This window comes from Streptomyces sp. NPDC044064 (genome assembly GCF_056434245.1).
Genome location: NZ_JBWKFN010000043.1, coordinates 1 through 57,296 on the forward strand (window position 1 = coordinate 1; position 57,296 = coordinate 57,296).

Sequence of the window (57,296 nt, forward strand, 5' to 3'; positions counted from 1 at the left end):
CCCCCCCCCCCCCCCCCCCCCCCCCCCCCCCCCCCCCCCCCCCCCTCCCCCCCCCTCCCCCCCCCCCCCCCCCCCCCCCCCCCCCCCCCTCCCCCCCCCCGCCCCCCCCCCCCCCCCCCGCCCCAGGCCCGCCGAGACCACCACCTCGAGGCCCGCCTCGTACGCGGCCTCCTCCACTCCGTGCAGTACGGCACCCGACCAGGAGCTGTCGAGCGAATGGACCACCAGGTCCACCAGGGCAGGCGTCCTCGTCGCGTCGAAACGGGGTCGGCGCACGTACCCGAGCCGGTCGAGCGCCTCGGTGACCCGCCTCCGGGTCTCGGGAGCGACGTCGTCGCGTCCGTTGACGACCTTCGAGGCCGTCGGCACCGACACCCCGGCCTCACGGGCGACCACCGCCAGCGTCGGCCCGGCCGCCACGCTCGCACTCCCCGCACGGACCATGAGGAACCCGCCTCTCCGGCCCGCCCCGGGCCACCGAAAGTTGCGACCAACGCTGCTTCCGCGGCCTGCCCGTCGAGCACGCAGAAAGCGCTTCCTACGATAGGTGCGCGTCAACTCGGCGTGAAGACATGGGAATTCGCGGGACGGTGGGTGAGGGGACTTTCGAAACTTCGAACGGGGTGGGGTGGTTGTGGCGCGGTGGACACGACCGGCCCGGCGTCGGCATCCTCATGCACGCCACACGCGCCGACATAGCCCGAACGGCCCAGTGCGGGGCCTGTGCACCGGAATACATCCCGGTGATGTGGTGCTCTGAAGTGAACGGTGCAGGAGCACGGCGAAGGGCTGGTGGGCGATGGCGGCAGACCCGACGGGCCCGGTGGTCGCCACACCCCACGGGGCCGTACGCGGCCGGTACGAGCATGGTGTCGCGGTGTTCCGGGGGATCCCGTACGCCGCCCCGCCCTTCGGCCCCCGGCGGTTCCGGCCGCCCGGGCCGCCCGAGCCCTGGGACGGGACACGCGACGCCGGAGCCTTCGGGCCGACGGCGCCGAAACCCCCGTACTCGGAGGCCTTCGCCCAATACCTGTCGGACCCCGTCATCCCCGGCGACGACTGCCTCAACCTCAACGTGTGGACCCCCGAGCCGGGCCCCGGCGCCCGGCTCCCGGTCCTGGTCTGGCTGCACGGCGGCGCCCTGACCAGGGGGTCCTCGGCCGTCCCCGTCTACGACGGCCGCACCTTCGCCCGCGACGGAGTCGTCTGTGTCTCGGTCAACTACCGGCTGGGAGTCGAGGGATACGGGCTGTTCCCGGACGCGCCGCCCAACCCCGGCCTGCGCGACCAGCTGGCTGCCCTGCGCTGGGTGCACGAGAGCATCGCGGCATTCGGTGGCGACCCCGGCAACGTGACCCTCTGCGGGCAGTCGGCCGGCGCCATCAGCGCCGGAGCCCTGATCGCCGCACCCCAGGCCCAGGGCCTGATACGCCGGGCGGTCCTGCAGAGCGGGTCGCCGGAGGCCTCCGAGCGCGACAAGGTGCGGCGAATGGTGCGCCGCATGGCCGCCCGGCTGAAGATCCCCGCGACCGCCGAGGCCTTCGCCACCGTCGACCGTGACCTGCTGCTGCGTACCCAGGCCGAGGTGGGGCGGCTGAGCAGCCCTGTCCTGGGCGGCCCCGCCTTCGGCGTCGTCGTCGACGGCGACCTCGTGCCCGGCGATCCGCTCCAGGCCCTCATCGACGGCGAGGCCGCCCGGGGCGTCGACCTCCTCATGGGCTGGACCCGGGACGAGTACCGGCTGTGGCTGGTGCCCGGTGGACTCCTGGAGCGCGTCGACCGGCTCGGCCCGGTCGCCCTGGCCGGTGCCATGGCCCGCTGCCACGTCGGCCACGAGGTCCCGCGCGGCTACCGCGCCCTGCACCCCGACGCCGGCACCTCCGAGATCGTCGGCCAGATGGTCACCGACCACCTGCTGCGCGCCCCGCTGCACCGGCTGGCCGACGCCCGTCCCGGCACCTCGTACCTCTACGAGTTCGCCTGGCCGTCCCGCCTCCCCGGACTCGCCGCCTGCCACGCCCTGGAACTCGGGTTCGTCTTCGACACCGGCGACGTTCCGGAGTCCGCCAAGCTGGCCGGCGAGGGAGCCCCGCCGGAGCTGAGCACCGCGATGCACGCGGCCTGGGTGCGGTTCGCAGCGACCGGTGATCCGGGCTGGCAGCCCTGGGACGCCTCCCATCCGGTACGGATCTTCGACGAAGGTGTCCCGCGCACCGCGTACGGCCCCCGGGATCCCGAACTCGCCCTCTGGGCGGCCGCCCCCACGGTCCCGGAACCGGCCTCCGCCTCCGACGCCCGGGTCACCGGAGCCGAACTCGCCTCAGCCGTACGCCGGTTGCGCCGCTCGGTGGGGGCGCGGCGCCGCTGAGCGGTAAGCGGTCGTCCTCGCCTACCGGGTCGGACCGATGTCCGGGGCTGCCCGGAGCAGGGTCCCGTCCACGGCCGACTCGCGTTCGGCCACCGCCCGGAAGCTGTGCGGCGGGCGGCCGGTGAGGCGCTGGACGGTGTCGGTGGTGCGGTCCTCGGCCCCCTGAGCGATGGCGCGGTCCAGGCCGGCGAGCATGGCGGCGAACTCCAGCGGCATGGTCGCGGCCAGGCGGTCACGCATCTGTTCGTACGTCAGGTGCCGGTGGGTGACCGGCGTGCCGGTCACCTCTGTGAGGATGCGGGCGACGTCGTCGTGGCTGAGCGCCTCCGGGCCGGTCAGGATCAGGTCGGCATCGGGTGCACGATCGCCGGTCAGGGCGCGGACCGCGACGGCGGCGATGTCGTCGGCGTCGACGAAGCCGACACGGCCGGTGCCGGCCGCGGTCAGGACGACCCCCTCCGCACGGATGCTGTGGGCGTGTGTGTGCGTGCCGGTGAAGTTCTGCATGAACCAGGAGGGCCGCAGCACCGCCCACTGGTCGAACAGACCGGGCAGCGCCCCGTGCACCGCGCCCACTCCCGGGCCGCCCTCGGGGACGGCCGACGAGCTGAGGAGTACGGCGCGGTGGACGCCCGCGGCGCGCGCCCGGCGGAGGAAGGGCAGCATGACCGCGGCCGGGTCCGGGTCACCCACCGGCGGGACGAGGTAGACGCGTTCGGCTCCGGTGAGGGCGTCGTCGTGGGTCGAGGGGTCGTACCAGTCGAAGCGGACCGGTTCCGCGCCCGGTGTCCGGCCGGCCCGACGGCTCGCGGCCCTGACGCGGTGGCCTGCGGCGATCAGCGCGGCGGCGGTCCGGCCGCCGGTGGTGCCGGTCGCTCCGACGACCAGGGTGGTGGTGCCGGTGAGGGTCATCGGACACCGCCGCCCGCGAAGTCCAGGCCGGGCTGCTGGACGGCGAGGGGGTTCCAGTAGTCCCGGTAGGAGGTGAAACGCCCCTCGTGGGCGGACACGACGGCGATGTAGGTCATGTCGAAGGGGCCGCCCGTCTTGACCAGACGGCCCACGCCGCGCATCTCGGCCACGATCGTCTCCGGCCTGGTGGTCCGGTGGATCCGCAGGTCGGGGAAGCCGTGCAGGTCGATGTGGTCGGGGTAGTCGCGCATGTAGGCGGCGACGGCCTCCCGGCCCTCCAGCCGTGCCGGCCGGCCCGGGGGCGCGAAGGGGAACTCCATGACGCCGTCCTCGGCCCACAGGCCGACCCAGGCGGGAATGTCCTTGGCGAGGAGCAGGCGCAGGCTGTGGCGGTAGAGCACGTCCGGTGAGGTGTGTGTGGGCATGGAATCCTCCGTCCCGTACGATACGGACCGGTGGTCCGTTTCGGTGGACGATACGGACCGCGGGTCCGGATCGCAAGCGGGGAGCCACGTGGCCGAGGCAGGAGCAACGTGACCGAGGGAGAAGCCGTATGACCGAGCGCAGACCGCGCAAGGACGCGACGCGCAACCGGGCGGCCGTCTTCGCCGCCGCCGACACGCTCTTCGCTCAGTGCCAGAGCCCCGAGAGCGTCACCATGGCCGACATCGCGGCCGCGGCCGGCGTCGGCAAGGCGACCCTCTTCCGCGCCTTCGGGGATCGCACCGGGCTGATCCGCGCGTTGTACGAGGCACGGCTCGAGCCGGTCAGGAACGCGGTCGAAGAGGGCCCGGCGCCCCTGGGGCCCGCGACCCCGCCACCGGTACGCGTGCCGGCGCTGCTCGACGCCGTCCTCTGCTTCAAGCTAGACAACCGCCACCTGGCACTGGCCCTGGAGCAGACCGGCGCGGTCAGTCCCTACCGGGCCGAGCACTACGAGCGCTGGCACGCCCTGCTCCGGGACCTCCTGGAGCGGATCCCGTCGGTCGGCGCGGGCTCCGCAGACTTCACCGCCCACGCACTGCTCGCCGCCACCCGGGCCGATCTGGTCGCCCACCTGGCCGGCGAGAGGTCCGTGCCCCGCGAGGAACTGCGGGGACAACTGGCGGACTTCACCGCCACGGTTCTCGGTATCCGTGATGCGGGCGGTACGTCAGGCTGAGGAGTGGGCACTTGGGACCGTCGAGCGGATACCGCGCCGCTGCTCAGGTGCGGGGGGCCGCGCATTGTCGCCGGGCGTGCGGGCGAAGCCGGCCATGGCCGCGGCCGAACGCGGCGGGACCGCAGCCCCGGCGTTCCTCGGCCGCCGTCGCCTGCCCGGCATGGAGCCGGCCGCGGCGGAGTGGTGCTTCCGCACGGCCGTCGCCGCCGGAGAGCGCCACGCCGCGTTCGGACCGGCCCGTATGCGGCCGGTGCCCGGACATGACGCGCCCGGTACCGCCGCGGCGGCGCGGCAGGCGGCCGGGCGGGGGCGACTTCCTCGCCCCGGGGCCATGGCCCGGCTCGGGACGGAGGTGGGTCCGGCGGGGGCGGAGCGCATGGCCCGGGCGAGTCCTGACGGGGCCCGGCGCCGAGGCTGCCCCCGCGCAAGCGGCGGCCCGCTCGCCCTACACGGTGAGTGCTCCGGCGATCCCCGCGATCGCCTCTGGACCCACCCGGCAGCATCCTCCGATCAGCCGGGCCCCCGCGTCCCGCCAGCCCTTCACCTGTTCGGTGCCGAACGTGGTCCGCCCCTTCCAGGCGCGTGCCTGAGCGTCCCAGGCCTCCCCGCTGTTGGGATAGGCGACGACCGGCTTGCCGGTGACCCGGGCCGCGGTCTCGACGGCGTACTCCACATCCTCCGGGGCGCAGCAGTTCACGCCGACCGCGATCACCTCGTCGACGTCGGCGGCGAGGGCGAAGGCCTCGTCCAGCGGCTGCCCGGCCCGGGTGCGCGGACCGTCGACGGTGTACGACAGCCAGGCCGGCACCCCGAGTCCCCGCAGCGCCCGCAGCAGCGCCGTCGCCTCGTCGGTGTCCGGGACCGTCTCCAGCGCCAGCACGTCCGGAGCGGCGGCGGCCAGCACTTCCAGGCGCGGCCGGTGGAAGGCCGCCAGCTCGTCCACGCTCAGCCCGTACCGCCCCCGGTACTCGGAGCCGTCCGCGAGCATCGCCCCGTACGGGCCGGCCGACGCGGCCACCCACAGCGGCCGTGCGACCCCGGCGCCCCGGGCCTGCCGTACCGCCTCCCGGGCCAGTTCCACGCTCAGTCCGAGCAGCCGGGACGCCTCCGCGTGGTCGATCCCGCGCTTGGCGAAGCCCTCGAAGGTGGCCTGGTAGCTGGCGGTGATCGCCACGTTCGCGCCCGCCGTGAAGTAGGCGAGGTGTGCCTCGGTGACCGCCTCGGGCCGCTCGGCCAGCAGACGGGCCGACCACAGCTCGTCGCTCAGGTCGTGCCCCGCGGACGCGAGCTGGTTGGACATGCCGCCGTCGAGCACGACCGTCCCGGCGGCGAGGGCTTCGGCGAGGCTGGAGGAGGTGTTGCTGCTCATGACACGACGCTAGTCGATGGGGTCGCGGGACCCGGATCGCGTCCTGAGCTGCAGGCGTTGCATGAAAATGCGAGGTGATGCATAATCTTGCTATGTCCAAGGTCCTGACCTCCCTCCCCACCGGCGAGCGCGTCGGTATCGCCTTCTCCGGCGGGCTCGACACCTCGGTCGCCGTCGCCTGGATGCGCGACAAGGGTGCCGTCCCGTGCACCTACACCGCCGACATCGGCCAGTACGACGAACTCGACATCGAGTCGGTGCCCGGCCGCGCCTTCGCGTACGGGGCCGAGATCGCCCGGCTCGTGGACTGCCGTGCCGCGCTGGTCGAGGAAGGGCTCGCGGCCCTCGCCTGCGGCGCGTTCCACATCCGGTCGGGCGGGCGCCCGTACTTCAACACCACACCGCTGGGACGTGCCGTGACGGGCACGCTGCTGGTGCGGGCGATGCTCGAGGACGGGGTGCAGATCTGGGGCGACGGCTCCACCTTCAAGGGCAACGACATCGAGCGGTTCTACCGCTACGGGCTGCTCGCCAACCCTCACCTGCGGATCTACAAGCCCTGGCTGGACGCGGACTTCGTCACGGAGCTGGGCGGCCGCAAGGAGATGTCGGAGTGGCTGCTCGCGCACGGGCTGCCGTACCGGGACTCGACGGAGAAGGCGTACTCCACGGACGCCAACATCTGGGGCGCCACGCACGAGGCGAAGACCCTGGAGCACCTCGACACCGGCATCGAGACCGTCGACCCGATCATGGGCGTACGGTTCTGGGACCCGTCGGTGGAGATCGCCACGGAGGACGTGACGGTCGGATTCGACCAGGGCCGCCCGGTCACCATCAACGGCAAGGAGTTCGCCTCCCCGGTCGACCTCGTCATGGAGGCCAATGCGATCGGCGGCCGGCACGGGCTCGGCATGTCCGACCAGATCGAGAACCGGATCATCGAGGCGAAGAGCCGCGGCATCTACGAGGCGCCCGGTATGGCGCTGCTGCACATCGTCTACGAGCGTCTGGTCAACGCGATCCACAACGAGGACACCGTCGCCGCGTACCACAACGAGGGCCGGCGGCTGGGCCGGCTGCTCTACGAGGGCCGCTGGCTGGACCCGCAGGCGCTGATGGTGCGCGAGTCGCTGCAGCGCTGGGTCGGCGCGGCGATCACCGGTGAGGTGACCGTGCGGCTGCGGCGCGGCGAGGACTACTCGGTCCTCGACACCCGGGGCCCGGCGCTCAGCTACCACCCGGACAAGCTCTCCATGGAGCGGACCGAGGACTCGGCGTTCGGCCCGGTGGACCGGATCGGCCAGCTCACCATGCGGAACCTGGACATCGCGGACTCCCGCGCGCGGCTGGAGCAGTACGCGACCCTGGGCCTGGTCGGCACCGACCACCCGGCCCCGATCGGCGCGGCCCAGGCGGCCTCGACCGGCCTGATCGGCGCCATGGACCAGGGCGGCGCCGAGGCGATCGCCTCGCGCGGCGAGGCCGCGGACGAGGAGACGATGCTCGACCGCGCCGCGATGGAGTCCGGCACGGACTGAGCCCGCGGGCACATACGCGCTCGGACGGCGGGCTCCGGCGGATCTCGATCCGCCGGGGCCCGCCGTAATCGCCCCCTACCCCTGTGCCGCGTGCCGGCCGCCACCGCGCCGGCCCCTGCCCCGGGTGCGCAGGGTCGCCGGGAACACCAGGCCGCCGAGCAGGCCGACCGCGAGGACGTACGGCCACCAGCCGAAGCGGCCGGCCACGGTGTTCGCGGTCCGGGGGCTCATGGCACCCGCGTCGGCGGCGGGCTCGGCGTGGACGCCGGAGGCGAGGCTGTGGCCGGTCGCGGTCAGCACGACGTCGTTGCCGTCGCCGCCGTTGTAGCCGATCCGGTAGTGCGTGTCGGCGAGTTCGAGCCGGGCGCCGTCCGGCAGGCCGCCGAAGGCACCCGTGGTCCGGGAGCGGCCGCCGTGCTCGATGACGGTGATCTCGGGCGCCGGATGAGCGCCGACGGCGGACAGGTCGAAGGACCCGGCGAGCCGCAGTCTGCCCGCCACCTTCAACGGCCGCTCCCGCAGCATCAGTTCGCCCCGCGCGTGCTGCGTGTAGTCCCCGGTCACCGTCAGACCGCCGGCCACCGAGCCGTCGTTCGTCACAGCGCCCTGCACCGTGCCCGTGCCGGTGAGCGACGTGGCCACCCGCAGCCCGGAGGTGCCCGCGTCGAGCAGTGCGCCCGCCGACGTGAGTCTGATCGCCCTGCTGTGCAGCAAAGACGCCCCGGAACGCAGGGCCAGCGTGCCCTGCGCGACGGTCGTCGTCCCGGTGTACGTCACCGCGTCGCCCGTGAGCATGGTCGTCGCGGCGCCCGACTGGACCAGCGCGCCGCCTCCGCCGACGTGGGTCAGCCGCACAGGGGTCGAGACGTTCCGCAGGTACAGCGTCCCGTCGTTCACGATCCGCCGGCGCACCGTCCCCGTCAGCAGGGAGCCGTCGCCGCCCTGCGCGCCCGAGCCCAGCCGCAGCACCGCGCCCTTCCCGACGGTCGTCGAGCCGTCGTAGTACTGCGCGGCCGCGAAGGTCACGTCGTTCCCGTGCGTCCCCGCGATCACCACGTCCCCGGCACCGGGCGCGGCCAGCGTGTCGTGGTACCTGCCGCCGCCGATGGGGGCGCCCAGTGTCACCGGACCGTCGTAGTCGAGGGTCAGCCGGGACCGTCGGCCACCGGCGGCGTGCAGATTGACGTACACGGTGTCCCGCGTGCCCGGCATGAAGATCCGGTGCGTGGTCCCGTCGCCCCACCGCACGTCGGCACCCTCGATGTTCGTGCCCCGCTTGTTCGACCGGTGCGGAACGGACCGCCAGTTCAGGGACGCAGTGCTCAGCGAGGGGTGGGAGTCGCCGCCCCGGTCGCTGTAGCTGTACTGCCCGGTGAGCACCACCCTGCTGCCCGGCCGGGTGTGCACGTCGATGTCGCTGCCGTACTCCCGCTGGTAGAAGTCCTGCCGCAGGGTGATCGTCCGGTCGAGCGGGGTGTCGATGATCCATGAGCCCCGGTTGAGGATCGCGCGGGCACGGGGCAGCGCCACCGGGTACTCGGGGCGGCCCACGGCCATCCCGGTGCCGTTGTCGATGACCCCGGAGAAGGGGTGGGTGCCGGCGAGGTCGAGGGTGCCCCGCATGCGCCGGGGCTGGGTGACCAGGCCCGAGCCGCTGATGGTGCCGATGTTGAAGGTGCGGGTCAGGGACAGGCGGAGGGTGCCGTCGACCCGTACGTTGAGCTGGTTCAACCGGTAGCCGGGGGTGTCGTACGGGAAATGGCCGATCAAGCCGGTTGCGCCGCCGGTGCCGTACTGCAGCGTGGCTCCGCGTTCGACCGTGATCGCGGGCGGGTCCGGGTTGGTCACGGTGGTGAACGGGTGGTTGCCGCCCCGGATGCGCACGATCTGCCGCTGCCGGGACTCGGGCAGGGTGAAGTCGCTGTCCCTGGTGAGGATCAGCGTGCCGGCGCCGCGCACGGTGAGCGTGCCCCGGCCGCGGAAGACGCCGGTGTACGTGGTCGTCCCGGACGGGACGGTGACGACCGCGTCCGAGGTGAGCGTGACGTCCCGCCCGGCGAGGACGTCGGCGGTGACGTCCCGGGTGCCGGCCGCGACGGACGGCGAGGGGGCGCCGATCGTGAGGGCGACGGCCGCGAGGGCGCCTGCGGCCGCTGCTGTTCTGTGGGTGTGGGTGCGCACGTCTGGGAGACGCGAGAACCCGTGGTCGGATAACAGAAATTCGCACACTCGTGGAATTCGCTCACCCCTCTGTCCGACCGGAGCGTTGACCTCTTGGTTGCCCACCTTTACCTTTTCGGCGTTCGGAATCACAGATGATGTTCGGGATATCGAACCTTCCCGAACTCGTCCCCGCTCGCCCCACCGAGAGGCAGCCCGCATGAGCCGCGACCCACGCCCTGCGCACCTCCCCACCCGCCGCCTGCTGTTGAAGGGCGCCACGGCCGCCGGCGCCCTGGCGGCCACCACTGCCACGTCTGCGACCCCCGCACTCGCGTCCCCGCCCGCCTCCCACGAGACGGCCCGCTTCGTGAACCCACTCGTCCTCCAGCGCGCCGATCCCCACATCACCCGCCACACCGACGGCCGGTACTACTTCACCGCGACCGTCCCCGAGTACGACCGCATCGTCCTGCGCCGCTCCCGCACCCTGAACGGGCTGACCACCGCAGCCGAGTCGGTCATCTGGCGGGCGCACGTCACCGGCCCGATGGGCGCGCACATCTGGGCGCCGGAACTGCACCGGATCGGCGGCAAGTGGTACATCTACTTCGCCTCCGCGCCCGCCGAGGACGTGTGGGCGATCCGCATCTGGGTGCTGGAGAACGCCGGCCCCGACCCCTTCCGGGGGACGTGGGTGGAGCGGGGGCAGGTCAGAACGGCCTGGGAGACCTTCTCCCTGGACGCCACCACCTTCGAGCACCGCGGCACCCGCTACCTCGTCTGGGCCCAGCACGAGCCCGGCATGGACAACAACACCGCGCTGTGGATATCCGGGATGGCCAACCCCTGGACGCTGACCGGACCCCAAGTCAGGCTTTCCACGCCGGAGTTCGACTGGGAGTGCGTCGGCTACAAGGTCAACGAGGGCCCGTACGTCCTCCAGCGCCACGGCCGCGTCTTCCTCACCTACTCGGCGAGCGCCACCGACCACCACTACTGCATGGGCCTGCTCACCGCCGACGCCGACAGCGACCTCATGGACGCGGCGAGCTGGTCCAAGTCCCCGGCCCCGGTCTTCACCAGCAACGACACGACGAAGCAGTACGGGCCGGGCCACAACTGCTTCACCGTCGCCGAGGACGGGCACAGCGACGTCCTCGTCTACCACGCCCGCCAGTACAAGGAGATCACCGGCGACCCGCTGCACGACCCCAACCGCCACACCCGGATCCAGCGGCTCGGCTGGAAGCCGGACGGCACCCCGGACTTCGGCGTCCCCGTTGCCGACACCGTGAAGGAGAGTGCGTGAGATGAGACGCGCGTACGCGATCCTGCTCGCCCTGTGCTGTGCGCTCGCCGCGGCCCTGGCGACCGCAGGGCCCGCCCAGGCGGCACCGCAGACGATCACCAACGGCACCCGGTTCACGGACACTTCGGGCAACGCCCTGCACGCCCACGGCGGCGGGGTCATCAAGGTCGGCTCCTTCTACTACTGGTTCGGAGAGGACCGCAACTCCGACAACACCTTCCGCTATGTGGACGCCTACCGCTCCACCGACCTGAAGAGCTGGGAGTTCCGCGGTCACGTCCTGTCCCAGTCCTCCGCCACGGAGCTGGCCACCGCCTACATCGAGCGCCCCAAGGTCATCTACAACGCGTCCAGCGGCAAGTTCGTCATGTGGATGCACAAGGAGAACGGCGTCGACTACAGCGAGGCCCGCGCCGCCGTCGCCGTCTCCGGCACCGTCGACGGCACCTACACCTACCAGGGCAGTTTCCGCCCGCTCGGCCAGTACATGTCCCGCGACCTGACCACCTACGTCGACAGCGACGGCACCGCCTACATGGTCTCGGCCGCCAACGACAACTACGACCTGAACATCTACCGGCTGACCGCCGCCTACACCGGCATCGACAGCCTGCTCGCCGATCCCTGGCCCGGCGGCCACCGTGAGGCACCGGCGCTGTTCAGGCGGAACGGCGTGTACTTCATGCTGACGTCGGGTGCCACCGGCTGGAACCCCAACCAGCAGCAGTACGCCACCGCCACCTCCCTCGCCGGCCCCTGGACCGCGTGGGCGAACGTGGGCGACTCCACCGCCTACGGCTCGCAGACCGCGTACGTCCTTCCCGTGCAGGGCGGTTCGGGCACCGCGTACCTGTACATGGGAGACCGCTGGGGCAACTCCTTCGGCGGCACGGTCAACGACTCCCGGTACGTGTGGCTGCCGCTCGCCTTCCCGACCTCCACCTCGATGTCCCTCTCCTGGTCCCCGGAGGTCACGGCCGACACCGCCGCCGGCACGGTCACCGGCACGAGCGCCACGTACAACACCCTTGTCGCCCGTCACAGTTCCAGGTGCGCCGACGTGCCGGGCCAGTCCCTCTGGCAGGGGACCGCCATCAGCCAGTACACCTGCAACGGCGGCACCAACCAGAAGTGGTGGTTCAAGGACCTGGGCAACGGCTACCACGAACTGCTGGGCCGGGGCAGCTCCCTGTGCCTGCAGGAGAACGCCGCCGGCATCACCCAGGAGGACTGCACCGGCGCCACCACCCAGCAGTGGTCACTCGTGCCCTCCGGCTCCTATGTGAACATCAAGGCCCGCTCGAGCGGCAAGTGCCTGGACGTGTCGGGGGCGTCCACCGCCAACTCCGCCGCGGTCATCACGTACGCCTGTAATGGGGGGACGAACCAGCAGTGGACGCAGGGCAGTTGACCGCAAGGAACGATCTGCACGGCATTGTCCGCTCCGGTTGACCACCCGAACAGCCTCCTCCATCTGCCGTGCAGATCGTACGATCGACATGAGGTGAGGGGGCCCGTGGACATATCCCAGTTGCGCAATCCGTACGACTTCCGAAACCCGGTGCGTGATGCCGCCGTCTTCGCTGGGCGCGGCGAGGAGGTCACGGCGATCGAGTACGAACTCGCCCAAGCGGCCGTCGACCGGCCGACGGTCTGCATCGCATTGCACGGGCCACGGGCCGCCGGGAAGACGAGCCTGCTCTACGCCACGGAACGGATGGCCGCGGCGCGCGGGCTGACCACCGCGTGGGTGGAGCTGATCGAGGGCGACGGGGACCCGATCACCTTCTTCCGCAAGTTATATGACGAGTTGGCCTCGGCCGTCGTGGCCGAGGCCAAGCGGAGCGGCAGGGAGCTTTCCTTCGACGGGCCGGCCGTGCGGCGGGTCATGGCTGGGGCTGGCGGCGCGGCGGCCGTGTCCCCGCTGGAGTTTCCGGAGGCGGTGGCCCTTGCGGAGGCCGGGGGCCAGGTACCGGAGGCGGCACTGCGGGCCGACCTCTCCTTCTTCAGGCAGTTGCTCGGGCATCCCATTGCCTTGCTGGTCGACGAAGCGCAGCTGATCGCCCAGGACGTCCGCGCGCTGTCGGTCCTGCGTTCCCTCACCACACGTGTCGACGGGCTGGTACTGGTGCTCGCGGGTACGGCCGGGCTCATCGAGCGGATCAAGGACGTGCACTCACCGATCCTTCGACAGTTCAAGGAGATCGAGGTCAGGGGGTTTGCTGCGAGGTACGACGACGTGGAGGACTGCATCGTGCGTCCCCTCCACAACGCCGGAATCTACGGCCTCGGCGGGCGCGATCTCGTGACCTCGCTGAGACAGCTGACGGATGGCAATCCGTATGAGATCCAGCTGTACTGCCACGAGATGTTCGCCCGTCTCCAGCGCGGCCTCGCAGACAACCTGGTACTCACGCCCGAAGTACTCGAAGACATCCGCCGTCGCATGGAGTCGGGCGGACGCGACGTCCTGGACCGTCCGCTGATCCGTGCCGTACGCGCGATGACCCCGCGCGAGCTGATCGCCTTCAACGTTCTGACGTCCGCGCTGGGTCACGCGACACCGGACGAGGCGTGGTTCGCCTACTGCATGACCGGGCTGCCGGAGATCACCCGTGACGAGTGCGACGAGTTCAGGAAGAAGCTGGTCGCGCAGGAGATCCTTTCTCCGGAGGGTATTCTCCGCTTTGCCGCCGACACGGAACTCTTCGACGAGGTCTACGCACGGCTCTGGACCGCCAGCACCATCGGCAAGGCGCCCCACGCCCGGGCCATCACCAGCCGGACCGACGTCCGGGGCATGCTGATCGGTCAACTGAACGGTTTGTTGCGCGACTTCGCCCAGGAACCCCTGCAGTTCTACGTGACATTCGGTTCCCAGATGAACGTGGAGGATGTCGAAGAGAGCTTCCGGGCGCTGGAGACACTGCCCGCAGCCGGGCCGGACAGCGTCCCGCCGGTCGACTACCTCCACTACGCGATCCTCAAAGCGGGCGAACCCGCGGCCCTCGACCTCACCACCGTCACCTGTACATATCGCAACCACACGGTCGAGCGTTGGCTGTTCGCGGCGGACTCGGACGATGTCTCGCTGGCCGACACCGACGGTTTCAAGGCGACTGCATCCCGGATAGCGACGCTCGGCGGCCGAATCGTTGCTGACCGTGTTCGCCTGCCGCTGCGGTCCTGGCCTGCCGAGGCATGGTTCCAGAAGGCCACGGGGCACCTCCGGGTAGAACTGGCGAAGAACCACCTGCTCGCCGCGTTCGATGCGTACACAAGTGGCGACGTCGATCGCGCCCAGGCCCGCTTCCAGTCGTCCTTCGCCCTGAATCCCAGCTGGGAGCAGGCCAATTGCCTGACCTACCTCAGCCTTGCCACCGGCTGCGGAGCCGACGCACTCGAGTTGGCCGATCGCGCCCTCGGACTGGCCGACGAACCGTGGGACCGCGCGCTGGGTCACTACAACACCGCCATGGCCCACCTCCTGACCGGCAACCATGACCTGGCGGCCCAGCAAATCGCCAAGTCCGCCGCAGAGTTGAACAACATGTCGATGCCCGCTTTCCTGGTCCGATTCCTGCTGCTGCCGGATCCCGATGACATCACCACACTGCGCCAGGAAACCGACGTCGATCTCGTCCAGGCGGTGCAGCGCGTCCGCTCCGCACTCGGCGTCGCTCCCGCGGCGACGGCGCAAGCCACGCACCCGCAGACAGGCACCCCCAGTACGACGGTACCGGCCGCCCGCCCTCCGGTCGTCCTGTCCGTGGCCACCGAGTGGGCCTCCTCCCACGGCGGGCTCAGTACGTTCAACCGTGAACTGTGCCGGGCGCTGGCCGCCGCCGGAGCACAGGTGTTCTGTGTGGTGCTCGACGCGAACGACGCCGAGGAAACCTCCGCCAAGGAAGCCGATGTCACTCTGCTTCCCACTTCCCCCAGGCCCGGTGCCTCCGAGGACGTACGCCTGACGAGCCGACCGAAACTGCCCCCGGGCACCGAGCCCGATCTGGTCCTGGGGCACGGCCGGATCACCGGACCCGCGGCCCAGAAACTGGTCGAAGACTTCTTCCCCACTGCCCGGCGCCTGCACTTCGTGCACATGGCTCCGGACGACATCGAGTGGTACAAGCCGGACCGGGCGAACGACGCGGGCTTGCGGGCCGAGGAACGCACCGGCATCGAGCGGGCGCTCAGCAAGACCGCCCATCGCATGGTCGCAGTGGGCCCCCGGCTCTACCAGCAGTTCCTTGCCGAGGTCAAAAGCCCGGCCGGACTTCTCCCCGCGCGCCTCGATCCGGGGTTCGACTCCGCTGTGCCGAGTCCGGGGGACCGTTGTCCACCCGAGGGAGAGCCGCTGCGGGTCGTCTTGCTGGGCCGCGCCGAGGACGCCCACCTCAAGGGCGTCGACGTCGCTGCGGCGGCCTGCGGTCAGGTCGCGGAGTGGCAGCACCAAGACGGTCTTGAGGATGTCCGGCTCATCGTGCGCGGAGCCCCGGAGGCCGAAGTGGACGAGGCGAGGTCGGACATCGTGCGCTGGGCCGCGAGTCCGGGGCTGGAGGTCGTGGTCCGTCCCTATACGTCAGAGCAGGCTCGTATCGACGACGATCTGGACACCGCCAGCCTGGTTATCATGCCCTCCCGGAAGGAGGGGTTCGGCCTGGTCGGGCTTGAGGCGATCACCCGGGGCATTCCGGTTCTGGTGGGATCGCAGAGCGGACTTGCCGATCTGCTGCGGGAGACACTCGGGCGTGAGCAGGCAAGCAGGTTTGTCGTCGAACTCACACGGGACGAAGAGAAGGACACAGCCAACTGGGCGCGGGCCATCGACCGAAAGCTACGGGACCGCGATGCCGCTTTCGGGCATGCGGCGGAACTCCGGCACGAACTCGCCCAGAGAGTGACATGGGGGCGGGCAGCGGCTGTTGTGCTCGGTGAGGTCCCGTAACGGTGAGCGCTGTCAGCACGCGAACGCGGCCGCGGTGACATCCCGTTCCAGCTCTGCGCGATGAAACTCGTAGGTTCCGATGTCAGAAATCTTGATCAGGATGCAGAAGCGCTCCAGCGAGGACAACTCCGTGGCCACCCGTGCATACGCGCGACGGAGGAAGTGAATCGCTGCCAGGTTGGCCATGGATGTCTGTCCGCAGACCAGGAAGACCGGGCGGCTGGACTCCGCGGGCGTGAACTTCGCCACCAGGGCGTACTCTTGGTTGCCCCGGTCGAACAGGAACTTCTCGCCGCCGACCTCTATGGCTACCGAGTCCTGGCGGCTGCCGAGGTAGGGGTGGATGGTGACTCCGGGCAGATGGGCAGCGAGGTGGCCGCGAGTGCGGATGTTGGAGTCGCCGGCGGGGCCGCCCACGCAGAACTCGGTGCGATCGCCGTTGCTGCCGCGGAAGTCACCGGCCTCCACCGAGACCTCGCAGTCCAACTCACCTACAAGCAGGGTCACTTCTATGACAGCCCGCACATCCCGGTAATGCGCGGTGCCGGGTGCGTTGTACTTGCTGCCCAGCACGATCAGACACGTCTGCCCCGGACGGACGCCGAAGAAGGCCGCGCGCCTGTTCACCGCCCGCGTGCGCTTGGCCCGTTCCCACAGCCAGACGAACCCGCCGCCCAGCAGGCTGGTCACCAGCCCGATCACGACGTTCGCGACGACTGACAGAATCGTGTCCCCCTCTCCCCGCCGGGCATCGTGCCACGGCCGGCGCAGTCGCACCACTGGAACTGTCGACGAAGAGCCGAACCGACCTGTTCGCTCAAGCGCTGCGGCGCCCTGGTCACAGCACGAGGGCGAGCCGGAGATCCTTGACGGTACGGGCTACGTCGGATGGTGATGGTTGCGCAACCCGGGGGACGGACGTGACGAACGTCTTGGCCTTACCGGAGTGGCTGGAGCAGGGCTGCTTCTCCTGCGCGGTCATCTTTGTGCACGGGAGATCCAGCCGACTTCGCCGGCTTCACCGTCATGTTGATGGAGCTGGCCACCGCCTACATCGAGCGCCCCAAGGTCATCGACGGGATGGCAGGCGAGGTGCGAAGACCAAGGCGCTGGCCGAGTCCCTCGGCGTCGAGGGCTCCAAGACGCTCTACCTTTACAACGAGAAGCGGGACAACACGCACACCTCCGTGCACGGCGCCACCGTCTACGCCGGACTGGTCCGCGACGAACTCCTCGCCCTGCATCTGGTGTCCGAGGGCAGGGTCCGGGTGGAATGAACTCCTGGGGCGCCCCGACCGGAACCGGAGCGTCCCAGGTCCGCCGGATCCCGGGCGCTCCGGGCCCGCCGGATCCAGCGCGCTCCAGGCACGCCGGATACCGGGCGCTGAAGGCCCGCCAGGAAGGACAGCCACCGCCGTGATCGAACTGCCCGCCGACGACCGCTCCGCGAGCCCGTACACCGGCTGCACCCGCGCCCACTGGGAGGCGGCCGCCGACGCCCTGCTCGCCGCCGTCGAGCCTTACGCCACCGCCGACCGCGCCCTCTACCACCTGCCCGGCGACCATGTGAGCCACGCGGGCCACCTCTCCGACGGACTGGAGGGATACGCCCGGACCCTCCTGCTGGCCGCCTTCCGCCGCGACGAGACCGCGCTCGGCCGCTACGCCGAGGGCCTGGCGGCCGGCCCCGGAGGTGTCTGGCCGCAGATCACCGACCGCAGCCAGCCGCTGGTCGAGGCCGCTTCGATCGCCCTCGCCCTGCGGCTGACCCGCCCCCTGTTGTGGGACCGCCTGGACCCATCGGTGCGCGAGCGGACGGCGACCTGGCTGACGGACGCGCTCACCGCCGAACCCTGGCCCTGCAACTGGGAGTTGTTCCCGGTCACCGTCGGCGGCTTCCTCGCGGAGATCGGCCACGAACCCGAGGCCGCCCGCAAGGCGATCGACCGCGGTCTGGAGCGCATCGAGGACTGGTACGTCGGCGACGGCTGGTACACCGACGGAGACGGCCGCAAGTACGACTACTACAACGGCTGGGCCATGCACCTGTATCCGGTGCTGCACGCCTGGCTGGCCGACGACCCCGAACTGCTGGAGCTGTACGGCGGCCGCCTCGAACGCCATCTCGTCGACTACGCCCGCCTGTTCGGCGGCGACGGCGCGCCCATGCACCAGGGCCGCTCGCTGACGTACCGGTTCGCGACCGCGGCCCCGCTGTGGCTGGGCGCGCTCACGGGCCGTACGCCCCTTGCGGCGGGCGAGACACGACGACTGGCCTCCGGAGCGCTGAAGTACTTCCTGGACCGCGGTGCCGTGGACGCGGGCGGTCTGCTGACGCTCGGCTGGCACGGCCCCGACGAGGCCGTCCTGCAGACCTACTCGGGCCCCGCGTCGCCGTACTGGGCGAGCAAGGGATTCCTGGGGCTGATCCTGCCTCCCGACCACGAGGTCTGGACGGCGGCCGAGGAACCGGGGCCGACGGAGCGGGCGGACGCGGTGACTTCGGTCGTCGGCCCCAACTGGATTCTGCAGTCCACCCGTTCGGACGGCGTGGTCCGCCTCCACAACCACGGCAGCGAGGACATCCGCTACGACCCCTACTACACGCGGTTCGCGTACTCCACGGTCACGCGGCCCCTCGGGTCCCCGCCCGACAACATCGTCATGGTCGGCGGCGACCCGCTCCGCACGGGCATTGTGCCCCTGGGCGTGGGGAAGGACTGGGCGGCCTCCCGGTACAGGGTTGGCTCCGGGGCGGAGGTGACCAGCCTCGTCGTCGCCGACGGTGCGGTGGAAGTGCGCGCCCATCTGGTCGCGGGGGCGGACCCCGGCACCGAGGTGCAGGTCACCGGATGGGTGCCCTGGGAGGACGGGCGGGCCGAACTCGTCCCGGTCCACGGCCTGTCGGGCGGCTTCGCCCTCTCCGGTACGACCGGCGACACCCCCACCCTGTTCGTCGCCCTCGCCCGGCTCACCGCGGAGCCCGACCCCCTGCCCCTCCGTGACCTGGCGGCCGTGGAGGTGCGCGGGGACTACGACCTGAGCGTCCGCTGGCTGGTCTCGGGCGAGGTCAGGACCTTCCGGTTCACGGCGCCGGACGGGCGATCCGCAGGGCCGTCGTGGTCGGTGACGCCCCGCTGAGCCTGGTCGCGTAGGCGGTGACGTGTCGTGCGTCGTGCAGATGTCATGCCTTTTGGTCGCCGCCGGATCCGGAGAGGTTGCCAAACTCGTTTTGCATAGCTCGGGGCGCCCACCAGAATCCGAGGCATGACTTCCAAGATCAGGCACGTGACGATCGACTGCGCCGACGCCTACGCCCTCGGCAGCTTCTGGTCCCAGGCCCTGGGCCAGCCCCTGCACGAGGACGACAATCCGGGGGATCCGGAGGCTCTGATCGAGGCCGCCGGCCTGCTCTTCGTGACCGTGCCGGACCCCAAGACCGTCAAGAACCGCGTCCACCTGGACCTCCAGCCGCAGGACCGCACCCGTGACGAGGAGGTCGAGCGGCTGCTCGCCCTCGGCGCGACGCAAGTAGACGACCAGCGGCGGCAGGACGGCACCGGCTGGGTGGTCCTCGCCGACCCCGAGGGCAACGAGTTCTGCGTGGAACGCAGCGTGGCCGAACGCGGGGCGTAGGACCCGGACGGCAGCCGGTCCGCACAGTTCGGCCGGGGCCGAAACGACCCGCCCCTAGCGTGGGCGTATGACCGCAGAGACCGCAGAGACCGCAGAGCCTGCCGCGACATCCTTCGCCGGACTCCACCACCGCCCCGGCGAGCCGCTGCTCCTGCCCAACGCCTGGGACCACGCCTCGGCCGCCGCACTCGCGGCCCGCGGGTTCTCCGCGATCGGCACGACCAGTCTCGCCGTGGCGGCGGCCGTCGGACTGCCCGACGGTGAGGCCGCGACCCGGGAACACACCCTGCGTCTCGCCCTCACCCTCGGCTCGGAGCCTTATCTGCTCTCCGTCGACACCGAGGACGGATTCTCCGACGATCCCGGCGAAGTCGCCGAACTGGCCCACCAGTTGTGGGCCGTCGGGGCAGTCGGCATCAATCTGGAGGACGGGCTCGGGCCGACCGCCCGGCACGCCGCGAAGATCGCCGCGGTGAAGGCCGCCGTGCCCGGCCTGTTCGTCAACGCCCGCACGGACACGTGCTGGCTGGGCGACGGCGACGAGACGGACACCCTGCGCCGCCTCGACGCCTACCGGCAGGCGGGCGCCGACGCGGTGTTCGTGCCCGGGCTCACCGACCCCGGCCGGATCGCGGACGTCGTCCGGCACGTCGACGCCCCGCTCAACGTCCTCTACACACCCGCCGGACCCACCGTGCCCCAGCTGGCCGACCTGGGCGTCCGCCGGGTCAGCCTCGGCTCCCTGCTCTACCGGCGGGCGCTCGGTGCCGCCCTGGACGCGGTGGCCGACATCGCGACCGGGCGGGTGCCGGGCGGCACCACACCCTCCTACGACGAGGTGTGCGCGCTGGAGAGGAGCGTGTCGGCGAGGGCGTCGGCGAACTCCACGGGGTGATCCAGGGTGCCGAGATGCCCACCGGGGAACTCCGCCAAGGGGCTGCCGAGCCGGTCGGCGAGCAACCTGGCCGTCCGATCGAGGAGTTGGCCGCGCGAGTCCGCGCCGACGGCGAGGGTGAGGCGGTGTTCCGGGGCGGTGGGGGAGGGGACGTAGGTGGTGAACGGGCGCAGGACATGGGCGAGGAAGACGCCCATCGGGGTCGCGTCGGCGCCCTCGGCGGGCGGTCGTCCGGGACCGTCCAGCGCACCGATCAGCTCCTCCCGCCGCTCCCGGCCGTCCGGCAGCACCATCACACACGGCGGTTCGTGCGCCACCACGTGCGCCGGCCGCCGCGGGTGCCGGGCGAGCAGGTCGAGAACGGCGATGCCGCCGGCGCTGGTCCCGAACACGTAGGCCTGCTCGGCCGGGGGCAGGACCGCCTCCAGCACCCGGTGCGCCCCCTCGCTCCAGTCCGCCGGGTGCTGGTCCGGGACCGGCAGGCCGAGCCGGCCATGGGCGAGGCCCAGCGGGTCGAACGTCACCACGGTGAAGCGGTGCGCCAGCCGCTCGGTGAGCGGGCCGAGCCCCATGGGGTGCCCGGCACCTCCCGGCACGAGCAGGAGCACGGGTCCGCTGCCCGTGACGTCGTAGGACAGGGACTCAGTCATCGTTGCTCTTCTCCCGGGGCCAGTGTGTGAGGGCGAGGTGCAGGGCATCGACCGCCTTGTCCCAGGAGACCTGGACGTCCCGGGCCGCGCCGAAGCCGCCCGCGGACTCCAGGGCGCAGTAGCCGTGGAAGGTACTGCGCAGCAGGCGTACGGCGTCCGTGAGATCCGGCTCGTCGAGGCCGTAGGCCCGGAGCATGCCGTAGGTGATCTCGGCCGTGCGGCGCATGGCGGGGGAGTCGGCGATCAGGGCCTGGTCGATGCGGATCTGGGTGGCCGCGTACCGGCCCGGGTGGTCGAGCGCGTACGCCCGGTACGCGCCCGCGAACGCGGCCAGCGCGTCCTTCCCGGCCCGGCCCGCCACGGCCACCGCGATCCGGTCGATCAGTTCGCCGCCCGCGTGCAGGGCGAGCCGGGTGCGCAGGTCGTTCAGGTTGCGGACGTGCGAGTACAGACTCGCGTCCTTCACCCCGAAGTGCCGGGCCAGCGCGGACAGGCTGACGCTCTCGAAGCCCACCTCGTCGGCGAGGTCGGCGGCGGCCGCGACCAGTCGGTCGACGGTGAGTCCCGCACGGGCCATCTGACACCTCCTCCTTGGTTACCTAGGGTGAATCCTAGAGTATCTAGGTTCAGGTGGTCACTCCGCTTGTCGTCCGCCGATGCTTCGGTGCACATCGACCCCGCCGTCTGGAGCCCGCTCATCTACAACTTCCGCCACTATCACGGTCTGGCACCGGAGGTCGGGTACGGCTTCCGCTCAGAAACGGTGAATACAACGACCCGTGCCGCTGGGAATACGGAACCGCGCTTGACCTTTGAACGCGGTGGCACGGTCCGCGTCAGCGCCTCTCGCGCGCGGCCGTCCAAGCCTTGTCCGAACGAGAAGGTGCGGTGATCAGCCGTTTGTGGGCGGTCTGGAAGGGGCCGAGCTCGTCGGGCAAGTCCCGCAAGGGCAAGTTGGTGCGGTACTTCCACGCGATGGCCTCAAGGGTGCGGCGGTGGTCGGCCCACCGCCGTCCCCGGACCGGATCGGCCGGCATCAGCGGCGCAATCCGGTCCCACATGACATCGGTGATCACTAATCGGACGGACACATCCCATCAACTGATCAGCACATCAAAGAGGCACGCGCTAGGTGTATTGATCACGAGCGTTGTTAATGCCGGTCGGGCTTGATCATGGCGAAGACCTCCGGTGTGGTGGAGCTGTCTAGCAACGCACCGCACGGAGGTCTTCGTGTCCCACCGTAATGCCCGGCTGACCGTTCACGGCAGGCGGCTGCTGGTCCCGGTCAGGCTGCCGGGGCGGTCAGGACGGCCTTGGCCGCCAGCCGGAGATTCCTGATCATCGGATTCGGGTCGCCCTTGCGGCTGACCAGGACGACTTGACTGGGGGGAGCGCCCTCGACCGGGACGGTGATGAGGTTGGGACGCAGTGAGCTACGCCGATCGCCGACCGGTAGCACGGCGATCGCCCTGCCGCTCGCGACGAGTTCGAGCTTGTCCTCGTAGCTCTCGATCGGCGGCACGCCGACCCCGAGGATCCGGTAGGAAGTCCAGTCCGCGGTCTCGAACGCGCACGGCGCCGCCTCCTCGCCGACCAGTTCTTCCGCGGTCACCGACGCGCGGTCGGCCAAGGGATGGCCGCGCGGGACCACGAGCATCCGGGGCTCCTCGTACAGCGGGGTGGTGAACACGTCGTCGACGGCGAGCGGCAGCGGGGCCCGCGCGATCAGGGCGTCGACGCGCTTGTCGGACAGCGCCCCGACGTCGCGGCAGCTCAGGTAGCGGGTGGCGATCTCGGCGTCCGGGTAACGGCGGCGCAGTTCCCGCACGGCAGCAGTGATCACCAGGTCTTCGACGTAGCCGATGGCGATTCGTTCGGTCTGGGCTTGTTCACGCACAGCCAGCTCGGCCTGGCGGGCGGCCTGCAGCAGGGCTTGGGCCCTGGGGAGGAACGTCTGGCCAGCCGGAGTGAGCCGCGTGCCCTGGGGGGCGCGGTCCAGCAGTCGTGTGCCGAGATATTTCTCGAGCCGTTGGATCTGGCGGCTCAGCGCCGGCTGGGCCACGTGCAAGTCGGCGGCGGCCCGGCCGAAGTGCTGGTGCGCCGCCACCACGGTGAAGTAGCGCACCAGCCGCAGTTCCAGGTCCTGTCCGGGATCGTTCACCCTTCCAGCGTACGCATCATGCCGTTTCGGAATGACCGGGTTGCCGAACCGGTCTTGGACGGCCATGCCGTCCTGGGCCTTGACTGAAGGAGCAACGTTTCCCCAAGAAAGCGACAGGCGCGATGAAGGCGATCCAGTTCCACGAAGCGGGCGGGCCGGAAGTTTTGCAGTATGACGAGGTGCCGGTTCCCGAGATCGGCCCGGGCGAGGTGCTCGTCCGGGTGCACGCGGCGGGCATCAACCCGCCGGACTGGTACCTGCGTGAGGGGATGAAGGTCATGCCGGCCGAGATGAGGCCGGCGCTGGAGTTCCCCCTGATCCCTGGAACGGACATGTCGGGCGTGGTCCAGGCGGTTGCTCCGGACGTGCTGGGGTTCGCCGTCGGTGACGAGGTCTTCGGCATGCTGCGGTTCCCCGGATTCGACGGCCGGACTTACGCCGAGTACGTGGCCGCGCCGGCTTCGGACCTGGCTCACAAGCCGGCCGGTATCGACCACGTGCAGGCGGCTGGGGCGCCGATGGCCGTGCTTACGGCCTGGCAGTACCTGGTTGATCTCGGCCACGACGTGCCGTCTGTTTTCACCGGCCAGGTGCACCAGCCGGTGCCGATCACGCCAGGGATGACCGTGCTGGTCAACGGGGCCGCCGGTGGAGTGGGCCACTTCGCGGTGCAGCTGGCGAAATGGAAGGGGGCACACGTCATCGCGGTGGCCTCGGGCCGGCACGAGCAGTTCCTGCGCAAGCTCGGCGCCGATGAGTTCATCGACTACACCACGACGCAGGCCGCGGACGTGGTCAGCGGCGTCGACCTGGTGATCGACACCGTCGGTGGCCCGGACAGCTCACGCTTCCTGACCGTGCTCAAGCGCGGAGGCACCATGCTTCCGGTGTTCTTCGCCCAGTACGACCCGGAAGAGACGACGCGTCTGGGCATCACAGTCTCGAACATTCAGGTACGTTCCAACGGCCCACAGCTCGCCGAGATCGGGCGCCTGTTCGACGAGGGCAAGCTCCAGGTCGGGGTGGACAGCACCTACCCGCTGCCCGAAGCGGCCAGCGCACACATGCGAGCCGCGCAGGGCCACATCCAAGGCAAGATCGTGCTGACGGTGGAATCGTGATCGCCGAACTCCAGAAGGCGGTGGCGAACTACGCCCACGCCCTGGACGAGCTCAATGTGCCCGAGCTGGAAGCGGTCCTGACCGAAGACACCACCTGGACCTTCACGATGCCCGGACAAGGAGTGCTCGGCCCGGTCGTCGGACGCGCGGCGGTGCTCGACTTCATCCGTGACGGACACACGGCCCAGACCGGAAGGGTGCGGCACCACCTGGGCAATGTCGTGGTCACGACGACGGACGCCGCCACCGCTGAGGTGCGGGCCTATCTGGTGCAGACGAGGAACACCGGCGAGAGCATCCAGATGATCTCGACCGGGGTCTACACGTTCGGCCTGCGCCGGTCCGACGGTGGGTGGCGGATCGCCGAGCTCACCCTGACGCTGGACAACGCCTTTTAGGGCGGGGCTAGGTGTATTGACCCGCAGCGGCGCGGTCGCTCGGTACGTCGCCGAACGCGGCGGCGATCTGCTTCAACGTCAGCAGCCAGGAGACCGTCAAGCCGAGGCCGCGACCAGCACCTGATGATCCCGGGCTGGCCGTACTCGTTCGTCGCCGCCCTGGAGACAGGCCGCACCCCCTCGTGTCAGCTCCTCGATGCAAATCCGTCAAACGTCCCGAGACGCTCATCGAACGCGACCAGGCCGGACCATAAAGAGCAAGCTCAGGCGCTGCAGCGCCTGCTGCCGGCGGCGGCCAACTGCACGTCCTCCGCCCGCACGCGCAGCGCATGGCGGGACGTGTCCTCGCCCCGGGCCGGGTCCGGGTCCCAGAGCCAGAGGGTGTCACCGCTCGCCTGGAAGACGAGGACCGGGTGGGTCGTCGGTACCGGCCCGTTGATGACCGGAATCCTCGGGTTGAGCGGTGCGACGCAGACGAGTTCGCCCCGGATGCCGAAGTATGCGGCCGGGTAGCGTTTCCCGGCCGTGGCGTCCGTGATCGTTCTGTCGGCGGCCCGGTCCACACCGGTCAGCGCCTCGATTGCCACGGAGAGGACCGCGACCAGCACCATCAACGGCAGGACCCATCGGACGAGCCCGTTCGTCCCCGTCTGGAGGTTGAAGTGACGGGCCCAGCCGCCCATCGCGATCAGCACCAGCGAACACGCCAGGGCCAGCCCGAGCGGCCGCAGCGCCACGGCGTACTGCCAGTAGAAGGCCACGTGCACCGAGTCGGCCGGGATCCCGAAGCGCTCCTCCAGGTACATGGAGTGCAGATACGAACCGGCCCACGGCAGCACGAAAGGCAACGGCGCCGCGAGCACGGGCAGGAACCACTGCATGTTGCGGCTGAACCAGGACTCGCTCAGGGCGTACCAGAGGCCGAAGGCCGTGAACCCGAGGAGCAGGGTTAGGAGGATCCCGGCGAACTGTCCGGACAGTCCCGCCGGCTGGGAGTCCCCCCACATGAACCCGAAGGCGGTCAGGCCCCAGACCAGGGCCACGCCGATCCCGAGCCGGACGAGCCACGGGCGGGGCTCGTTGGCGGACACCCACGTGCCCACCGGCCAGCACATGCCGAGCGGCCAGGCCAGCACCAGGAACCGCCAGGGCGTGGTCGACGCCCCAAGGACGATGCCACACGCGAGACTGACGAGTACGACCACACCGATGACGGCGAACTGCAGCGCCTTACGGTGTCGGTCCGTCGATCCGTCGCGGGGCCGGGGACCGATCGCCCGACGGATGTCGTGCGCATCGGGGTCGAACGGGGCGCCGCCTATGTTGCGCCCGCCCAACTCGGCGAGCGCGCGGTCGCGTTGCTCTTCGGTGTACTCGCCGCGCAGATGCAGCGTATGGCGTACGTCCCACCCGCCGACGGCTATCCAGTGCTCGGCGAGCCACCGCAGAGCGGGGCTCGCGCCGTCCGGCACCTTGTGATGGACGTGGTACGTCGTGTTCGGCTCGGCGGGCCTGGGACGTACGAGCTTGGCCTCGCGTACCCAGACGTCCAGCTTCCGTCGGGCGGCGAGTGTCGTCACCTGCTCGCAGGCCATCGACCTGGCCGTCAAGCGGGAGCCCCGGAGCGGGACTTCGACGACCAGCGCGGAGTATCCGTTCTCCGCGCTCACCGCGTCGCCGTCCCGCGCCGGGCGTACTCGCCATCCCTGAGCGGCGAACACGCTCTCCGCCAGCTCCAGTTCGTCCCGGTCGTCACGTACTTCGACGACCAGCCGCACCCGGCGGTTGAAGGGCTCCGGCCTCACCCGCGGTCGCGGGCGGCGAACGCCACGAACTCCGTCCAGGAGGCCGGGGTGAGGGCGAGCCGGGGGCCGGTGGTGTTCTTGGAGTCGCGGACGTGGATGGTGGTGGGGCAGGTGGCGACTTCGATGCAGTCATCGCCGGAGCTGCCGCTGTAACTGCTCTTGAACCAAGCCAGTTCGGTGGTGGTCATAGTGCTCCTCGCATCTGCTCCAGCAGGCTCCGGGAGTCCTCCGGGGGCAGAGCCTGTGAACGCAGTTTCGCACAGCGCATGTGGAGCACGCTGATCTTCTTCGCGTCGGTGATGAACTGGCTGTTCTCCTGCCCCTCGCAGTAGGCGAACCACTCGTTGTCCGGCGTCTCCAGCAGTCGGATGGGGCCGTCGGTGCCCGCGTGATTGCCGCGTGACATCGGCATCACCTGGAACTCGATGTTGCGCGCCTCCGTCGCCTCCAGGATGTGGTCGATCTGCTCGCGCATGACCTCCGCGCCGCCGGTCTGCCGCAGGATCACATGCTCCTCGGCGATGAAGCTGAACGCCGTGTTGGGGCGCTCCCTCAGCAGCGACTGGCGTTCAAGACGAGCGGTTACTTGAGCCTCGATCTCCGAGTCGCTGAGCATCGGCACTCGGTCACGGAACAACGTTCGCGCATACCCCTCCGTCTGCAACAACCCCGGCACCAACCGGTTCTCGAACGTGTACAGACTGATCGCCTGCTCCTCCAGCTCCGCCCACTGCCGGAACCACGAGGCCAGCCCCTTCTCCCTGGTCGCGTGCTTGTACACCCCCTTCAACACGCCGAACGCGTCCAGGACTTCCTCCGCCCGCTCCACGAACACCCGGGGCGGAAACCGCCGCCCCTGCTCGATGGAAGCGATCGTGCCCGGCTGGTACCGGACCAGCGGCGCGTACTGCTCCTGCGTGTAACCCGCCCGCCTGCGAAAGGCCTTGTGTGCCGCGCCGAACGCCTTCAGGCTGTCGGACGGTTCGGGCTCGTTGGTGGACTGCTCGATGCTGATGGTGCTGTCGGCCATGTCGACCAATGGTCACGGAACGTCACGGTGACTGTCCAGAGCGTGAACTCGTACAGTGCGCAGCGTACGAGTTCTGTCGCTGGTCGACTCCCGTGCCCGGCGGGACGGTTGGGGCATGCAACGTACGTTCACCCAGCTCTTCAGCGCGACACCGCACGGCGCCCGGCAGGCGCGGCTGCTGGTCGCCAATCGGATGCATGTGTGGGGGTTCGCACACGGGAGCAGGGTGAGCGACACCGTCACGCTTGTCGCCGCCGAACTCGCCGCGAACGCCGCACGACACGGTCGGGTCCGGGGGCGCGGCTTCCGCGTTCGGTTGCTGCTGGAGGGGGACGTCGTGCGCGTGGAGGTGCTGGACGCGCGCGTGGAACGGCTCCCCATGCGGGCGCAGGGGGAGCCGGACGAGGGCGGGCGCGGGCTGCTGATGGTCGAGGCACTGGCGCAGAAGTGGGGTGTGGAACTCCGCCCGGACGGCCTGCACAAGACGGTCTGGGCGGACCTCCAGCTCAGCTGATCGGCGCGTACAGCACCCCCATCTTGTCGATCTCGTCGCCGGAACGGCCGGTGAAGCCGACGATCTGCCAGCCGGACGGCGCGGTGAAGGTGACGGTGTCAGAGGTCGCCGTACCGGCGGAGAGAGTGCGTCCCTTGTCCGTGCCGAAGGCGGCCGAGAAGATCCGGGTACGGCCGCCCTTCTGGCCCTCCGTCAGCTTCACCGAGGTGAGGTGCTCACCGGAGGCCAGGGTCAGGGAGGCCGCCGTGCCGCCCGTGCCGCCGTGCCCGAGGACCGTGCCGTCGTCATGGGTGAGGGAGACCGCGTCCAGTCGGGCGTCACCGCGCAGGGTCAGCGTGCGCGGAGCGAGCCCGGCCGGGAGGTCGTCGGCGTCGTCGAAGGCCGTGCCGTGCGGGCCGCCGAAGAAGTCGCTCGCGCGGAGCTTCGCGTTGAGGGTGTAGGCGAAGTCGACGGTGTGCGGGAAGTGGTCGGAGAGGTTCCCGCCGGCGGCGTCCAGGAACCTGGCCCACTCGTCGTTGTAGCGGGTCGCGTTCAGGGAGACCAGGTTGCTGCCGCGATAGAGGACCTTGTCGACCACCTCGCAGTCGTTCGGCGGCGCCGACGTCGGGCACAGCAGCGGGTCGGCGCCCTGGGTGGGTGCCGTACCGCCCTTCACCAGCTGCACCCACGCGTCGGTCAGCCCGTTGTCGTCGACGAGCGTGCGGATGTTGTCGCCGGCGCGGGTGTAGCGGGTGTTGGTGTCGCCCATGACGATCACCGCGTTGCCTGCCGAGTTGGCCTTGATGAACGCCGACACCTGGGCGATGTTCGCGCGACGGGCGGCGAGGGCGTCGTCGGTGTCGTCGGCGTTGGGGTGCAGGTTGTAGAGGTCGACGAAGACGCCCTCGGCCAGGCGTACCCGGGCCAGCGTGAAGCCCTTCGGGGTCAGGCAGTTGGTGCCGGTGCAGTCGTTCCACTTCACCCGCTCGAAGTCCTCGAAAGGGTACTTGGAGAGGGTGTTGAGGCCGTCGCCGATACCGGCTCCGCCGCTGGTGGCCGTGCGGTACGGGTGGTTGTCGCCCGCGTAGAGCGCCGCGTGGTAGTTGAAGTCCTCCTGGACGTTCACGATGTCGTAGCCCGCCAACCGCGGTGAGATCAGCGGGGTGTTGGTGGCTGGGTGGCTGGAGCTGAGGCCCTCCGGGAGGCCGGCCACGTTGTACGTCAGCACGTTGAACGTGCCGGTGGTCGAGGCCTGGGCGGTGCCGGTGGAGGCGGTGAGTCCGGCGATGGCCAGGGCGCCGGCCGCCAGTGCGGTGAGGAGTCGGCTCATGGGTCGTATGAGGAACATGGTCGGGCCCCTGTCGGTCAGCCGGTCTGCGAGGAGGCAGCCTCGGAGAGGACGAACGAGAACTCCGCGGGCTCGGCACGCAGGTAGTACTGGGGCAGCGGGCCGGGGCCGCAGGACTGGGAGCCGAGGCCGTGCTGGCCGTGGTCGAGGTTGACCCACACGGTCTCCCCCGGGGTGAGGTCGGTGCGGTGGGTCGCCGCTTCCAGCTGCTCGGTGGTCCAGCGCCGGGCGGTGAACCAGAACTCCGGGTCGCCCTCGACCCGCAGACCGCCGATCTCCGCCCAGCGGACGTCGGCCCGGGCGCCGTTCTCCTGCGGACGGACGTACGGCGTCTGCAGGTCGTCCACGGTCGACTCCCAGCGGCCGACGGCGGACGCCGTCCTGCTGTCCGGGTACGCCTCACCGGGGCCGCCGCCGTACCACCGCACACGGTCGGCCGCAGGGAGCCCGAAGCGGATGCCGAGCCGGGGCAGCGGCACGGTCCAGTCGCCCTCCGGTGTCACGGACACGGTCAGCCGCAGACGGGTTCCGTCCGACGTCCAGCGGTACACGGTCGACAGCCCGGCCCCCCGGGCCGCCGGCGCCACCCGGGTGCGGACCGTCAGCGCGTCGTCGCCCGGCTCCACCGCGTCGAGGCGGTGCCGCATACGGTGCAGGCCGAGCTTGCGCCACAGCAGGCCGTGGCGGATGTCGGTCTGCCAGGCCGCACCGTCGTCGTTGTCGGTCGTCGCCCGCCACACGTCCAGGCGCAGCCCGGTGACGGCCACACCGCCGACCGTGCGCAGCGCGCCGGTGCGGGCGTCGAAGGAGGCCGGGCCGAGGGTGATCAGCCCGTCGCCGGGCACCGGACCGTCGGTGGCCGCGACCGTGGGCGCCTGCCGTGCGGACACGGCGAACTGGCCCCAGGCGACGACATGGTCCCGCGGCGCCCAGGGGGTGTCGGCGGCGAGCACCGCCCGTACCGTCCAGTGGGCCTCGCCCGCCGGAGCGGTGGCCGGCGGCTCGGGCAGCTTCACCTCGGCCGACTCGCCGGGCGCGAGCGCGGGCACCGTCAGGGCGCCGGAGCCGACCGTCTCGCCCTCCACCTGGTACGACCACGTGAACGCCAGCGTGGACAGGTCGGCGAAGTCGTACTTGTTGGTGACACGGACGGTGCCGCCGCTGCCGTCGCCCTCGACGGCGACCGGTTCGATCACCTTTTTGAACTCGACCAGGCCGGGGGAGGGTTGCCGGTCCGGGAAGAGCAGGCCGTCGCAGACGAAGTTGCCGTCGTGCAGCTCCTCGCCGAAATCGCCGCCGTACGCGTAGCCGTACCGCTCGTCCTTGATGCCGTGGTCGATCCACTCCCAGACGAAGCCGCCCTGGAGCCGGTCGTACGACTCGAAGAGCCGCTGGTAGTCGGCGAGTCCGCCGGGGCCGTTGCCCATGGCGTGTGCGTACTCGCAGAGGATGAAGGGGAGTTCGCGGCGCCGGTGGGTGCCGCCGTCCAGACCGCGGCCGATCCGCTCGACCTCGGCGTGGCCGGCGTACATCCGCGAGTACATGTCCGTGTCACGGCAGCCCGGGTCGCCCTCGTAGTGCACGAGGCGCGAGGAGTCCCGGCCGCGGATCCATGCGGCCATGGCGGTCAGGCCGCGGCCGGTGCCGGCCTCGTTGCCGAGGGACCAGATGATCACCGAGGGGTGGTTCTTGTCCCGCTCGACCATGCGGGCGGCGCGGTCGAGGAGTGCCGGGGTCCAGCGGTCGTCGTCGACGGGGTTGTCCCGCCAGGCCTGCTCGGTGAAGCCGTGGGTCTCCAGGTCGCACTCGTCGATCACCCACAGCCCCAGCTCGTCGCACAGGCCGAGGAAGGCGGGGTGCGGCGGGTAGTGGGAGGTGCGGACGGCGTTGATGTTGTGCCGCTTCATCAGCAGCACGTCCTCCCGCATGGTCTCCAGGTCGAGCGCGCGCCCCTTCTCCGGGTGCCACTCGTGCCGGTTGACCCCCTTGAAGAGCACCGCCCTGCCGTTGACCTTGATCAGGCCGTCCGACAGTTCCACCGTGCGGAAGCCGATGCGCAGCGGCACCCGTTCGCCCTCGGTGGCCAGCACGCCGTCGTACAGCTGCGGGCGCTCCGCCGTCCATGGTTCGACCGGCACCGTCACCGGCTCGCCGGTCGCGGTGTCGATGCCCAGGCCGGGGAGGGTCACCCGGCCGTCCACGTCGGAGTCGACGCGCAGCGTGCCGGTGCCGGTGACGTGGTCGTAGGAGGCGTGCACGAAGAAGTCGAGGGCGCTGCCGGCCGGGCGGTGCAGCAGCGTGACGTCACGGAAGATGCCGGGCAGCCACCACTGGTCCTGGTCCTCCAGGTACGAGCCCGCCGACCACTGGTGGACGCGGACCGCCAGGACGTTGCCCTCGGCCTTCAGCAGATGGCCGACCGCGAACTCGTGCGGCAGCCGGGAGCCCTTGAACTCACCGATGTCCGTGCCGTTCAGCCAGACCCGGGCACAGGACTCCACACCGTCGAAGCGCAGGACGGCACCACCGTCGGCCGGCCAGTGGGCCGGCAGGTCGAAGACGCGCAGATGGTCGCCCGTCGGGTTCTCGGTCGGGACGCGGGGCGGGTCGACCGGGAACGGGTAGAGGTGGTTGGTGTAGGCGGGGGAGCCGTGCCCCTGGAGGACCCAGTGGCCGGGCACCGACACCTCCGCCCAGCCACCGGCGTCGTACCCCTCCTGCGCGAAGGAGTCGTCCTCGGCGCCGGCGGTGTCCGACAGCCTGAAGCGCCAGCTGCCGTTCAGCGAGAGGGACGTGGCGTCCGAGGACGCGTACCAGGCCCGGGGCGGCAGCGCCCCGGATCCCGGCGAGACGTCCTCGACGTATGCGGATGGGGGTCCCCCCGCTCGAGCGAAGTCGAGAGTGGGGGAGGTGCGGAGGGACATCGGTCTCCTAGCTCAGCCCTTGATGCCGGTCTGCGCGATTCCCTGGACCAGCCAGCGCTGGAGGAAGAGGAAGACGAACAGCAGGGGCAGGATGGAAATGGCGGTCGCCATGAAGATCAGGTGGTAGTTGACGGTCTGGTTGGTCATGTACGACGACAGTGCGACCTGGACCGTCCAGGCGTTCGGGTCCTGGCCGATGACCAGCGGCCACAGGAACGAGTTCCAGCCGTTGATGAAGGTGATCGTGGCGATCGCCGCGAAGAAGTTCAGCGAGTTCGGCACCACGACACGCCAGTACGCGCCCCAGTGACCGAGCCCGTCCACGCGCGCCGCCTCCTCCAGCTCCTTCGGGAACCCGAGGAAGTACTGCCGGAACAGGAAGCAGGTGAAACCGCTGAAGAGGCCCGGGATGATGAGGCCGCGGTAGCTGTCGACCCAGCCGAGGGACGACACGAGGACGAAGCTCGGGACGAAGGTGACGGCCGTGGGGACCATGAGGGTCACCAGGACGCCGTAGAAGATCTTGTCGGCGTGCCGGTAGGGGATTCGGGCCAGGGCGTAGCCCGCGAGGGAGCACACGAGCAGCGTGCCGACCGTGTGCAGGACGCCGACGACCAGTGAGTTCCACATCGACCGGCCGAAGTCGACCGTGGGGTCGTCGAACGGCTCGGTGATGTTGCCCCACTGGAGGTGGGTGGGGAAGAACTTCCAGTTCTCGCCGGTGATCTCCGGGTCCGTGGACAGGGCGTTGCGGACCAGCAGGTAGAAGGGGACGAGGAAGAGGAGCGCTGCGACGCCGGTGGCGATGAACAGGCCGGTGGAGCTCATCACACCGCCGCGCCTGGCGCGCTTGCGGGTCTCGGGCACGGTGCTGGTCACCTGGCCTCGTCACCCCTTCCGAAACCCATGACCCTGCCCTGGAACAGGGTGACGACGCAGATCAGCACGGTCAGCACCATGGCGCCGGCGCTGCCCTTGCCGTAGTTCTGGTCCTGGCCGAGGGCGGTGTAGTACAGGTCGACGAGCGGCGGGCGGCCCCAGGTCGTCTTGGACAGCAGATTGAAGAACTCGTCGAAGGCCTGGTAGGCGGCGACGAGCAGCAGCAGGACCACGGCCGTGGACGTGGCCCGCAGCTGCGGCAGCGTGATGTACCGGAAGGTCTGCCAGCCGGGCCTGGCGCCGTCGATCGCGGCGGCCTCGTACAGCTCCTGCGGGATGTTCTGCAGCGCGGCCAGGAACAGGATCATGTAGAAGCCGGACTGCAGCCACAGCCGGGCGGTGACGATGACCAGCCAGTACCAGGGCGGGTCGGGGTTGGCGAGCCAGGCGATGTTGTCGACGCCGAACCAGCCGATGACGGTGTTCGCGAGGCCGAAGCGCACGCCGTTGAAGAGGGACATCTTCCAGATCAGCGAGGCCGCGACATAGCTGCACGCCGTCGGCAGGAAGAACACCGAGCGGTAGAGGGCCCGCATGAACCTCAGGCGGTTCACCAGCAGGGCGAGGCCCAGGGAGACCGCCCAGGTGGTGGGCACGATGAACGCGGCGAAGACGGTGAAGGTGACCAGCGAGCCGGTGAACCCGCTGTCCGAGAAGATGTCCCGGTAGTTGTCCAGGCCGATGAAGTCGCTGGGCGTGACGGTGAAGCGGGCCTCGAAGAAGCTGAGGTAGAGGCTCCAGAGGATGGGGATGTAGACGAAGACGATCAGCCCGATCAGGAACGGGCTGGTGAAGAGCCAGAAGTTGAAGGTGCGGCTGCCGCGCGTGGTGGTCGTCGACATGTCGTGGTCCGCCCGGCGGCCTATCCGAACAGCTTCTTCAGCTCGGCGTTCACCGTCCTGTCGCACTTGTCGAGCGCGGCCTCCGGGTCACCGCCCTTGCGGACGCAGTCGGCGAAGAGGTCCTCCGTGGCGGTGATCATCGCCTGGGTCCAGCCGATGTTGTCGAAGTGCCCGTACTCGTCGAAGAGCTTCACGCCCTCGGCCGGCAGGCCCGACTTCAGCTTGGTGGCGGACCGTGCGATGGAGGTGCGCGGCGGGATGTGGAAGCCGTACGAGGTCGCCCAGTCCTCCTGGTACTTCTTCTGGTCGATCCACAGCCACTTCACGTACTCCTTGGCCGCCTCGACGTTCTTGCCCTTGGCGTTGACGAACACCGACCAGCCGCCGTTGTAGACGGAGGGCCTGCCCGCGTCGGTGACCTTCGGGAACGGCATGATGCCGAGGTCGTCGCCGAGGGTCTGCTGGAACTGCGGCATGGCCCACATGCCGCAGAACTGGATCGCGCACAGGCCCTGGTTGAGCGCGGACGGGTCCCAGTAGTCGGCCGGGGCGTCGAGCAGCAGGTCACCGCTGGTGAAGAGCTTGCGCATCTTCTTCAGCCCCTCGACCACGCCGTCCGTGTGGTACGCGATCCGGTTCCTGTCGTCGAGGGTGTCCGCGCCGGCCGACCAGATCATCGGGTTGATCACCGCGTGCAGGTCGTTGCCGAGGAAGAGGCCCTTGACCTTGTTCGTGGTCAGCCCCGCGGCCGCCTCGGTCAACTCGTCCAGGGTGGTGGGCGGCTGGATGCCCGCCTTCTCCAGCAGGGACTTGCGGTAGAAGAAGAACTGCGGGTCGTCGATCATCCGGACGCCGTAGATCTTGCCGTCGACCGTGTGCGACTTGATGTCGGCCTGGTTGAAGTCGTCCTTGACCGGGTCGATGACGTCGGTCAGGTCCGCCACCTGCCCGCTCCTGACGAGCTGGATCTGCGGGTGGAACTCGAACAGGTCCGGGGCCTGGTCGGTGAGCAGCGACGCGAACAGCTTGCTCTCGAAGTTCGAACCGGTGATCCACTGCGTGGTCACGTCGGCCTTCGAGTACGCCCTGGCGTAGCGCTTGACGGCCTGCTCGGTGCCGGCCTCGCCGTACGCGTGGAAGTACTGGACGAGGCTCCTGCCCGAACCGGAACTGCCGCCGCGGCCGTTGTTGCCGCCGCACGCGGCGAGCGTGCCGGCGGCGGCCAGGCCCGCTGCGGCCCGGAATATCGATCGGCGGTCCCAGTTGCTGCTCAGTGCCGACATGCTGACGTCCTTGTCTGTCGAGTGCTGCTGCGGCTCTGCACCTGAAAGCCAGTTGGCTCGAATTGCCTTGCGGAGCCGGGACGTTAATCTTCGGCCAATGCTTCGGCAAGGGGTTGGACGAAGTACGTTCGAAGCGTTGTACCCGGTTCGGGATTCCGAACGGGGCTTCGGGGAAAGGGAGATGGGGGCCGCCGGGTCACGGGCGTGACCGGCGGCCCTCGGCGATGCGGATGGCGCTGACTACTGTCTGGTCCAGGCCTCGTTGGTGCCGCCGTTGCAGCTGTAGAGGATCACCCTGCTGCCGTCGGCGGTCGCCTGGCCGCTGACGTCCAGGCACTTGCCCGAGGCCTCGTTGACGATCTGGCCGTTGGAGTTCAGCAGCCAGCGCTGTGTCGCGTCACCGGTGAAGGCCGCGGAGGTGGCAAGCCCCGGACCACCCGCCGACAGATAGCCGCTCGCGCCCTTCAGCGCGCCCCTGGCGTCGTACGACCACGACTGGTCGGCCCCGCCGGTGCAGGTGCTGATCGCGGCCCCGGAGGCATCGGCGGTCAGGCACTTGCCCGACTGCTGTCCCTGCCAGGCACCGGTGACCGCCGTACTGCCGTGGCCGCGCCGGTCGAGCACGTACGTCGTGACGGAACGTGCGGCGAGCGTCGTGGACAGCGTGTCGTGGCTCACGGACGGCTTGGCGACGTTCGCCCAGTTCTCCGTGGCCGACGTGCGCACGGCCTTGCTCGCGTGTACCGGCGTACCGCTGTTGAAGTGCAGGTTCAGCGCTGTGTCGGTGGTGTTGTGGTTGTTGACCACGACCACCCACTGACCGTTGCGGTCGTACGCGGACACCTCGACGCCGCTCGGCGCGCCGGTCACGTTGTGCGCCACCGAGCCCGGTCTCACGAACTTGCTGTACTGGCCGAGCGCGTAGTACCGCTTCGTGAAGTACAGCTTCTGGTTGCCGTCGGCCGCGTAGTCGGGGTCGTAGTAGATCAGGCCGTCGTTCCAGCCCTCGTCGTTCTTCGTGCCCGGGTCACTCCCGTACCCGCTCGCCAGCGCCACCCACCACTGGAACGCCGAGTCGTGGGAACTCGCGAAGTCCTTGTAGATGATCCGGGACATCAGCAGGGCGTTGTCGATGGTCGGGTCGTACTCCTGGTTCCAACCCGTTGTGCCCTTGCCGAAGCAGCAGATCTCCGTCGCCCAGGACTCCTTGCCCACCGAGACCGACGTCTCGTGGACCTTGCCCAGTTCTCCGTCGTCCGGGTTGTCGTACGTGTGGTGGGCGAGCTTGGAGACGTACCGGGCGGTGCCCGGCTGCGAGATCCACTGTGGCAGCTCGGAGTTGAACTGAGTCGTCCTGCTGGACTCGTCCGCGATGATGCCGGTCTTCTGGTGGCGTGCCCGCTGCTCGGCGCCCAGTGCGCGCACGATGTCGTCGCGCTGGTCGACCGGCACCGGCATGCCTTCCTGACCGCAGTCGGCGAAGCTGTTGTCCGGCTCGTTGAAGGGGCTGATGTAGTCGAGCCGGACGCCCTGCCGGGCGAAGTGATCGGTCACGTCGGCGACGTATCCGGCGAAGTCGGCCTCGTTCTCCGCCTTCAGCAGGCCACCGCAGCTCTTCCCGTTCGTCGTCCACCGGGAGGGCGCGCTGTTGACGAAGCCGATCAGGTCCTTCACGCCGTACTGCGCGGCGTACTCGAGGAACGTCCGACCGCCTTCGTCCCTGCTCCAGTCGTAGGAGCCGTCGGGGTCGAGGAAGTCCTCGGCGGCGCGTGCCGGTGTGGTGACGGCGGTACCGCCACCACCGATGTTGTAGCGGTACGAGCTGAGGTCCAGGCCGCTCTCGGAGAAGAGCAGCCTCGCCACCCGGGCCTGGACGGCGGGTGAGAAGTGCTGCAGGTCGTTGACCCACCAGGCGCCCGAGGCACCGATGTCGTCGATGGTCTGGGCGGCGTGCGGCGAGACTTCGGCGGGGGCGGGTGAGTCGGCGGCGTTCGCGGGTGGGGAGGTGAGCAGGGCTCCCGTGACAGCCAGTGCGGCGGAGGCTGCGAGCAGGAGAGATCTCCTGGTGCGGGGGTGAGACACGTGCATCCCTTCCGTCGTCATGAAGGCGGTGCGGTACGGCTCCTTGCGGGTGCGGTGGTGCGCCTCGTGCCGGTCGTGTTGATCCCGGTGCGCTGCCCGACGGACTGCAGGGCCCCCTCCAGCGCGAACGTGGCCGCGCCCAGGGACACCGGGTCGGTGGGGATCGGAGAGAGCACGATCTCGGTGGCGGCCAGCGGCCGCCGCAGCGCGTGCCGGGCGACGGCCGCGCGTACCTCGCCGAGCAGCGGCTCGCCCAGCCGGGACGCCACCCAGCTGCTGAGCACGACCACTTCGGGATTGAGGAGGTTGATCAGGTCGGAGATCCCGGCCCCCAGGTAACGGGCGGTGTCCCGGACCACCTTGAGCGCCACCGGGTCGTCCACGGCGACCGCCCGGGCCAGCGAGTCGATGGTGGCCGTCTGGTCCTCGGGGTGCAACAGCGCGGACCGCGGGCTGAGTTCGCGCAGGTTCTGCATGATGCCGGGCGCGCCCACGTATGTCTCCACGCAGCCGTGGTTGCCGCAGTGGCACAGCCGGCCGTCCAGCACGAGCGTGGTGTGCCCCCACTCGCCGGCGCTGTTGCTCACGCCCCGGTGCAGCCCGCCGCCGAGCGCCAGACCGGCGCCGACGCCCGTGCCCAGGTTGACCACCACGGCGTCCCCGCGGCCCCGCGCGGCCCCGAACCACAGCTCGGCCACCGCACAGGCGCGCAGCGGGTTGTCCAGGTACAGGGGATAGGCGATGTGTTCGGCGAGCAGGTCGAGCAACGGGACGTCGTGCCAGTTCCAGTTGGGCGCGTACTCGGCGATGCCGGTGTCCCGGTCCACCTGGCCCGGCACGCTCACCCCGACACCGAGCACCCGGGCGGCCTCGACCCCGGCCTGGGCGACCACCGAGCCGACGGCCGCGGCGACATGGCCGACCACCTGCTCGGGACGGCTCTCGCCGGGCCGCATGTCCTCGTCGGCTCGGGCCAGCACGGTCAGCGCCAGGTCGAACAGCTCGACGTGGACGTAGGTCTCCGCGATGTCCACGCCGATCAGCGCGCCCCCCGAAGCGTTGACGGCGACCAGGCCCCGGGGGCGGCCGCCGGCGGAGTCCTCGAAGCCGACCTCGGTGATCATGCGCAGGTCCAGCAGCTCGCCGACGAGCGTGGCGACCGTGGCGAGGCTCAGTCCGGTGGCCGCGGCCAGTTCCTGCCGGGAGGTGGGAGACTCGGCGATGATCTGGCGCAGCACCTCGTAGCGGTTCGCGGTGCGGATGTCGCGTGATGTGCGCTTCACGGAGCTGCCCCTCCCATCCTGTCGGACCGGGCCGGGGCGAGGTCGGCACCGGCGCGGCGTCAGGCTATGGGCAGGGAGGGACTTTCGACAAGGGGTTAGGAAAGGGGGTGGAGGAAGTCTGCCGTCCCTGGTTGTCCGTCAGTCTGCCAGGACGTCCCGGACGAAGGCGTTGGTGAACTTGCCCGTGGGGTCCAGCTCTTGGGCCAGGCCGCGGAAATCGGCCAGGCGTGCGTACCTTCGGCGGAGCACGGTCGCGGGCACGGTGAAGACCTTCCCCCAGTGCGGGCGCGGGTCGAAGGCGTCCAGCGCCTCTTCCACCCGGCGGACCACCGGCAGTACGGCCGCCGTGTCCTCGACCCAGGTGAAGTGCAGGGCCACCGAGTCGCGGCCGTGGGCCGGACTGAGCCACTGCGGGTCGGCGGCGACCGTACGCACCTCGCAGGTCTGCAGGACACCGGCGACGGCTTGCCGAATGCCGTCGATCGCGTCCAGCGCATCCACGGCGGCCGACCGTGGCAGCAGATACTCCGACTGCAGCTCGTCACCGCTGCTCGGCGTGAACTCCGCCCGGAAGTGCGGCAGCCGCTCGTGCCACGGCCCCGGCACCCCGAACTGCTCGGTGCAGTTGCCCGCCGGCATCCCCGGCACCGGATGCAGCGCCACGGTCGCGGGCGCGGCCCACGGGAAGTCCACCGGGGCCTGGTCGGTGCGGCGCTTGACCCACACCTGCCTGAAGCCCGGCTCCCGCCAGTCGGTGAACAGGCTCACGCTGTACGCCGCCCCCGCCACCGCCCCGAAGTCCAGTCCCGCCAGCGGAAGTTCGGTGAACACGTACTGCTCCACCTCGTACGACGGCTCCAGGTCGAGCGTGAGCGCGGTGACCACGCCGAGCGCGCCGAGGGAGGTCACGGCCCCGTCGAAGCGGGTGTCCCCGCGCGGGATCGACACCGTCGAGCCGTCCGCGGTCACCAGCTCGACCTCCCGCACCGCCGCCGCGAGCGGTCCGTTTCCCACCCCCGAGCCGTGGGTGCCGGTCGCCACCGACCCGGCCACCGAAATGTGCGGCAGGGAGGCCATGTTGGGCAGCGCGAGACCGTGGGCGTGGACCGTGCGGGCCAGCTCGGCGTACCGGACGCCGCCCGGGACCCGCACCGTACGGGCCCTGGTGTCCACGTCGATCACCGGTGGCAGGCCGGCGATCGACAGCAGCACGCCGTCGGCGCCCGGGTCGGCGATCCCGTTGAAGGAGTGGCCGCTGCCCAGCACCCGCACCTTCGGGCTTTCGGCCACCAGGGTCCGGAGCGCGTCGAGGGAGCAGGGGCGGTGGAACTCCTTCGCCGTGTAGGTGATGTTGCGCGCCCAGTTGGTCACCGTGCCGCCCGTTCCCGTCATCCTGTCGTCCCTCCGGTCGAGTGCGTGTCCGTTGACCCTCTCATTCGCGGCGACCTACCGTAGAGAACGTTTGCTACATGCGCGTCACCGAGCCGGAAGGTCACTTCCTTGCCCGAGCGTCCCCAGGCACTGTTCGCCATGACTGCCCAGAACGTGCCGCACATCTTCCCGCCGGAGGTGCTCGCGCGGCTGCGCGCCTGCGTAGAAATCGATCCCACTCTGGTGGCGCACGACTTCACCGAGTCACGGGTCCGGGAGACCCTCGCCCGCACCGAGGTCCTCGTCACCGGCTGGGGCTGCCCCCGCCTCGACGCCGCCGCCTTGGACGCCGCCCCCGAGCTGCGCGCGGTGCTGCACGCGGCCGGCTCGGTGAAGGGGTTCACCACCCCCGAGGTCTGGCGGCGCGGCATCGCCGTCTCCTCGGCGGCCGCCGCCAACGCACTGCCCGTCGCCGAGTACACCCTCGCGATGATCCTGCTCGCCGGGAAGGACGTCTTCGCCTCCCACGACCTGCTGCGCGCACGCCGCACCTTCCCCTACGGCGACATGGTCCCCGGCATCGGCAACCACGGTCGCCGGGTGGGTGTCGTCGGCGCCTCGCGCATCGGCCGCCGCCTGATCGAACTGCTCCGCCCCCACGACCTCCGGGTCGGCCTGGCCGACCCGTACGTCGACGCGGCGGAGGCCGCACGGCTCAGCGTCCCCCTGCTGCCCCTCGACGACCTGCTGCGCACCTCGGACATCGTGACTCTGCACGCCCCGCAGACCCCGGAGACCCGGCACCTCCTCGGATCCCGCGAACTGGCCCTGATGCCCGCCGGATCGGTGCTGATCAACACCGCGCGCGGTGCCCTCGTCGACCACGACGCGCTGATCGGGGAACTGCGCACCGGACGCCTGAACGCCGTCCTCGACGTCACCGACCCCGAGCCGCTGCCCGCCGACTCGCCTCTCTTCGAGCTGCCCAACGCGTTCGTCACCCCGCATCTCGCGGGCTCCCAGGGCAACGAGCTGGCCCGGCTCGGCCTGACCGTCGTGGAGGAGGCCGAACGCCTGCTGTCCGGGGGCGAGCTGGCCTGCGCCGTCGACCACACGGCGCTGGAGCGGACGGCGTGAGGGGCCGCCCTCGATCCGCCGGGCCGACTGACCGCGGCCGTCACTGCTACGGATTTCGTCGCTTGCTTCTCATTTGATGATGGAATCGAAATATATGTAGCCTCGGATGTGCGATATCGGTAACGTGCGCGATATGGCCCCGAAACCGCTGCCTCCCCGGCTCCCCGAGACCGACCTCACCCGCCACCGCCGCCTCCGCGACCAGGGCAGCCTGGAGCGGGCCGAGCTTGAGGCGATCCTGGACGCCGGTTTCGTCTGCCATCTGGGAGTGGTGGTCGAGGGGCGGCCGCTGGTCGTCCCGACCGTGTACGGGCGGGACGAGCGGGAGCTGTTCCTCCACGGGTCCGTGGCCAGCCGCAGTCTGGCCGGTGATCTCCCGGTCTGTGTGACCGTCACGCACATCGACGGGCTCGTGCTCGCCCGCTCCGTCTTCGAGCACGGGGTGAACTACCGCAGCGCCATGATCCACGGTATCGCCCGCAAGGTCACCGGCCCCGAGGAGAAGCTGGAGGGACTGCGCCGGCTCACCGAGCACGCGACGCCGGGGCAGTGGTCGTACGCCCGGCGGCCGAACCGGAAGGAACTCGCCGCCACCACCCTCCTCGCGCTCTCCCTCGAAGAGGCCTCCGTCAAGATACGCAGCGGCGCTCCCGACGACGGGGACGGGCCCGACGCGGAACTCGGCCTGTGGGCCGGGGTCCTGCCGCTCACCTCCGTCTGGGGCGAGCCCGTGGCCGACCCGGCGCTGCCGTCCGGCACCGCCGTACCGGGACACATCGCGCGCCGTGCGGGGACCCGGCACGCCTGACCGGGAGACAGGGGCATACGGTGAGAGGCGAACGCCTGAGCCGGGAGGAGATGCGGGATGGGCAGTCGCACCGCGCTGGTCGAGGATCTCATGGAGAGGTTCCCGCACGTACCGCGGGAAGCCGTCTTCAAGGAGGACCTGCTTCGGGGTGGCGTCGCCTTCGACCCATCCGCCCTCAGTGACAACGAGAGCGGCGAGGTCAAGCCGAAGTCGTACTTCATCTTCTCCTTCGACCACGGCACCCTGCCCGAGCTGGGCGAGGCCGCGCTGCGCCGGCCCCCGGAGGAGATCATCCTCACCGGCGGCCCGTACGACCTGCGCCGTACGGTGGTCTCCGTGCGGGTGAACCCGGCCTCGCCGTACCGGGTCGCCGCCGACGACGAGGGGCTGCTCGGGCTGTACCTGGACGGGAAGCGGATCGCCGACGTGGGCGTGCCCCCGATGCCCGAGTACTACCGGCACACCCTGTCCAACGGGAAGTCAGTCATGGAGGTCGCCCCGACCATCCAGTGGGGCTACCTGATCTACCTCACCGTCTTCCGGGTCTGCCAGTACTTCGGCGCCAAGGAGGAGTGCCAGTACTGCGACATCAACCACAACTGGCGCCAGCACAAGGCGGCCGGGCGGCCGTACACCGGGGTCAAGGACGTCGAGGAGGTGCTCGAAGCCCTCGAGATCATCGACCGGTACGACACCCAGAAGGCGTCCACCGCCTACACCCTCACCGGCGGCGCGATCACCAAGACGGTCGCCGGCCGGGACGAGGCCGACTTCTACGGCCACTACGCCAAGGCCATCGAGGAGCGCTTCCCGGGCCGCTGGATCGGCAAGGTCGTCGCACAGGCGCTGCCCCGTGACGACGTGCAGCGGTTCAAGGACTACGGCGTGCAGATCTACCACCCCAACTTCGAGGTGTGGGACCGCAGGCTGTTCGAGCTGTACTGCCCCGGCAAGGAGCGGTACGTCGGCCGGGACGAGTGGCACAAGCGGATCCTGGACTCGGCGGAGATCTTCGGCGCGCGCAACGTGATCCCCAACTTCGTGGCGGGCGTGGAGATGGCCGAGCCGTTCGGCTTCACCACCGTCGACGAGGCCATCGCCTCCACCACCGAGGGTCTGCGCTTCTTCATGTCGCAGGGCATCACGCCCCGCTTCACCACCTGGTGCCCGGAGCCCACCACCCCGCTCGGCAAGGCCAACCCGCAGGGCGCGCCGCTGGAGTACCACATCCGGCTCCTGGAGGCCTACCGGGCCACCATGGACGAATTCGGCCTCTCCTCGCCCCCCGGCTACGGTCCGCCCGGACCCGGCCGCGCGGTGTTCTCCGTCAGCTCCTTCATGGACAGCCTGCCCGCCGCCGAGCCCGCCGAGGTGTGATCCGCACCGAAGAACCGGCGGGACGGTGAGTCGAACGGTGCCCGCATCCGTATCAGAGGCCGGAGCTGCGGTCCTGCGCGGATGCGGTTACGTCACGCGACCTCCTGGTCACCGAATTTGAATACGGCGCTTGTCAGTTGTGGCGAAGACGTGAAAGGCTCCTGCCGCCGCGAGGTTCCCCCCAACTCCATTTCCTCTATGGTGAGTTGACCTCGCACGTGGATGCAGGAGTCTCATGCCCGACCTGCCGACCCTCCAGGACGCCACCGAGGCCGCGCTGTTCTCGGAGTGCTGGGACGCGGTGCTCTCGTACGCCGACCTGTGCACCTCCGGCTCCCTGACGGCACATCAGCTGGCCACCGAGGCGTTCACCCTCGGCATGCGCGAGGTGCGGGCCGCCGGCATCGTGCCCGCGCGCGGCCCCGGCCGGCGCGCCGGCCGGCTGCCGACGATCCCGGAGCTGCTGACCGCGGTGCGCAGCACGGCCGCGAGCTGGGAGGCCGACGGCGAGGGGTACAAACTGGACCCCGACCTGAGGCTGTGGCTCAACTCCGGCCAGGCGGCCCGCTACACCGGCCCGCCGCTGCAGCGCCCGGTCGCACTGCGCGGCCTCAGGGACATGCAGGAGGCGGACGCCTCGCTGCTGTGGCTCGCCGAGGTGGAGGCGCTGCCCCTGCCGACGGTGGCCCGCCGGCTCGGTCTCGACGCGGCCACCGTCGCCGAGGAGCTCGACCAGGTCCGCGGCCTGTTCCGGGACCGCTGCCACCGCGCACATGTCGACACCCCGATGGACGCGCAGTGCCGCAGCTACGCCCGCCTGCTGGACGCGGTCACCCGCTCGCAGGCCGCCGACACGCCGGGCGACCTCTCCCGGCACCTCGCCACCTGCGTCCAGTGCGCCGAGGCCGCCGCCTGTCTGCGGCTGCACGGGGGCGGGCTGCCCGCCGCGCTGGCCGGCGGGGTCATCGGCTGGGGCGGCCTCGCCTATCTGGAGCGCAGGCGCCGCGCCGCCGAGGTCCGGCTCGGGGTGGGCCGGCCGGGCGCGGCCGAGGCCGACGGCGACGACTCCGAGGAGAAGGAGGGGCGCAACCGCGTCCTGCGCAACGGCCTGCTCGCCGCCGCGGTCCTGCTGTCGGTACTGGCGCTCGGCGTGTCGATGATGCCGTTCGACGGCTCGGGCGACTCGGGCGACGACCGGGCGGCCACCGCCCGCGACGACCGGCAGCCGGTCGCCGACCCCGCCGTCCCCGACACGACCACGACCACGGCCGCCGTCCCGACCCCCTCCCGCACACCGTCCCGCACCCCTTCCCCGACCGCCTCCAGGAGCAGGTCCGACCGCAAGAACCCCGACCCCGAGCCCCAGGGCACCTCGGCCGACACCACCAGCGCCGGCCCGACCCGTACCACCCCGCCCGCGGTCGGCTGCCGGGCCGACTACCACCTGGACAGCCAGTGGTCCGACGGCTTCCAGGCCACCGTCACCGTCACCACCGACAAGGCCCTCGCCGGCTGGCAGGTCGCCTGGCGCTTCCGTGACGGCCAGCAGGTCGGCCAGATGTGGGACGCGACGGTCCACCAGGACGGCTCCCGCGTCACCGCCTCCGCCGCCGACTACAACAAGTCCGTCTCCGCGCACGGGACCCTGACGTTCGGGTTCCTGGGGTCCTGGCAGGGGGCGAACCGGGTGCCGTACGACTTCACGCTCGACGGGGCGGCCTGCGCGGTGAACTGACGGCGGGAGCGGCGCGTTCGCGGCCGGAGCCGGAAATCAAATGCGTTGACGTGAGCCGCCGGAGGCGGGCTACGAGTCCGAGGGGCTGCTGCCCGGACGGGTGGTCCGGGTCGACCGCGGTCAGTGCGACGTGGTCACCGCGGGCGGTGTGCTGCGTGCCGACACCGCCTTCGTCACCCCGCACGACCCGCTGCGGGTCGTGTGCACCGGCGACTGGGTCGCCGTCGAACCCGGCGGCAACCCCCGCTATGTGCGCACGTATCTGCCGCGCCGCACCGCCTTCGTGCGTTCCACCTCCTCCAAGCGGTCCGAGGGGCAGATCCTCGCGGCCAACGTCGACCACGCAGTCGTCGCCGTGTCCCTCGCCGTCGAACTCGACCTCGGGCGCGTCGAGCGGTTCCTGGCGCCGGCCTGGGAGAGTGCTGCGGCTTGCGCAGCGGTGAGGTCGGGGTGGGCTGACTCGAGTTCGTCGTCGCGGCCGGACTGCTCGCTACCGGCCGAAACCGCTCGGCGAAGCGTGAGGGGGCTTGCGGCGCGGCCGTCCCTGCCGACCGTCGTCTACGGTGGGGACGGCATCGACCAGCGGCAGGAGCCGGGTGAAGTCGTTGAGGTTACAGCCAGTCCCGATCGCCGCGAGTGGCGAGCCGTGACCGTACGTGATCAGGTGGTGTTTCGATCCGGCTCGGCCGCGGGAGCCCCGGGGCTCGTCAGAGCTTCCCGCCGATCTCACAGGCCCGGCACGGAGGTCGGCCGCAGGTGCACTGCATGATGGCGTCGAGGACCTGGCGGTCGTGGTAAAGGCACTCGTCCTTGCAGGTGTGGCGCGGGATGAATCCTGCCGGGATCTCGCCGGGCCACGGCTCGTGGCCGTCCCGGCAGCGGGCGAACCGCTCGGGGTCGGTGGAGTGCAGTTCGTGCATGCTCGACCGCGCCTCGTCCTCCAGCTCACGCACTCGCTCCACCAGAGCCTTGAGCTCGTTGGCGATGCCGGAGTACCGGTCGGCGCCGGTCCTTACGTGCGCGGCCCGCAGTGCCATCGCTGCGTTGCCCAAGAACCTGCCGGCATCCTGAAGGTCGGTCACGTGGTGCATCTGGATGCCGGTCACGCCCCGGACCCACACTGCGTCCATGCTCACTGATCCACCTTCCCGGCGTTCGCCTGGTTTTCTTATGAGAGATTACGCGTGGCGCCGGTATCTCTGCATAATGAAAACAATCTATTTACGGACGCTAAAGGTCTGCCCCTTGTCCGTCCAGTAAATCGTGCGTGAATCGGCTCACAGCCGGGGTGGTGGATCTTCTATTGAATCTTCCGCTGATTTCTTGTCCGCCGGACGTCACCCCCGCCCGTGCCGGTCATCCGGCGACCGTGTAGGAGCTCGCCCCCGTCCCGGCGAGCCCACCGCCTTCGACGATCAGGTACTCCGGGCGGATGGGGCGACCGTCGAGCCAGCACTCCAGGATCTCCCGCGTACCGGCCGCGTAGCGTGCCTGCGCCGAGAGGGTCGATCCGGACACGTGCGGCGTCATCGCCTCGTAGGGCATGGTGCGCCAGGGATGGTCGGGCGGAGGCGGCTGTGGGTACCAGACGTCACCGGCGTAACCGGCCAGTTGGCCGCTGTTGAGAGCCCGAACCACGGCGTCCCGGCTGACGATGAGCGCCCGTGCGGTGTTGACGATGTACGAACCGCGCTTCATGGCCCCGATCAGCTCGTCGTCGAAGAGGTTCTGCGTCTGTGGATGCAGCGGAGTGTGGATCGAGAGCACATCGACGGAGGAGGCCAGCGAACGGGCGTCGGGATGCCAGGTCAGCTCCAGTTCTTCCTCGACCTCCTGGGGCAGCCGGTGCACGTCGAAGTAGTGCAGCCTGACGTCGAACGGCTTGAGACGGCGCAGTACCGCCTGGCCGATTCGGCCGGAGCCGAAGACGCCGACGTCCATGCCTTCGAGGTCGTAGGCGCGCGAGACGCTGTCGGCGATGTTCCAGCCCTTCTTGGCGGTCACCCACTCGTGAGCCGACATGTAGTTGTGCACCAGGGTGAGAATCTGCATCACGGCGTGCTCCGACACACTGATGCTGTTGCTGAAGGTCACCTCGGCCACGGTCATGCCGTGGGCGATGGCGCTCGGCAGGTCGACGTGGTCCGACCCGATCCCCGCGGTGATCGCGAGCCTGAGCCGGGAAGCCGCGGCGATGCGTTCGGGGGTCAGATAGGCGGGCCAGAATGGCTGCGAGACGACCACGTCGGTGTCGGGAAGCTCGCGGTCCAGGGTGGAGTCCGCCCCTTCCTTGTCGCTCGTGACGACGAGGGTGTGACCCCGGTCCTCCAGGAACCGGCGCAGTCCCAGTTCTCCTGAGACGCAGCCGAGGAGGTGCCCCGGGGTGAAATCGATGGCCTGCGGGGTCGGCGCGGTCTGACCGCCCGGATAGCCGGTGATGGTGGGAATCTCGTCGCGGGCGTAGTCGGGAGGGTAACCGCCCACGGGGTCCGGATAGAGCACCGCAAGGATTTTTGCCATGGCCGTCCTCCATCGGTGGGGGCACTGCTCCGGTGAACGGGTAGGGCACCGGCAAAACGGTAGAACACCGATGATCTTGAATTTTAGTCGAGTGTGCGTCGGCGCTGCAATCCTTACGGATAACGGGGAGGTGTTCCGGTGGATGGGGATGCGCCAATTCGGATGGGGCCTGTGACGGGAGTTCGGGAGCCGTTCTGCGCACGTCTGCGCGGGGGCGTCATGGCGGCGGTCGCGCTCGGCGGCCTGCTGGGCGAGACGGCCCGTTGCGCACCGGGGCCGGCCTTCCCCACCCCGGGGGCGACGTTCCCGTGGACGACGTTCGCCGTCAACGCGTTCGGGGCGTTCGTGCCGGCGCTGCCACCTTCTCGACCTGGATGGTCGACACCGATCGCCTGCTGGGCCACGGCCACTACGCAGCCGCGGCGTTGAACATTTTCGGGAGCCTCTTCGCCGGCCTGGCCGCCACCGTTCTGGGCCTGGTCATCGGCAGGCTGACATCGACCCGTTGCATACGGCTCGACGCGCGGCGTGGGCGCGCCCGCCGGCACGGCTGGTGGGTACGGTGATCATCCTGCCCGCCGTCGGGGCAGTTGCGCGTTCAGTTGCGCGTTACGTACTCGACCAGTACATGCAGTACCGGAGCCCGGGCGCGTTCCCACGCGGCACCTGGCTGATCAACGTGACCGGCTCGTTCGTGCTGGGGCTTCTGGTGGGCCTCGGCACACAGCGCGCACTACCGGAGCAGGTCGTGACCATTGCCGGCGTCGGTTTCTGCGGCGCCTGTACGACGTTCGCCACATTCAGTTACGAGTTGATCCACCTGTGCGAGAAAGGACAGGTCGGCAAATCCGTGCCGTACGTTGTTTCGAGTCTCGTGGTTGGGTCTTTCGGCAGCAGCGACGGCGCTCGCCATCGGGTCGTTTTGAAAAGGTCCACGCCCGGTCGTCCGGTACTTGACACGTGGATTTACGAGACGTCTTCTTGAAGGTAGGAAGTGCGCTGTGGCGTGCGCTGGTCGGATGCGCACCGCACGCACCCGGGTTGGCCAGCGTCCACCGGCATCCGGAGGCTGCTGATGGCAACCTATGAATATCTATGCAGCCGATGCGGGCCTTTCGACGTGAAGTTGGCGATCGGGACGGCGCCCAAGGCATATGGCTGCCCTGTTTGCGCAGGCGCAGCGAGACGTGTGTACTCCTCGCCCGGCCTCACGCTGACCTCGCACGCGGTCGCCGCCCTTCATGACCAGGAGGAGCAGGCCCGTGAGGCCCCGGCAGTAGTCTCCGAAGTGCCGCCCCGCACAAGGGTGCCACGGCACCAGCACCCCGCGCTCTCGCGGTTGCCGCGTCCCTGAGGGCGTCTACGCGGAGTTGGGAGGTGTGTCCCCGTGCAGAACGTGGGACTGCTCTTCGTCGGTGCGGTGCTCTTCATCAACGGAATGCTGTTGCTCGGGAAGGTCGACGCCAAGGCGGCAGCGGTGTTCAACCTTTTCGTGGGCGCACTGCAGGTGCTGACGCCGACCTATCTCATCTTCGTCGCCACCGGCGACCCCAGAGGGATCCTGGCGGCATCCGGCATCTATCTGTTCGGCTTCACCTACCTGTACGTAGGTGTGGGCCTCCTCGCCGGTCTCGACAGTACCGGCGTCGGCTACTACTCGCTGTTCGTGGCGGTTGTGGCCCTGGGGTACTCGTTCGTCAATTTCCGGCTCTTCAAGGACTACCCGTTCGGGGTCATCTGGCTCTACTGGGCATTCCTGTGGTTCCTGTTCTTCCTGCTGCTCGGTCTCAAGATGGACAGCCTCAGAACCTATACGGGCTGGGTCACGGCGATCGAGGGCTGGGTCACCGGCGTCATTCCCGCGGCGCTGCTGCTCTCCGGTTACTGGGTGAGCCCCAACGAAACCGCCATCGCGCTGGCGGTGTTCGGCGTGGTGGTGTTCGGGGCGCTGTGGCCACTCACCCGGAATTCGCGGCAGCCCGCCCCAGCCGCCCCGGCGGCCGGAAGCGTGGGCGCACAAACGTGACGGGATCAGAAACGAGGAGCTGTCATGCCTGAAATCATCTTCAATGTGGACCAGAGCAAGTCGATGCGTGACCAGGACGTTCCCGGACACAACAGGTGGCACCCGGACGTCCCCACCGTCGCCATGGTGCGGCCAGGAGCGGAGTTCCGCCTGGAGTGCCGCGACTGGACCGACTGCCAGGTCGGCAACAACGAATCCGCCAACGACGTCCGCGACATCGACCTGACCATTCCTCACATGCTCAGCGGCCCGATAGGCGTGGAGGGCGCCGAACCAGGCGACCTGCTCGTCGTGGACCTTCTCGATCTCGGCCCCGTTCCGCAGCAGACCGGAGACGCGGCAGGCCAGGGCTGGGGCTACACCGGCGTCTTCGCCAAGGCCAACGGCGGCGGCTTCCTGACCGACTATTTCCCGGATGCCTACAAGGCGATCTGGGACTTCCACGGACAGCAGGCGGTCTCCCGCCACCTGCCCGGGATCCGCTTCACCGGAATCACCCACCCCGGGCTGTTCGGGACCGCTCCTTCCGCCGAGATGCTCGCCCGCTGGAACGCCCGCGAGCAGGCGCTGATCGACACCGACCCGAACCGGGTCCCGCCGCTCGCCGTACCGCCGGACAGCACCAACGCGCTCGCAGGCACGGCCACCGGAGATCTCGCCCGGCGCATCGCCGAGGAAGGCGCACGCACGGTGCCGGCTCGCGAAAACGGAGGCAACCAGGACATCAAGAACTTCACTCGGGGTTCGAGGGTCTTCTTCCCTGTGCACGTCAAGGACGCCAAGCTCTCCGGAGGCGACCTGCACTTCAGCCAGGGCGACGGAGAGATCACCTTCTGCGGCGCCATCGAGATGGGCGGCTTCATCGACTTCCACGTCGACCTGATCAAGGGCGGCATGGAGACGTATGGCATCACCACCAACCCCGTGTTCATTCCGGGCAACGTCGAGCCGAGGTACACGGAGTTCCTCACCTTCATCGGGGTCTCCGTCGACCATGACACGGACACGAACTACTACCTCGACGCGACGCTGGCCTACCGCCGGGCCTGCCTCAACGCCGTCGAGTACTTCAAGAAGTTCGGCTACAGCGGAGAGCAGGCCTACCTGCTGCTCGGCTCCTCCCCCATAGAGGGACGTATCAGCGGCATCGTCGACATCCCCAACGCCTGCTGCTCGTTGTACGTACCTACCGCCATGTTCGACTTCGAGGTCCGTCCCAGCGCCGCCGGACCGATGAAGGCCGACCGAGGCCAGTGCGCGTTGGCCACCGCCTGACCGGACCCCAGCTGCGGCCCTGCGGTCCCGGCTGCAACTCGGCCCTGCACATCATCGCCGTTTGCCGGATCCGAGACGGCGGGCCGCGGCCAAGGCCCTGTCTGCGCAGTTGATGCCCGCAGGCCCCAGGACCTCGCGCTGCCGTACGAGTCGAGGCGTGAGGTCGGTCCGCCGGCTGCGGGAGTCGTACGGATGAGTCCCGACAGTTAATCGCTGGCGCTGTGCCCTGGGGTGAGGCTACGGTTTCCTCGTTCCAGGGCACGGTCGTGTTCCGTTCCCGAGGGAACAGCGTTGGTTCGTTGAGGAAGCAGGAGGTGAGGACATTGATGACTGTCACGGTGACGGGCGCTGCCCGCATTCAGGAGTTCATCATCGTTTCGACCCCTGTGGTCTCCGGCTGACACCCACACATCTTCCGCGCGCCGAGCGCGCCGCCGGGGCCACCCTTCGAAGGGTTCCCCTTGTTCCACACTTCGCTCAACACCTCTCTCACTTCTGATGCCCAGCACGCCCTCGCCTCCTACGGCTGGGACGACGCCTGGGCCGACGCGTTCACCCCGTACGAGTCCGAGGGGCTGCTGCCCGGACGGGTGGTCCGGGTCGACCGCGGTCAGTGCGACGTGGTCACCGCGGGCGGTGTGCTGCGTGCCGACACCGCCTTCGTCACCCCGCACGACCCGCTGCGGGTCGTGTGCACCGGCGACTGGGTCGCCGTCGAACCCGGCGGCAACCCCCGCTATGTGCGCACGTATCTGCCGCGCCGCACCGCCTTCGTGCGTTCCACCTCCTCCAAGCGGTCCGAGGGGCAGATCCTCGCGGCCAACGTCGACCACGCAGTCGTCGCCGTGTCCCTCGCCGTCGAACTCGACCTCGGGCGCGTCGAACGGTTCCTGGCACTGGCCTGGGAGTCCGGCGCACAGCCCGTGGTCGTGCTCACCAAGGCCGACCTCGTGCCGGACCCCGTGGTGCTGGCCCACCTCGTCCAGGACGTCGAGACGACCGCGCCCGGCGTGCCCGTGCTCACCGTCAGCGCCCTGCACGGCGACGGTCTGGACGTGCTCGTCTCCCTCGTCGGCTCGGGCACGTCCGTGCTGCTCGGGCAGTCCGGCGCGGGCAAGTCCACCCTCGCCAACGCCCTCGTCGGCGACGACGTCATGGACGTACAGGCCGCCCGTGACGTGGACGGCAAGGGGCGGCACACCACGACCACCCGCAACCTGCTGCCGCTGCCCTCCGGGGGTGTGCTCATCGACACCCCCGGGCTGCGGGGCGTCGGTCTGTTCGACGCCGAGAGCGGGGTCGGGCAGGTGTTCTCCGAGATCGAGGAACTGGCCGGGCAGTGCCGCTTCCACGACTGCGTCCACGAGAGCGAGCCCGGCTGCGCGGTCCGCGCCGCGGTGGACAGCGGGGACCTCCCGGTCCGCCGCCTGGACAGCTACCGCAAGCTGATGCGGGAGAACCAGTGGATCGTCGCCAAGACGGACGCCCGGCTCCGCTCCGAGATCCGCAAGGACTGGAAGCGGAAGGGGGCGGAGGGCAGGGCGGCGATGGAGGCCAAGCGGGGCCGGTTGAGCTGAGGGCCCGAGCGTGAGAGCGCGTTCCTGGCGGGTGGCTTCGGCCCCCGCCAGGAGCCGCAGTGCTCCAGCGCGGGCGGCGCGTCCGTTTCCTGCCGCTGATGTAGAAATAGACCATGAGGAGGCGTTTCGGCCTGTTCGGGGTGCGGGACGCTCCCGCCCCTGCCGAGGCGTCCCCGGTCGCCGCGGGGCGGCCCCGCCGTTTGCCGTCGGGTGTGCGCAGTGTCGCGGGACAGATGTTCGTCCTGCAGCTCGTCATCCTGCTGCTGTTCGGCGCGGCCGCCGTGACGGCCCTGGTGCTGCAGGCCCAGCAGGCCCAGCAGGCGAGCCTGGCCGAGGCGCGGGAACGCTCGCTCGTCGGTGCCGAGACCTTCGCGAACGCCCCGGGCACGCTCGACGCGATGCGCTCCGCCCACCCCAGCGCGCCGCTGCAACCTCGTGCCGAGGCGGCCCGCAAGGGCTCCGGCGTCGACTACATCGTCGCGTTCAGCCCGGCCGGATACCGCTGGACCCATCCCGACCCGCGCCTGATCGGGAAGCACGTGACCGGCACGTACCGCGAAGCGCTCGCCGGGCATCCCCACACCTCGACGTTCGAGACACCCGTGGGCCAGGCGGTGGACTCCACCGTCCCGGTCCTCGACAGCCGAGGCAAGGTCGTCGGGCTCGTGTCCGTCGGCATCACGGTCCGCAGCCTGCACGCGCGCGTGGCGCAGCACCTGCCGCTCCTGTTCGCCGCCGCCGGCGCAGCGCTGCTGCTCGCGACCACCGGATCCGGACTGGTGAGCCACCGGCTGCGGCGGCAGACCCGTGGCCTGGATCCGGCCGAGCTGCGCCGCATGTACGACCACCACGACGCCGTACTGCACGCCGCCCGCGAGGGCGTGCTCATCGTCGACGAGGCCGGATGGCTGCTGCTCGTCAACGACGAGGCCCGGCGTCTGCTCGGCCTGCCCGAGGACGTGCGCGGCCGGCGCGTGGGCGACCTCGGCCTCGAACCGGGCCTCGCCGCACTGCTGGCCGGCGGACAGCCCGCCACCGACGAGGTCCGCGAGGCCGACGACCGGATGCTCGCGGTGAGCGTACGGCCGACCGCACCCTACGGCGGCCCGCCCGGCAGCGTCGTCACCCTGCGGGACACGACCGAACTGCGGGCCCTGACCGGCAAGGCGGCCGTGGCGGAGCGGCGGCTGCGACTGCTGTACGACGCCATGGCCGGGATCGGTACCACCCTCGACGTGGAGCGGACGGCGGAGGAACTCACCCGGTTCACCGTCCCCCGGTTCAGCGACTACGCCAGCGTCGACCTCGTCGACTCGATCCTGCGGGGCGGCCACGAGCCGGAGGGCACGATGATGCGGCGCACCGCCCTCACCGGCCTCCACCAGGACCATCCGCTGTTCCCGGTCGGCACCCTCATCGACTTCGGCTCCGAGACCCCGCAGGCGATCGGCTTCGGCACCGGCGAGCCCGTACTGGAGGCGCACCTGCCCGACCTCACCGGCTGGCAGGAACAGGATCCCTTCAACGCGCGCCGGATCATCGAGCACGGCATCCACTCGATGATGGTGATCCCGCTGCGCGCCCGCGGCATCCTCATGGGCGTGGCCAGCTTCTGGCGCTCCGAGCGGCCCGAACCCTTCGAGGAACAGGACGTGACGGTCGCCGAGGAACTGGTGGCCCGGGCCGCCCTCGCCATCGACAACGCCCGCCGCTACACCCGCGAGCACACCACGGCCGTCACCCTGCAGCGCAGCCTGCTGCCGCACGGCGTCCCCGAGCAGTCCGCGCTCGACGTGGCCTACCGCTATCTGCCCGCGCAGGCCGGGGTGGGCGGCGACTGGTTCGACGTCATCCCGCTGCCGGGCGCGCGGGTGGCGCTGGTCGTCGGCGACGTGGTCGGGCACGGGCTGCACGCGGCCGCCACCATGGGCCGGCTGCGCACCGCCGTGCACAACTTCTCCGCCCTCGACCAGAGCCCGGACGAACTGCTGGCGCACCTGGACGAGCTGGTCAGCCGGATCGACAGCGACGAGACGGGCGAGCAGAACGACGACTCGGCCATCACCGGGGCCACCTGCCTGTACGCCCTCTACGACCCCGTCGCCGGCCGGGTCACGGTCGCCCGGGCCGGCCACCCCGGGCCCGCCGTCGTGCTGCCCGACGGCACCGCCGACTTCCCCGACGTGCCCGTCTCCCCGCCCCTGGGCCTGGGCTTCGGCATGCCCGTGGAGGCGCGCGAGCTGACCCTGCCCGAGGGAACGCGGCTGGTGCTGTACACCGACGGGCTGGTGGAGGACCGCGACCGGGACCTCGACACGGGCCTGGAGCAGCTGCGCGCCACGCTGGCCGGCACGGCGGACCGTACCCCGGAGGAGACCTGCGCGGACATCCTCGGCGCGGTGCTGCCGGCCCGGCCGAGCGACGACGTGGCCCTGCTGGTGGCCCGCACCCGGCTGCTGGACCGCGACCGCATCGCCGGCTGGGAGGTGCGCGCCGACCCGGCGGCCGTGGCCCCGGTCCGCGCCGCGTGCGCCCGCACCCTGGACACCTGGGGGCTCACGGACATCGGATACACCACCGAGCTGATCCTCAGCGAGCTGATCACCAACGCGATCCGGTACGGTTCCCCGCCCATCCGGGTCCGGCTGCTGCACGACCGCAGCCTGATCTGCGAGGTCTCCGACGGCAGCAGCACCGCCCCGCACCTGCGCCGTGCGGCGGACACCGACGAGGGCGGCCGTGGCCTGTTCCTGGTCGCCCGGCTCGCCGCCCGCTGGGGCACCCGTTACACGGCCCGCGGCAAGGTGATCTGGGCGGAGCTGCCCCTGCACGAGGACCGGTACGAGCCCGCACGGACGGCCGACGAGCTCCTGGACCAGTGGGACGACTCCGCCCTCTAGCCCCGGCGGCCACCGCCCAGCTGCGCGTCCGATTTCCGCCAGCCCGACCCGCCGCCAGACCCCACACTGGAACACGTGATGGACGAGGACACCAGGTACGAGGCGGTACGCAGCCGGGACGGGCGGTTCGACGGAGCGTTCTTCTTCGCCGTCGAGACGACCGGGATCTACTGCCGGCCCAGCTGCCCGGCAATCACCCCGAAGCGGCGCAACGTGCGGTTCTTCCCGACGGCCGCCGCAGCGCAGGGCTCCGGCTTCCGGGCCTGCCGGCGGTGCCGGCCGGACGCCGTGCCCGGGTCCGCCGAGTGGAACGTCCGCGCGGACGCCGTCGGCCGGGCCGTGCGCCTGATCGCCGACGGGGTCGTGGACCGCGAGGGCGTCGCGGGCCTCGCCTCCCGGCTCGGCTACAGCGCCCGCCAGGTGCAGCGGCAGCTCACCGTCGAACTCGGCGCCGGACCCGTGGCGCTCGCCCGCGCCCAGCGGGCGCACACCGCCCGGGTGCTGCTGCAGACCACCGAGCTGCCGATCACCGAGATCGCGTTCGCGTCCGGGTTCGCCAGCGTGCGGCAGTTCAACGACACCGTCCGCGAGGTGTACGACTCCACGCCGACCGAGGTGCGGGCCGCCGCGCCCCGGGGCCGGGGCGCCCGCCGGGCCACCCCGGGCGCGGGCATCCCGCTCCGGCTCGCCCACCGCGGCCCCTACCAGGCCGCCGCCGTCTTCGACCAGCTGGCCCGGGAAGCCGTACCCGGCGTCGAGGAGGTGAGCGGAGCACCGGGCGACCGCACCTACCGGCGCACGCTGCGGCTGCCGTACGGCACCGCGCTCGTCGCCGTCGAGGAGCGCACCCAGGGACCGAAGACGGGCGGCGGCACGCACCCGGGCGGCTGGCTCGACGCGCGCCTGCACCTCACCGATCCACGGGACCTGACCACGGCCGTGCAGCGGCTGCGGCGGCTGCTCGACCTCGACGCCGACCCGTACGCGGTGGACGAACGGCTCGGCGCCGACCCGAGGCTCGCCCCGCTGGTCGCCGCCCGGCCCGGACTGCGCTCACCCGGCGCCGTCGACCCGTTGGAGCCCGCCGTGCGGGCGCTGGTGGGCGTGGCCGGGGCGGCGGACCTGGTCCGCCGGTACGGCAAGGCACTCGACGCCCCCTGCGGCAGCCTCACCCACCTCTTCCCGGAGGCCGCCGCCCTCGCCGGGGCCGGCCTGGGCGGACCGCTGGGCGCGCTGACCGCCGCCCTCGCCGACGGCACCCTGCGCCTCGACCCCGGCGCCGACCGCGACGCCGCCCAGGAGGCGCTGCTCGCCCTGCCCGGCCTGGCCCGGGCCACCGTCGCCACCCTGCGCGTGCGCGCCCTCGGCGACCCCGACGTGACCCCACCCGGAGTGGACGTACCCGACAGCTGGCGGCCGTGGCGTTCCTACGCCGCCCAACATCTGCGCATCACAGGAGAGTTGAGAGACTGATGGAAGCGACCTACTGGACCGGCGTCGAAACGCCGCTCTGCCGGCTCCTGCTCACCGCCGACCCGGACGGCGCGCTCACCTCACTGTCCATGCCGGGCCAGAAGGGCGGACGCACCGTGCTGGACGGCTGGCGACACGACCCCGGCCCCTTCCGTGCGGCCGAGGAACAGCTCACCGCCTACTTCGCGGGCGAACTCAAGGAGTTCCAGCTGCCGTTGCACACCGACGGCACCGAGTTCCGCGAGCGGGTCTGGGCCGCGCTCGACTCCGTGCCGTACGGCGGCACCACCACCTACGGCGAGATCGCCGCCCGCATCGGCGCCCCACGCGCCGCGGTCCGTGCCGTCGGCGGAGCCATCGGCGCCAACCCCCTGCTCATCGTGCGCCCTTGCCACCGGGTGATCGGCGCGGACGGCTCGCTGACGGGGTACG

Annotated in this window: 46 protein-coding genes and 6 pseudogenes (1 of these 52 running past the window's edge); 28 read left to right on the plus strand and 24 right to left on the minus strand. The window is 70.5% G+C overall.

Annotated elements, in window-relative coordinates:
* Window positions 1-105: 105 nt before the first annotated feature.
* Window positions 106-444: pseudogene (locus AC07DS_RS42075) on the minus strand (LacI family DNA-binding transcriptional regulator); the annotation flags it as partial.
* A 355-nt stretch (window positions 445-799) separates the two neighbouring features.
* Here AC07DS_RS42075 and AC07DS_RS42080 point away from each other — a divergent pair.
* The gene (locus tag AC07DS_RS42080; protein WP_479154017.1) at window positions 800-2,368 is read left to right on the plus strand and encodes a carboxylesterase/lipase family protein; all 1,569 of its coding nucleotides are present in this window, start codon (window positions 800-802) and stop codon (window positions 2,366-2,368) included.
* 21 nt (window positions 2,369-2,389) lie between these two features.
* On the opposite strand, the gene AC07DS_RS42085 is transcribed toward AC07DS_RS42080, so the two are convergent.
* Together AC07DS_RS42085 and AC07DS_RS42090 are read right to left on the minus strand one after the other, a co-directional pair.
* A complete protein-coding gene (locus tag AC07DS_RS42085) occupies window positions 2,390-3,280 on the minus strand; it encodes an NAD(P)H-binding protein (protein WP_479154018.1) in 891 nt (296 codons plus the stop codon).
* The gene (locus AC07DS_RS42090; RefSeq protein ID WP_479154019.1) at window positions 3,277-3,705 is read right to left on the minus strand and encodes a nuclear transport factor 2 family protein; all 429 of its coding nucleotides are present in this window, start codon (window positions 3,703-3,705) and stop codon (window positions 3,277-3,279) included. Before AC07DS_RS42090 ends, AC07DS_RS42085 begins: the two co-directional genes overlap by 4 nt.
* Window positions 3,706-3,833: 128 nt before the next feature.
* On the opposite strand from AC07DS_RS42090, the gene AC07DS_RS42095 reads away from it, so the two are divergent.
* The gene (locus AC07DS_RS42095) at window positions 3,834-4,442 is read left to right on the plus strand and encodes a TetR/AcrR family transcriptional regulator (protein WP_479154020.1); all 609 of its coding nucleotides are present in this window, start codon (window positions 3,834-3,836) and stop codon (window positions 4,440-4,442) included.
* Between the two features lie 445 nt (window positions 4,443-4,887).
* On the opposite strand, the gene mmuM is transcribed toward AC07DS_RS42095, so the two are convergent.
* Window positions 4,888-5,811, minus strand: coding sequence for a homocysteine S-methyltransferase (gene mmuM / locus AC07DS_RS42100; RefSeq protein WP_479154021.1), 924 nt, complete (start codon window positions 5,809-5,811; stop codon window positions 4,888-4,890).
* A gap of 92 nt (window positions 5,812-5,903) precedes the next feature.
* On the opposite strand from mmuM, the gene argG reads away from it, so the two are divergent.
* Window positions 5,904-7,352 (plus strand): argininosuccinate synthase, encoded by a 1,449-nt coding sequence (gene argG / locus AC07DS_RS42105; protein ID WP_479154022.1) that lies wholly within the window; start codon window positions 5,904-5,906, stop codon window positions 7,350-7,352.
* 75 nt (window positions 7,353-7,427) lie between these two features.
* On the opposite strand, the gene AC07DS_RS42110 is transcribed toward argG, so the two are convergent.
* Window positions 7,428-9,533 carry an autotransporter gene (locus AC07DS_RS42110; protein WP_479154023.1) on the minus strand — a complete coding sequence of 702 codons (2,106 nt, stop codon included), beginning with the start codon at window positions 9,531-9,533 and terminating at the stop codon, window positions 7,428-7,430.
* Window positions 9,534-9,732: 199 nt separating this feature from the next.
* Here AC07DS_RS42110 and AC07DS_RS42115 point away from each other — a divergent pair, with 199 nt between their 5' ends.
* The 3 genes from AC07DS_RS42115 to AC07DS_RS42125 all read left to right on the plus strand — a co-directional run bounded on the left by AC07DS_RS42115 (window position 9,733) and on the right by AC07DS_RS42125 (window position 15,772).
* Window positions 9,733-10,824 (plus strand): glycoside hydrolase family 43 protein, encoded by a 1,092-nt coding sequence (locus tag AC07DS_RS42115; RefSeq protein ID WP_479154024.1) that lies wholly within the window; start codon window positions 9,733-9,735, stop codon window positions 10,822-10,824.
* 1 nt (window position 10,825) lies between these two features.
* A complete protein-coding gene (locus tag AC07DS_RS42120) occupies window positions 10,826-12,235 on the plus strand; it encodes an RICIN domain-containing protein (protein ID WP_479154025.1) in 1,410 nt (469 codons plus the stop codon).
* Between the two features lie 105 nt (window positions 12,236-12,340).
* Entirely contained in the window at window positions 12,341-15,772 is a 3,432-nt protein-coding gene (locus tag AC07DS_RS42125) for a glycosyltransferase (protein WP_479154026.1), read from the plus strand.
* A gap of 12 nt (window positions 15,773-15,784) precedes the next feature.
* Here the strand turns inward: AC07DS_RS42125 and AC07DS_RS42130 are convergent, their stop codons facing one another.
* Window positions 15,785-16,549, minus strand: a complete 765-nt coding sequence (locus AC07DS_RS42130) for a hypothetical protein (protein ID WP_479154027.1) — start codon at window positions 16,547-16,549, stop codon at window positions 15,785-15,787.
* A 317-nt stretch (window positions 16,550-16,866) separates the two neighbouring features.
* On the opposite strand from AC07DS_RS42130, the pseudogene AC07DS_RS42135 reads away from it, so the two are divergent.
* The 4 genes and pseudogenes from AC07DS_RS42135 to AC07DS_RS42150 all read left to right on the plus strand — a co-directional run.
* Window positions 16,867-17,049, plus strand: a pseudogene (locus AC07DS_RS42135) (carbohydrate esterase); the annotation flags it as partial.
* 142 nt (window positions 17,050-17,191) lie between these two features.
* Window positions 17,192-18,913 (plus strand): DUF2264 domain-containing protein, encoded by a 1,722-nt coding sequence (locus AC07DS_RS42140; RefSeq protein WP_479154065.1) that lies wholly within the window; start codon window positions 17,192-17,194, stop codon window positions 18,911-18,913.
* 126 nt (window positions 18,914-19,039) lie between these two features.
* Window positions 19,040-19,408, plus strand: coding sequence for a VOC family protein (locus AC07DS_RS42145; RefSeq protein WP_479154028.1), 369 nt, complete (start codon window positions 19,040-19,042; stop codon window positions 19,406-19,408).
* Between the two features lie 67 nt (window positions 19,409-19,475).
* The gene (locus tag AC07DS_RS42150; protein ID WP_479154029.1) at window positions 19,476-20,303 is read left to right on the plus strand and encodes an isocitrate lyase/PEP mutase family protein; all 828 of its coding nucleotides are present in this window, start codon (window positions 19,476-19,478) and stop codon (window positions 20,301-20,303) included.
* On the opposite strand, the gene AC07DS_RS42155 is transcribed toward AC07DS_RS42150, so the two are convergent.
* A complete protein-coding gene (locus AC07DS_RS42155) occupies window positions 20,237-20,953 on the minus strand; it encodes an alpha/beta fold hydrolase (protein ID WP_479154030.1) in 717 nt (238 codons plus the stop codon). The genes AC07DS_RS42150 and AC07DS_RS42155 overlap by 67 nt on opposite strands.
* The gene (locus AC07DS_RS42160; RefSeq protein ID WP_479154031.1) at window positions 20,946-21,530 is read right to left on the minus strand and encodes a TetR-like C-terminal domain-containing protein; all 585 of its coding nucleotides are present in this window, start codon (window positions 21,528-21,530) and stop codon (window positions 20,946-20,948) included. The genes AC07DS_RS42155 and AC07DS_RS42160 overlap by 8 nt, the downstream gene beginning before the upstream one ends.
* An 84-nt stretch (window positions 21,531-21,614) precedes the next feature.
* Here AC07DS_RS42160 and AC07DS_RS42165 point away from each other — a divergent pair.
* A pseudogene (locus AC07DS_RS42165) lies at window positions 21,615-21,845 on the plus strand (hypothetical protein); the annotation flags it as partial.
* On the opposite strand, the pseudogene AC07DS_RS42170 reads toward AC07DS_RS42165, so the two are convergent.
* Window positions 21,844-22,044, minus strand: a pseudogene (locus tag AC07DS_RS42170) (transposase); the annotation flags it as partial. The pseudogenes AC07DS_RS42165 and AC07DS_RS42170 sit on opposite strands and share 2 nt — an antisense overlap.
* A gap of 197 nt (window positions 22,045-22,241) precedes the next feature.
* A complete protein-coding gene (locus AC07DS_RS42175; RefSeq protein WP_479154032.1) occupies window positions 22,242-23,117 on the minus strand; it encodes a LysR family transcriptional regulator in 876 nt (291 codons plus the stop codon).
* Window positions 23,118-23,239: 122 nt separating this feature from the next.
* Between AC07DS_RS42175 and AC07DS_RS42180 the strand changes: the two genes are divergently transcribed.
* Window positions 23,240-24,238 carry an NADP-dependent oxidoreductase gene (locus AC07DS_RS42180; protein ID WP_479154033.1) on the plus strand — a complete coding sequence of 333 codons (999 nt, stop codon included), beginning with the start codon at window positions 23,240-23,242 and terminating at the stop codon, window positions 24,236-24,238.
* On the plus strand, window positions 24,235-24,636 hold the full coding sequence (locus tag AC07DS_RS42185; RefSeq protein ID WP_479154034.1) for a nuclear transport factor 2 family protein: 402 nt from the start codon (window positions 24,235-24,237) through the stop codon (window positions 24,634-24,636). The genes AC07DS_RS42180 and AC07DS_RS42185 overlap by 4 nt, the downstream gene beginning before the upstream one ends.
* A 263-nt stretch (window positions 24,637-24,899) precedes the next feature.
* Here AC07DS_RS42185 and AC07DS_RS42190 read toward each other — a convergent pair whose 3' ends face one another.
* From AC07DS_RS42190 to AC07DS_RS42200, 3 genes are read right to left on the minus strand one after another with little or no spacing between them, the layout of a single operon-like run.
* Window positions 24,900-26,441 carry a hypothetical protein gene (locus AC07DS_RS42190; protein WP_479154035.1) on the minus strand — a complete coding sequence of 514 codons (1,542 nt, stop codon included), beginning with the start codon at window positions 26,439-26,441 and terminating at the stop codon, window positions 24,900-24,902.
* Window positions 26,438-26,629: a DUF397 domain-containing protein gene (locus AC07DS_RS42195; RefSeq protein WP_479154036.1), complete on the minus strand. Its 192-nt coding sequence runs from the start codon at window positions 26,627-26,629 to the stop codon at window positions 26,438-26,440. The genes AC07DS_RS42190 and AC07DS_RS42195 overlap by 4 nt, the downstream gene beginning before the upstream one ends.
* On the minus strand, window positions 26,626-27,471 hold the full coding sequence (locus AC07DS_RS42200; RefSeq protein WP_479154037.1) for a helix-turn-helix domain-containing protein: 846 nt from the start codon (window positions 27,469-27,471) through the stop codon (window positions 26,626-26,628). Before AC07DS_RS42200 ends, AC07DS_RS42195 begins: the two co-directional genes overlap by 4 nt.
* Before the next feature lie 115 nt (window positions 27,472-27,586).
* Here AC07DS_RS42200 and AC07DS_RS42205 point away from each other — a divergent pair, with 115 nt between their 5' ends.
* Complete coding sequence (locus AC07DS_RS42205) at window positions 27,587-27,985, plus strand: ATP-binding protein (protein WP_479154038.1); 399 nt, start codon at window positions 27,587-27,589, stop codon at window positions 27,983-27,985.
* Here the strand turns inward: AC07DS_RS42205 and AC07DS_RS42210 are convergent.
* The 8 genes from AC07DS_RS42210 to AC07DS_RS42245 all read right to left on the minus strand — a co-directional run bounded on the left by AC07DS_RS42210 (window position 27,978) and on the right by AC07DS_RS42245 (window position 40,057).
* Window positions 27,978-29,294, minus strand: coding sequence for a jacalin-like lectin (locus AC07DS_RS42210; protein WP_479154039.1), 1,317 nt, complete (start codon window positions 29,292-29,294; stop codon window positions 27,978-27,980). The two genes, AC07DS_RS42205 and AC07DS_RS42210, sit on opposite strands and share 8 nt — an antisense overlap.
* 35 nt (window positions 29,295-29,329) lie before the next feature.
* Entirely contained in the window at window positions 29,330-32,236 is a 2,907-nt protein-coding gene (locus tag AC07DS_RS42215) for a glycoside hydrolase family 2 TIM barrel-domain containing protein (protein WP_479154040.1), read from the minus strand.
* Window positions 32,237-32,248: 12 nt separating this feature from the next.
* Window positions 32,249-33,115 carry a carbohydrate ABC transporter permease gene (locus tag AC07DS_RS42220; protein ID WP_479154041.1) on the minus strand — a complete coding sequence of 289 codons (867 nt, stop codon included), beginning with the start codon at window positions 33,113-33,115 and terminating at the stop codon, window positions 32,249-32,251.
* Window positions 33,112-34,017, minus strand: a complete 906-nt coding sequence (locus AC07DS_RS42225) for a carbohydrate ABC transporter permease (protein ID WP_479154042.1) — start codon at window positions 34,015-34,017, stop codon at window positions 33,112-33,114. Before AC07DS_RS42225 ends, AC07DS_RS42220 begins: the two co-directional genes overlap by 4 nt.
* Window positions 34,018-34,037: 20 nt before the next feature.
* Window positions 34,038-35,300 (minus strand): ABC transporter substrate-binding protein, encoded by a 1,263-nt coding sequence (locus tag AC07DS_RS42230; RefSeq protein WP_479154043.1) that lies wholly within the window; start codon window positions 35,298-35,300, stop codon window positions 34,038-34,040.
* A gap of 240 nt (window positions 35,301-35,540) precedes the next feature.
* A complete protein-coding gene (locus AC07DS_RS42235) occupies window positions 35,541-37,388 on the minus strand; it encodes a glycoside hydrolase (protein WP_479154044.1) in 1,848 nt (615 codons plus the stop codon).
* Window positions 37,389-37,399: 11 nt separating this feature from the next.
* The gene (locus tag AC07DS_RS42240) at window positions 37,400-38,665 is read right to left on the minus strand and encodes an ROK family transcriptional regulator (RefSeq protein WP_479154045.1); all 1,266 of its coding nucleotides are present in this window, start codon (window positions 38,663-38,665) and stop codon (window positions 37,400-37,402) included.
* Window positions 38,666-38,803: 138 nt separating this feature from the next.
* Window positions 38,804-40,057 (minus strand): FAD-binding protein, encoded by a 1,254-nt coding sequence (locus AC07DS_RS42245; protein WP_479154046.1) that lies wholly within the window; start codon window positions 40,055-40,057, stop codon window positions 38,804-38,806.
* A gap of 108 nt (window positions 40,058-40,165) precedes the next feature.
* Between AC07DS_RS42245 and AC07DS_RS42250 the strand changes: the two genes are divergently transcribed.
* From AC07DS_RS42250 to AC07DS_RS42270, 5 genes and pseudogenes are all read left to right on the plus strand, one after another.
* Window positions 40,166-41,173: a hydroxyacid dehydrogenase gene (locus AC07DS_RS42250; RefSeq protein WP_479154047.1), complete on the plus strand. Its 1,008-nt coding sequence runs from the start codon at window positions 40,166-40,168 to the stop codon at window positions 41,171-41,173.
* A 133-nt stretch (window positions 41,174-41,306) separates the two neighbouring features.
* A complete protein-coding gene (locus tag AC07DS_RS42255; protein ID WP_479154048.1) occupies window positions 41,307-41,981 on the plus strand; it encodes a pyridoxamine 5'-phosphate oxidase family protein in 675 nt (224 codons plus the stop codon).
* Between the two features lie 57 nt (window positions 41,982-42,038).
* Window positions 42,039-43,358, plus strand: a complete 1,320-nt coding sequence (locus AC07DS_RS42260) for a radical SAM protein (protein WP_336112468.1) — start codon at window positions 42,039-42,041, stop codon at window positions 43,356-43,358.
* Window positions 43,359-43,593: 235 nt separating this feature from the next.
* Window positions 43,594-45,093 carry a cellulose binding domain-containing protein gene (locus tag AC07DS_RS42265; protein ID WP_479154049.1) on the plus strand — a complete coding sequence of 500 codons (1,500 nt, stop codon included), beginning with the start codon at window positions 43,594-43,596 and terminating at the stop codon, window positions 45,091-45,093.
* An 85-nt stretch (window positions 45,094-45,178) separates the two neighbouring features.
* Window positions 45,179-45,521: pseudogene (locus AC07DS_RS42270) on the plus strand (ribosome small subunit-dependent GTPase A); the annotation flags it as partial.
* A gap of 95 nt (window positions 45,522-45,616) precedes the next feature.
* Here AC07DS_RS42270 and AC07DS_RS42275 read toward each other — a convergent pair.
* The 3 genes and pseudogenes from AC07DS_RS42275 to AC07DS_RS42285 all read right to left on the minus strand — a co-directional run.
* A pseudogene (locus tag AC07DS_RS42275) lies at window positions 45,617-45,784 on the minus strand (IS5/IS1182 family transposase); the annotation flags it as partial.
* A gap of 16 nt (window positions 45,785-45,800) precedes the next feature.
* The gene (locus tag AC07DS_RS42280) at window positions 45,801-46,223 is read right to left on the minus strand and encodes a hypothetical protein (RefSeq protein ID WP_479154050.1); all 423 of its coding nucleotides are present in this window, start codon (window positions 46,221-46,223) and stop codon (window positions 45,801-45,803) included.
* Window positions 46,224-46,449: 226 nt separating this feature from the next.
* Window positions 46,450-47,613: an NAD-dependent formate dehydrogenase gene (locus AC07DS_RS42285; RefSeq protein ID WP_479154051.1), complete on the minus strand. Its 1,164-nt coding sequence runs from the start codon at window positions 47,611-47,613 to the stop codon at window positions 46,450-46,452.
* Window positions 47,614-47,921: 308 nt separating this feature from the next.
* Here AC07DS_RS42285 and AC07DS_RS42290 point away from each other — a divergent pair, with 308 nt between their 5' ends.
* The 9 genes from AC07DS_RS42290 to AC07DS_RS42330 all read left to right on the plus strand — a co-directional run.
* A complete protein-coding gene (locus AC07DS_RS42290; protein WP_479154052.1) occupies window positions 47,922-48,179 on the plus strand; it encodes a FluC/FEX family fluoride channel in 258 nt (85 codons plus the stop codon).
* Complete coding sequence (gene crcB / locus AC07DS_RS42295) at window positions 48,176-48,598, plus strand: fluoride efflux transporter CrcB (RefSeq protein WP_479154053.1); 423 nt, start codon at window positions 48,176-48,178, stop codon at window positions 48,596-48,598. The genes AC07DS_RS42290 and crcB overlap by 4 nt, the downstream gene beginning before the upstream one ends.
* Before the next feature lie 90 nt (window positions 48,599-48,688).
* Window positions 48,689-48,967, plus strand: a complete 279-nt coding sequence (locus AC07DS_RS42300) for an FmdB family zinc ribbon protein (RefSeq protein ID WP_479154054.1) — start codon at window positions 48,689-48,691, stop codon at window positions 48,965-48,967.
* Between the two features lie 33 nt (window positions 48,968-49,000).
* Complete coding sequence (locus tag AC07DS_RS42305; RefSeq protein WP_479154055.1) at window positions 49,001-49,639, plus strand: AmiS/UreI family transporter; 639 nt, start codon at window positions 49,001-49,003, stop codon at window positions 49,637-49,639.
* 24 nt (window positions 49,640-49,663) lie between these two features.
* Window positions 49,664-50,914 carry a formamidase gene (gene fmdA / locus AC07DS_RS42310; RefSeq protein WP_479154056.1) on the plus strand — a complete coding sequence of 417 codons (1,251 nt, stop codon included), beginning with the start codon at window positions 49,664-49,666 and terminating at the stop codon, window positions 50,912-50,914.
* A 461-nt stretch (window positions 50,915-51,375) separates the two neighbouring features.
* Window positions 51,376-52,491, plus strand: a complete 1,116-nt coding sequence (rsgA, locus tag AC07DS_RS42315) for a ribosome small subunit-dependent GTPase A (RefSeq protein ID WP_479154057.1) — start codon at window positions 51,376-51,378, stop codon at window positions 52,489-52,491.
* A 113-nt stretch (window positions 52,492-52,604) separates the two neighbouring features.
* The gene (locus AC07DS_RS42320; protein WP_479154058.1) at window positions 52,605-55,391 is read left to right on the plus strand and encodes a SpoIIE family protein phosphatase; all 2,787 of its coding nucleotides are present in this window, start codon (window positions 52,605-52,607) and stop codon (window positions 55,389-55,391) included.
* Between the two features lie 78 nt (window positions 55,392-55,469).
* Complete coding sequence (locus AC07DS_RS42325) at window positions 55,470-56,864, plus strand: AlkA N-terminal domain-containing protein (protein WP_479154066.1); 1,395 nt, start codon at window positions 55,470-55,472, stop codon at window positions 56,862-56,864.
* A protein-coding gene (locus AC07DS_RS42330) for a methylated-DNA--[protein]-cysteine S-methyltransferase (protein WP_479154059.1) crosses the window boundary here: on the plus strand, window positions 56,864-57,296 show its 5' portion. The gene runs 59 nt beyond the window's last position; the window shows 433 of its 492 coding nt (coding positions 1-433); it begins with the start codon at window positions 56,864-56,866; its stop codon lies beyond the right edge, outside the window. Before AC07DS_RS42325 ends, AC07DS_RS42330 begins: the two co-directional genes overlap by 1 nt.

Coding starts and splice junctions, on each gene's coding strand:
- AC07DS_RS42230 (WP_479154043.1), bottom strand. CDS start 35,300: ATGTCGGCACTGAGCAGCAACTGGGACCGCCGATCGATATTCCGGGCC.
- mmuM (WP_479154021.1), bottom strand. CDS start 5,811: ATGAGCAGCAACACCTCCTCCAGCCTCGCCGAAGCCCTCGCCGCCGGG.
- AC07DS_RS42095 (WP_479154020.1), top strand. CDS start 3,834: ATGACCGAGCGCAGACCGCGCAAGGACGCGACGCGCAACCGGGCGGCC.
- AC07DS_RS42245 (WP_479154046.1), bottom strand. CDS start 40,057: ATGACGGGAACGGGCGGCACGGTGACCAACTGGGCGCGCAACATCACC.
- AC07DS_RS42195 (WP_479154036.1), bottom strand. CDS start 26,629: ATGACCACCACCGAACTGGCTTGGTTCAAGAGCAGTTACAGCGGCAGC.
- AC07DS_RS42090 (WP_479154019.1), bottom strand. CDS start 3,705: ATGCCCACACACACCTCACCGGACGTGCTCTACCGCCACAGCCTGCGC.
- AC07DS_RS42180 (WP_479154033.1), top strand. CDS start 23,240: ATGAAGGCGATCCAGTTCCACGAAGCGGGCGGGCCGGAAGTTTTGCAG.
- AC07DS_RS42285 (WP_479154051.1), bottom strand. CDS start 47,613: ATGGCAAAAATCCTTGCGGTGCTCTATCCGGACCCCGTGGGCGGTTAC.
- AC07DS_RS42265 (WP_479154049.1), top strand. CDS start 43,594: ATGCCCGACCTGCCGACCCTCCAGGACGCCACCGAGGCCGCGCTGTTC.
- AC07DS_RS42255 (WP_479154048.1), top strand. CDS start 41,307: ATGGCCCCGAAACCGCTGCCTCCCCGGCTCCCCGAGACCGACCTCACC.
- AC07DS_RS42260 (WP_336112468.1), top strand. CDS start 42,039: ATGGGCAGTCGCACCGCGCTGGTCGAGGATCTCATGGAGAGGTTCCCG.
- AC07DS_RS42215 (WP_479154040.1), bottom strand. CDS start 32,236: ATGTCCCTCCGCACCTCCCCCACTCTCGACTTCGCTCGAGCGGGGGGA.
- AC07DS_RS42115 (WP_479154024.1), top strand. CDS start 9,733: ATGAGCCGCGACCCACGCCCTGCGCACCTCCCCACCCGCCGCCTGCTG.
- AC07DS_RS42080 (WP_479154017.1), top strand. CDS start 800: ATGGCGGCAGACCCGACGGGCCCGGTGGTCGCCACACCCCACGGGGCC.
- AC07DS_RS42155 (WP_479154030.1), bottom strand. CDS start 20,953: ATGACTGAGTCCCTGTCCTACGACGTCACGGGCAGCGGACCCGTGCTC.
- AC07DS_RS42280 (WP_479154050.1), bottom strand. CDS start 46,223: ATGGACGCAGTGTGGGTCCGGGGCGTGACCGGCATCCAGATGCACCAC.
- AC07DS_RS42160 (WP_479154031.1), bottom strand. CDS start 21,530: ATGGCCCGTGCGGGACTCACCGTCGACCGACTGGTCGCGGCCGCCGCC.
- AC07DS_RS42235 (WP_479154044.1), bottom strand. CDS start 37,388: ATGCACGTGTCTCACCCCCGCACCAGGAGATCTCTCCTGCTCGCAGCC.
- AC07DS_RS42320 (WP_479154058.1), top strand. CDS start 52,605: ATGAGGAGGCGTTTCGGCCTGTTCGGGGTGCGGGACGCTCCCGCCCCT.
- AC07DS_RS42120 (WP_479154025.1), top strand. CDS start 10,826: ATGAGACGCGCGTACGCGATCCTGCTCGCCCTGTGCTGTGCGCTCGCC.
- AC07DS_RS42085 (WP_479154018.1), bottom strand. CDS start 3,280: ATGACCCTCACCGGCACCACCACCCTGGTCGTCGGAGCGACCGGCACC.
- AC07DS_RS42210 (WP_479154039.1), bottom strand. CDS start 29,294: ATGAGCCGACTCCTCACCGCACTGGCGGCCGGCGCCCTGGCCATCGCC.
- AC07DS_RS42205 (WP_479154038.1), top strand. CDS start 27,587: ATGCAACGTACGTTCACCCAGCTCTTCAGCGCGACACCGCACGGCGCC.
- AC07DS_RS42150 (WP_479154029.1), top strand. CDS start 19,476: ATGACCGCAGAGACCGCAGAGACCGCAGAGCCTGCCGCGACATCCTTC.
- fmdA (WP_479154056.1), top strand. CDS start 49,664: ATGCCTGAAATCATCTTCAATGTGGACCAGAGCAAGTCGATGCGTGAC.
- AC07DS_RS42145 (WP_479154028.1), top strand. CDS start 19,040: ATGACTTCCAAGATCAGGCACGTGACGATCGACTGCGCCGACGCCTAC.
- AC07DS_RS42325 (WP_479154066.1), top strand. CDS start 55,470: ATGGACGAGGACACCAGGTACGAGGCGGTACGCAGCCGGGACGGGCGG.
- argG (WP_479154022.1), top strand. CDS start 5,904: ATGTCCAAGGTCCTGACCTCCCTCCCCACCGGCGAGCGCGTCGGTATC.
- AC07DS_RS42300 (WP_479154054.1), top strand. CDS start 48,689: ATGGCAACCTATGAATATCTATGCAGCCGATGCGGGCCTTTCGACGTG.
- AC07DS_RS42200 (WP_479154037.1), bottom strand. CDS start 27,471: ATGGCCGACAGCACCATCAGCATCGAGCAGTCCACCAACGAGCCCGAA.
- AC07DS_RS42225 (WP_479154042.1), bottom strand. CDS start 34,017: ATGTCGACGACCACCACGCGCGGCAGCCGCACCTTCAACTTCTGGCTC.